We start from the raw sequence: 56,206 nt of genomic DNA, 5'->3' as shown, positions 1-56,206 counted from the left end.
TTGTGATCGAAGTAGTTATTGTTGGCCATGTCACGGCTGTGGACTTCGGCGACCGCCCCCAAGGTGGCGTTCCAGGCCAGCGGCGTGGTGGCGGCGAACGGCTGGCCGCCGCACTGACGCGGCTGGGCGCGCGCGGCGTTAAGCAATTCCAGCAGCTTCTGACCTTCAGCGGAAGCATCGCCCAGGCGCCCGCTCAACAGCGGACGCGCAAGGACGATGCGCCACTGGCTGCCTTCGCGGCTGACGCCGACATCGATAAATTGCGGGTTCAACACCACCTGACAGAAGCTTTCCTGCACGGCCTTCATGGCCGACGTCGCATCGCGCGGGCCGGACAGGGTGATCGCCTGCACGTTGACCATCGGATACTTCGCTTGCGCCATCGCCTGTTGCAGGTCGATGTTCTGCGTGGCGGACAGCACCAGCCGTGGATCGGCCGCCAGCGGTGGCAACTCCGGCGATGCCTGACCGCCACAGCGCTGCACTTGGCTGCGATAGGTATTGATCGACTGAACCAGTTGCGTCTCGTCAGTGGCCAAGGCACTGGTAGCGAACACCAGGCCTGACGACAACGCCGCAACACACAAAACAGATGATAGGACGCGCATGAAAATCCCCCTTGAACGGACTGCGCCCATGATGCGCGATTTCGCCCCGTTCAGGGCACTGCCTTTTCCAATGATTTGCCGACTACAATGAAGCGAAGTCGCCCGCCGACGCCCTGAAGAGCCAGCCCATCATGCGCCTCCCGTGGATAGCCACCTGCCTTGCCGCCACCCTGCTTGCAGGCCAGGTTTTCGCTGACGACCAGGAGCAAAAAAAAGAAGTGGCCGTGGACAAGGCCCAGGTACTGGAAGAGAAAGCCGCCGACAAAGGCAGCACGGCACCGGCGCCGAAAAAGGCCGAGACCATCACCCAATCCGAAGTCCAGGCTGTCGACCCGGCAGGCACTGCGCCGCTGGACGAAGCCATCACCTGCATGGCCCGCAGTATTTACTGGGAAGCCAAGGGCAAGGACTCCGCCGACATGGAAGCGGTCGCTAACGTGGTGATGAACCGGCTCGGTCATGCGGGCTTTCCGGACACGGTGTGCGGGATCGTCAAGCAAGGCTCGGAAAAGCACGCCTGCCAGTTTTCCTGGTGGTGCGACGGCAAACCGGACACGGCCCAGGAAGACGTGCCCTATGCGATGGCCAAGGAAATCGCGCGCAAGGCGCTGAACAAGCAACTACCGGATCGCACCCATGGCGCGATGTATTTTCATGACCGGACCGTGAAGCCGGATTGGGCGCATGAGTACATCAAGACGGCCCAGATCGGGTTGTTCACGTTTTACAAACCCCGTGACGGCGACGCGAAATAGCGTAGTCAGGCGTGGCCCAGCGCAATGGCAAAGGACACCACGATCAGGCAGGCAAGCGCTGTGTTGATATTCATGAGAGGTTCATCCGAGCTGTTTTAGGTGGTGCCATCGTGAACAGGTCGGGGGGAAATGAAAAATTCGCTTTCGTGATGTGAATGATCGAAAGAAATGATGGGATCAAAAGTCACAGCTTTATATGGCTGACGAACACCTTGTGGCGAGGGAGCTTACTCCCGCTGGACTGCGAAGCAGTCCCTTCTTTTTAGGTAGAGAGGGCCGCTTCGCGACCCGGCGGGAGCAAGCTCCCTCGCCACAGGTTCAGTGTCAGCAGACTAGGCCCGCTTCAATACCCCTTCCAATGCCCCGGCACCCACACCCACTCGTTGTGAGCCCATCGATAGTGCCCAGCCACCCAGTGATACCCCGGCGCGGGCATCACCGGGACCATTTCCACCCGTGGCGGCGGTCGGTGCGGGCGGGCCGGTTCGATGACGCAGCCGGACAGGGTGATCGCCATGAGGCCGGCGATAACGGTGGTCTTGAATAGTCGGGACATAGCCAGATTCCTTGATTCAGTCGAACCGGCGCCCGGATGGCGAACCGGCAGGTCTTGCGTTCAGGACTCAACGGACCCAGCGCCCTTCGATCCAGTACCAGTTCGGTCCGCGCGCCTCCCAATGACCGGGCATCCAGCGCCCTGCGTGGTGCATCCGTTGCCAATGCCCCGGCGCCCACACATAACCCCGACCGTCCCAGCGCCAGTGGCCGTTGTCCCAGGCATAACCGGGGCGGGCCATGGGCGCCTGCTCCATGCGCGGTGGCGGTGGCGCCTGGCGAATGATGATCTCGGGCTGGGCAAATACCGGCGTGCTCGCCAGCGCCGCGAGCGCCAGGGGAACGAGCAAGACATGCCGCAACTTGATCAAGGGGTGCACAGCTTTCATGACAACTCCTCAGGGCTTGCATCCGAAAGTGGATGTTGCTGATGAATTGGACGTCGAATCGGCAAAAGATTGGGTGCGCAGAAAATGAAATTTTTGTCACGTGGGCGGGCAGGGCCAGCACGCACCTGTGGCGAGCCAGCGCCCTCGCCACCAATCTGTAGGAGCGAGGCTTGCCCGCGAAGGCGTCATTCCAGGCGACAAACAATGGTTGTCTGAAATGACGCCTTCGCGGGCAAGCCTCGCTCCTACAAGGGTTTTGCGTTGGGGTTTTGAGGCGTCATTCCAGGCGACAGAAATGGTTTTCTGGAATGACGCTTTCGCGGGCAAGCCTCGCTCCTACAGGGGGGGTGCGTTGGGTTTTGAGGCGTCATTCCAGGCGATAGAAATGGTTTTCTGGAATGACGCTTTCGCGGGCAAGCCTCGCTCCTGCTGGGGGCGGGTTGAGTCTTAGAGTTCCATACCCAGGAAGATCAGGGTATTGCCATGGGCCTCGACCGCTGCACGCTGGTTGTAGCTGTCGCGGTGTGAGCAGTTGAAACCATGCTCGGCCTCCGGGTACACCACAATCTCCACGTTGTCGTTGGTGTCGAAACGCTCAGCGATTTTCTCCACGGCTTCCAGTGGAATGTGGCTGTCCGCTTCGCCGAAGTGCATCAGGATCGGCACCTGGATTTCATCGGCACGGTCCAATTGGTTCTGGATGCCGCCGCCGTAATAGGCGATGGCCACGTCGACGAAGCCGTTGGCGGCAGTGTGGTACGACAGCAAGCCGCCGAAGCAGTAACCGATGGAGGCGATACCGCCATCCAGGCCCGGTTGGGCTTGCAGGGCATCGATGGCCAGTTTGATGTCAGCCTGTGCCGCGTTCACATCGGTGGCATTCATCAGCTCGACCGCGCGTTTCCAGCCGGCCTCGTCGTAGCCCAGCTCGATGCGCGGGCCGCTGCGCCAGAACAGGTCCGGTGCAATCACCAGATAGCCGTCGGCGGCGTACTGCTCGGCAACCGAGCGGATGTGTTCGTTGACGCCGAAGATCTCCTGAATCAACACAATCCCTGGCCCTTTCTGGGTGTGGGGAATCGCCAGGTAAGCACCGAATCTGCCTTCGGGGCTGTCGATTTCGATCCATTGGGTGGTCACGCTCATGGTGGCTCCTGTCTTCGTCAGTGAAAGTTGGATTTATTGCGGTAGGGTCGCCTGGAAACTCGGCAAGGCCTGCAGACGTTTCCACCACTCGGCGAAACCGTCCACGGCAAACACTTGCGCTGCATCGGGTGTCATCGCGATGTAGGCGCAGGCCGGGGCCAGGTAGAAGTCGCTGAAACTGGGGTCAAGCCCGGCGATGAACGGATCATCACCCTTGATCTTCATTAATTCGCGGATCACACGCTTGGAATTTTCGATGCCTTTGCGCCGCGACGCTTCATTCTGCCCACCGATGAAATCCGGAAACAAGTGAAAACCGAACACCGAGACCAGCGCGCCGTAGCCGTAAGAATCGTAGAGCCCCATGGCCATGTGATTACGCGCGCGGTCATGGGCGTTGTCCGGGGTCAGCGACGGGCCGGGCAGCACTTCATCCAGATAGGCCATGATCGCCGCGGTTTCGAGTACCCGGAAACCGTCGTGATCAATCACTGGCACCTTGCCGAAAGGGTGGCGCGCCAGGTGTTCCGGCAGGTGCGGTTCGCCTTTTAAGACGTTGACCTGCACCTGAGTGAAATCCGCGCCTTTCTCGACCAGCAACATCTTCACCGTGCGCACGTAGGTGCTGCCGTCGAAACCGTAAAGTGTGAGGCTCATGACCATGGCTCCATTTTTTTTGAGTATGGGACGTTATCGAGACACTGACGTTTCAGCGGTAGCGCGACGCCAGAAGAATCGAGCCAGCAATGCATCGAGGCTGAGCTTGCCGGCGCCGGACAGCAACAGCGGCATCAGGGCGACGAGGTAGATCAGCGGCAGCTTGAAGTTACCGTGACCCTTATTAGTGATGGCGTAGCCCTGGGCAAGTTCACTCAATGTAGACCAATCGGCCGGCCAGTGAACGGCTGCGGTCGCCACCACCGTGACCACGATCAGGATCATCGCCGACACCCGCGTACCCAGGCCCACCAGCAGGGCGAGGGCGCAGATCAGCTCGGCCCACATCGACAGTTCCCAGTTCAGCGTGGCGGGTACGTGGTTGAACGGAAAGGGGAAGGCGTCCTGGATGTCGGCGAACCAGTTCTCGCCGTTCCATTTCTCCAGGCCCGACTCGAAAAACTCCCAGGCAAGGAAAATGCGCAGGGTCAGCGGCGCAATCCAGCTGCCGGCGCGGTCGAGGTTCAGGTGCAGGCCTTTGACGGCCGAAGACAGTGAAGTGTTCATGGGCTTGATCTCCGTTGAGGGCTTTGATCGGCTTGGCCAATCGACCCGCACATTTCATCAAGCGGGTGTATCTGCGGTATGTCGTCGGGATGGGGTTTTAGGCGAGGGGTGTATCGAAAGGGCAGCTGTACACACTCAGATACACGGCCGGATGCAGCATCCAATAACAACGAAATCCCCCCGCGGGAGCGGCGTATTTCAGTCAGGGGTAGGCGTGGCGCTGGCTGCGCTTGTTTTTCAACGCGAGTTTGCCCACCCACCGCACGGCAATCGCGGCGCACATGATGCCGAACGGCAATACATACCAGACGCTCATCGGAATCCGTTTGAAATTGGAATAGGTAAACACCGCCGCAATCACCCACATCCCCGTCACATGCAGGGCTTTCCAGGCTTTGGGACCGATCATTTTTGTGGTGGTTTTGAATGAAGTGATCGCCATCAACACAATGAACAGATAGCCGACCGAGCCGGGGATATTGCCCACCGTGGTACGCCCCGGCCAGAACTCCGGATTCAACTGCCCATAGCTATAGATCAACACCGCATGTACCAGGTGCGAAAAGGCAAACGCCAAACCGATAAAGCGCCGCTCGCGCACCAGGGATTTAGTAAAGGGCGAGGGCACCAGCACGGCAAAAGCGGACGCCAGGAACGCCGCCAGAAACAACGCAAACGAGGTCCGGGCCGTGGCGCGAATCGCGCTGCGGGTGGCTTCCACCAGATCCGGGTTGAGGACCAGGATCAGGCCGGTCATCAGCAGTACCAACAAGGACAGCAGGCCGAACAGCGACCAGCCGTGATAACGCGGGATTGAGGTATTCATGACAGCTACTCCGGAGCAAGGGCCGACCGAGGTCAGCAGACAACCGGAGTGTTCCAGTGCGGTGTGTGGGCGATATGTCCTGAAAGCCTCTTCATGTATCAGCACGTGCGCCAGATACATTCCCCTACAAAACTGTGATCCGTCCCGCGCCAGTGGCGTCTAGCGACTGTGTCCCCGCAAACCCATGGGGCGAGACTTCGGAACCCGGCATGCAAGCGCTGTTGAACGAGATCCTTGACGCAGTTCGTCCCCTGATCGGCCAGGGCAAGGTGGCTGACTACATTCCCGCCCTCGGCACGGTGCCGGCCAACCAATTGGGCATTGCCGTGTACGGTAACGACGGCGAACTGTACTGCGCCGGGGACGCCGAGACGCTGTTCTCGGTGCAGAGTATTTCCAAGGTGTTCAGCCTGGTGCAGGCCATCGATCATTCCGGCGAAGCGATCTGGGAACGCCTGGGCCACGAGCCGTCTGGCCAGCCGTTCAACTCCCTGGTGCAGCTGGAATTCGAGCGCGGCCGCCCGCGCAATCCGTTCATCAACGCCGGGGCGCTGGTGATCTGCGACATCAACCAGTCGCGCTTCGCCGCACCGGCCCTGTCGATGCGTGATTTCGTGCGGCGCTTGTCCGGCAACCCGCAAGTGATGGTAGATGGCAAGGTCGCCGAATCCGAATACCAGCACCGCGCGCGCAACGCGGCGATGGCTTACCTGATGCAATCCTTCGGCAATTTCCACAACGACGTCGAAGCCGTACTGCGCAGCTACTTCAGCCACTGCGCGCTGCGCATGAGTTGCGTCGATTTGGCGCGAGCGTTCTGCTTCCTGGCCAATGACGGCTTCTGCAAACACAGTGGCGAACAGATCCTTACCGCCCGGCAGACCCAGCAAGTCAACTCGATCATGGCCACCAGCGGCCTTTACGACGAAGCGGGCAACTTTGCCTACCGCGTCGGCCTGCCCGGCAAGAGCGGCGTCGGTGGCGGGATTGTCGCGGTGGTGCCGGGGCAATTCACCGTGTGCGTGTGGTCGCCGGAGCTGAACGCGGCGGGCAATTCGCTGGCGGGGATGGCTGCGCTGGAGTTGTTGAGCCAGCGGATTGGCTGGTCGGTGTTCTAAGGTCCGGCGCCGGTAATGACGCTTCGGCGAATTTCCTATACATTTTCCGGCCGCCCCCTGCATGGTGAAACCGCTTCATGTCCCTGATGCTCGAACGTCTCGTCGCTGGCACGCCAATCCCTTTTGCCGGTAATCGTGTCTCCGTGGTCAGCCCCGAACTCGCGGCACGTTTTCAGCCCGGTGACCATTTGCTGGTGGAACAGGTCAGCGGCGAATTGTTGTTGATCCCGGTAGTGGACCAGCAAGCAGCGACAGTGGCGATCGAGCGCGCGCAAGCGGCGTTCACGGCGATGTCGGCGGTGTCGGACGCGGCCATCAGCAAGTTCTTTGACCTGTTCGCCCAACGCCTGGAAACCGCCGAAACCTGGGCCTTGATCGAAGCCGCGAACCTGGCTGACATCGAGCGCGCCAAGGCTCGCGGGCGTTCCACCACGCGGTTGCTGGCCGATGAGCGCATGCGTCGCGACATGATCGCCGGCCTGCGGGCCTGGCGCGATGCGTCGGCCACGCGCGGCAAAGTCATCAGTTGTGTTGAGCATGACGGCTGGAAAGTCGAGCAAGTGGTGTCGCCGCTGGGCATCGTCGCCTTCGTCTTCGAAGGGCGGCCGAATGTGTTTGCCGACGCCGCTGGCGTACTGCGCACCGGCAACACCGCCGTGCTGCGCATTGGCAGCGACGCGCTGGGCACCGCGCAAGCCATCGTCGCGCACGCGTTGAATCCGGCGCTGGCCGATGCCGGGTTGCCGGCCGGCGCGGTGTCGCTGGTGGAGAGCGTCAATCACGCGGCCGGTTGGGCGATGTTTGCAGATCGGCGTCTGTCGCTGGCCGTTGCCCGTGGGTCGGGTCGAGCGGTCAGTCAACTGGGCAGCATCGCCCAACAGGCCGGCACCGCCGTCAGCCTGCATGGCACTGGCGGTGCCTGGCTGATCGCCGATCAAGGCGCGGATGCCACGCGATTTGCCGCCGTGGTGCGCAACTCCCTGGACCGCAAAGTCTGCAACACCCTCAACGTCTGCCTGATCCAGCGCGACCGCGCCGCTGAACTGGTGCCGCTGTTTCTCGACGCCTTGCAACAGGCCGGCACGGCTCGCGGCCAGGGCTGCAAATTGCACATCGTCGAGGGCAGCGAATCATTCCTGCCGAGCGATTGGCAAACCGCTAGCGTCGAGGTCTACCGCGCCGAAGGCTATGTCACCGAAGCGATGGCCGAGCCGCTGGCGGAAGATCAATTGGGTCGCGAGTGGGAGTGGGAAGAAACCCCGGAAGTCAGCCTGAAAATCGTCGACGACCTCGATCAGGCCATCGCCTTGTTCAACCGCTACAGCCCGCAATTCACCGTGTCGCTGATCAGTGAAACCGCCGAGGCCCACGAGCGTTTCTACAACGCCGTGAATGCCCCGTTTGTCGGCAACGGCATCACTCGCTGGGTCGACGGCCAATACGCGCTGAACAAGCCGGAACTGGGCCTTTCGAACTGGGAAAGCGGTCGCCTGTTCGCTCGTAGCGCGATTCTGTCCGGCGATGGGGTGTTCACCATTCGCAGCCGCATGACCCAGACCGATTTGTCGGTCAAACGCTGAGCCCTGTAACGGCCGAACTATACTCAAAGGGTGTCTGTGTTTGCGTCATGGAGGTTTTCACCATGAAACTTCATTCCTTTGATCAGTATTCCCATGGCCTGGCGACGGTCGCTCGCGATGCGTGGATTACCGCCAGGGTCAAATCGGCCCTGACCAAGGCCGATTCCGGTCTTGGCCTGCATATCCACGTCAAGACTCACGCCGGTACGGTGGCGTTGAGCGGCCTCGTCGACACCCATAGACAGTGCGAACAGGCGATGGACCTGGCCCGCACGATCAATGGCGTGGTCGATGTCGAGGCCAGCGGTTTGCGCACGCATGTGTTCAAGCCAGGCAGCACGTCAACACCGCCCAATGCGGAAGAAACCACTGAGCGTCGGCGTGACGACAGGTAAAGCCAGAACGCAGCGCTCCCGTTAACCGGGGGCGCTGCGTCGGGTATCGATGTTCATCTCTCAAGCGGCGGCGTCTACGGAGCGCGCTTGAATCGCGCACGTCACCGGATGCTCGGCCAAGGACACAAAGCGGCGGCTGTCAGCGTCCAGCGCGTCAATCGAACCGGTCTCGATGTCGTACACCCAACCGTGCAGGTTCAACAGACCTTTTTCCTGGGCCAGGCGCACGCTCGGGTGGGTCTGGATATTTGCCAGTTGCGCGATGACGTTCTCGCGCACCATCGAACTGACCTTGGCCGCTTCATTGGCGTGGGTGCGGGATTCATTGATGACCTTAGCCGACTCGGCGTGTTGCAACCAGCCGCTGACGGCGGGCAGGTGATCCATGCATTTGCATTTGCACTTGGCCACGGCGGTCATGGCGCCGCAGTCGGAATGGCCGCAGATCACGATGTCCGTCACGCCGAGCACGGCGACCGCGTATTCGACCGTGGCCGAGACACCACCGGGGTGGGGGCTGTAGGACGGCACGATGTTGCCGGCGTTGCGGATCACAAACAGCTCACCGGGTTCTTGCTGGGTCAGCAGTTCCGGGACCACGCGACTGTCGGAACAGGTGATGAACAACGTGCCGGGGTGCTGGGTGGTGGCCAGGTGTTTGAACAGGTCGGTGCGTTGTGGAAAGGCTTCGTTCTGGAACTTCAAAAAACCGTCGATGAGCGCTTTCATGTGTGCTTCCTCATAAGTGCTGAACGGGGGCGGCTCAGTTCGAGCAGCCGGTGCCGAATTCGCTGTATTGCAGAATGTGGGTCACGCCTTTGGAATCGAGATACGTCATCTCCACCGGGGTCGGGCCGCAGACATCGGCGACCGGGGTGATGCTGACGACTTGGGCGATATCCAGGTCCATGCCGTACTGGTAGGCGACGGCGCTGTCCTGGGCCTGAGCCTGGGTTGCCAGGCCGGCGATCAGCGAGAGTGCGAGCAGAAATTTGTGCATGGGGCAGCCTCCAGATGAACGTGGTGAGTGGAAGAGGTCGGGGTGGTTGGCCCGCACGTTAAGCGCGGGCCGGTACTGAGTTAGAAAGGACGCAGTGGCAGGAACTTGCCGTCCAGGGTGATCACAGCGCGGGAGCCACCTTCCGGGTCTTCGACTTTCTTCATGTCGAGCTTGAAGTTGATGGCGCTGATGATGCCGTCGCCGAATTGCTCATGCACCAGGGCTTTCAAGGTGGTGCCGTAGATCTGGATCATTTCGTGGAAGCGGTAGATGGTCGGGTCGGTCGGCACACCCGAAAGGCTGCCGCGCAGCGGGATGATCTGCAGACGGGCAATGCTGTCAGCGTCCAGGTCCAGCTTCTCACCGACCACTTTGGCGGCGGCTTCCGGCAGTGGGTGCTGGCCGAGCAGGGCGGCGGTGACGTAGGCCAGGCCCAGGCCGGTGCCGTCGGTCAGGTCCTGCCAGGACAGGTTTTTGCGCGCCTTGGCGTCGAGGATCGAAGTGGTCAGGGCCAGACTCTGGTCGTTGTAAGCGTGGGACTGTTGCATGGTGTGACTCCTTTATCGGATGGGGTTGTTGCTGTGTGTGGAGCAATCTTCTGCCGATTGATCCATAGCGTCCAAGACCGATATACAATGCGCGGCATAAGCACAGCCTATAGATGGATTTGCCCATGCTGCTCCGACATCTGCGTTACCTGATCGCCGTCGCCGACCACGGCGGCTTCACCCGCGCCGCCGAAGCGCTGCACGTCTCTCAGCCGACCCTGTCGCAACAGATCCGGCAATTGGAAGAAACCCTGGGCGTCAGCCTGTTCGACCGCACTTCGCGCACGGTCAAACCCACCGACGCCGGCGTGGCCTACATCGAATGCGCCCGGCGGGTGCTGGTGGAGCTGGAGGCGGGCAAGCGCGCGTTGCATGACGTGAAGGATTTGTCCCGTGGCACCTTGCGCCTGGCGATGACGCCGACCTTCATGGCGTATTTGATGGGGCCGCTGGTGCGCGATTACTCGGCACGCTTCCCGAACATCCATCTGGAGATTTTCGAACTGTCCATGGACGACATCGAGGCCGGGCTGGCGGACGACTCACTGGACATCGCCATTGCCTTTACGCCGGTGCGTAATCCCGAGATCGAATGCATCCCGGCGTTTGTCGAGACGCTGGGACTGATGGTCGGGCGTGATCATCCGTTGTTTGAAAGCCAAGGGACGCTGGCGCCGAGCGAGGTGGCGCAGCTGGAGTTTGCGTTGCTGGCGCCGGAGTTCATCACTCGATCATCCATCGATGACTACTTTCGCCAACAGGCCATCACCCCCAAAGTGGTGATCGAGGTGAATTCGGTGAGTACGTTGCTGGAGGTGATTCGGCATACGGCGGTCGCGACCATTTTGCCGGAGGCGATTGCGACCGAGGATCGGGCGTTGCGCAAGATTGCGTTGCAGGGTGAAGCGCCGCAGCGGGGCGCGGCGTTGTTGCGCAGGAAGAACAATTACCACAGCGCAGCAGCGTTGGCGTTTGTGGAGTTGGTGTTGGAAATGAAGCCTGTTTAGGGGCGGTAAACGTCGCGCATAAAAAAGGGCCTGCTCCTTGAGGGGAGCAGGCCCTTTTTCAATCTTGATTAATAGAACCGATCAATCACCCGAACTTCGTTCTGGTTCTGCATCGATGCCCACGCCTGTTTCAGAGTTTGCAGAACATTACCGATGAAGTCCTTATCGGCCGCGGCTTTCTTGCCGACATAACCCTGGCCGCGACGGTACATCTTCAATCGGGCCAGCAAGTTCTGGTTGTTCTGGTCGAACTCTGCTTCGTGAGCATGGGGCGACAGGCAGTCCATGTGCACCTGGCCCGACTTGCTGATCCACAGGATATGGCTGTCGTGGCTGTCTTTTTGCGCAGCGAACATACGAGCCAGTTCATCGATAGTCGGTTGATTGTTCAGATTCATCATTAAGCCCCTTGACCATTTGGTGATCTTTCAAAGTTGATTCGCTAATACCGGTAGCCCATCGGTTAGTTGATCCCTGGCACCGAAACCAGGACGTCAGCGATCAGCCGCCAAATTGACGGGGTCTCGCGTCTGTTGCATGTAGTCGTGTTGAATAACTGCTACGCAATAGCGTCACAACGAAGAGAAGCGGCGAAAACCTTAAGGCCACTGCCGACGTTTTGAGGGTCGGCCACAAGCTTCATGAGTACGTTTCGCCAGCGCTTCTCGTCCTTGTACTGGACGTTCGGGCCAGGTCAGCTTCTTCAATCTGCCTTGTGGGCAGCGTGTATCCGGGAAAAACAGCTCGGCGGTCAGACGAGCTTGCTCAAACGTGTTGCCTTTACTCCCGATCGGGGAGTTGCCTGCATCATGCAAGGGCAAATCGACGGCGTCAACGATTATGTAGTGATTATTTTTAGTCACTACATATTGTCGGACAAAGTGGTTTTGGAATTAGGAAAGGGCGGCTGAAGGGCTGTGGGGCGCGGTTTCAAAGCGGTAGAGCGTGCAGGGATAACCGTCCACTGCCAGTTGATGCGTTGTGAATTCTCCCGAGGTGAGCGCAGGCATCTCTCGGGCCCAAAACCGCCGTGCAGGCGGGTTCGCGTCGATGTGGAAAATTTGCCATTGACCGGGCAATCGGCTCAAGAGGGCAGAGACGACAAACTTCGCGACGCCTTGGCCACGAAAGCGTCGACAGACAAAAAAGTAGCCGATGTTGAATTCGGCCCCGGCCACGTGTGTGTCGTCATCGACGGTCACGAACCCGGCCAGTTCGCCGTCAACCCTGATCAGGAATGGCTGCGTCGCCGGATTGCGCCAGTAACCCGGCTTGGGCTGTATATTGAATAAACCATGCTCGCCAAGCTTCAGCGGCAGCCACTCGCTGAAGTCATACACGTAGAACTGCATCAGGTTTTCAATCGTCTGCAGCTCATCGCGCTGGGCGGCGTGAAGTTCTATTCGAGACATGGCGAATCTTTAAGGCTCAGTTGGGCGCGAAGTCATATTTTCCGCCTGTTTTCAACGCCGCGGCATAGGCCGGGCGGGCCTGGAAACGTTCAACCCACGCAGCGATGTGCGGATAGTCACGCAACTTGCCCTGGGCCCGGGCGATCTCGCCGATAAAGCTCATCTGGATATCCGCAGCGCTGAGCTCATCGCCGAGCAGGTAATCGGAACCGCTCAGTGCGGTGTCGAGGTAGCTCAGGTAGTTGGCCACTTCCGAATTGATCCGTGGATGCAGCGGCGCACCGGCTTCACCCAACTTGCCGACATACAGATTGAGCATCAGTGGCAGCATGGCCGAGCCTTCGGCGAAGTGCAGCCATTGCACGTATTGATCGTAGGCGGCGGTGGACGGATCAGGTTGCAAACGACCCTGGCCATGACGGCGGATCAGGTAGTCGATGATCGCGGCGGACTCGATCAGCTTCTGCGCGCCATCCTCGATTACCGGGGACTTGCCCAGGGCATCGATGGCTTTCAGCTCCGGTGGCGCGAGGTTGGTCTTCGGATCGCGCTGATAGAGCTTCAGTTCGTAGGGGATGGCCAGTTCTTCGAGCAGCCAGAGAATGCGCTGGGAACGGGAGTTGTTCAGGTGGTGAACGATGATCATGGTCGGTGCCTTTTCAGAAAGTGGGGCTAACGCCTGGCTTGAGCAACACTAGACCATTCAGGGCTTGCCGAAGTGCCCTCAGGCGTTGCGGTCATCTTCAACTTCCGCCAAATGCCTCGCGAGCCTGTGCCTTGTTGAGCGCTTGTATAGTTTGCTGGTGAGGAATAGATTCGAGCCTCAAGGATGCCATCTTGCCATCAGCCAAAGGGAAATTGCCGTGACTGACTCAAATTCGCTTGGTTACAACCTCATCCATTGATCTCAACGACATCAATTTTTTGCAGGTGGCCGATAATCCTGGTTCCTAAGGCGTTGTGAAGTTGAGTGTCAATCCAGTGAGGATTACCGAATGCGAGTGATGATTCTGGATGATGACCCCTGGATATCAGATCTTTTAAAACAGCTCGTGTTGAGCATCCGCCCGGTTGCGCAAATCGATTGCTTTATCGATGTCGCCAGTGCGTTAGACGCCTGGCAGCCGAACACTTACCAGTTGGTTATGGCCGACTGGAATCTGCCGGATGCTCCCGGCGTCAACCTGCTGCAGAAAATTCGCGAAAAAGACCAGGATACGCCGCTGATCATGATCACCGGTCGCGCTGATCGAGACAGCGTGCTGGCGGTGAAATCGCTGCGGATCAGCGCTTTTTTCACCAAGCCATTCCAGGTTTCGCGCGTCGTACAGTTTCTCGACGCACTCCTTCCGCTTGATGAGCCCCCCCAGACCGTCACGCTCAATACTGAAGACCTGATCAGCTATCTCAGTGGTTTGTCTGCCGATGAGTTGGACTTGCCTTTGCTGGCCTCGGTAAAGGACAAGCTTCAACTAGGCTATGGCGGGGCGTCGATGGATTTGCGCGAACTCGCCAATGACTGGCAGCACGACCCGGCGCTGTGCGCCCATTTGATCGCGGCAGCCAACGGTGCCGCGTATCTCGGGCTCGGCCAGCGCTGCACGAATTTGAACGGTGCCCTGACACGGTTAGGAGGGCTTACCAGCGTGAACCTGGCGATTAGCCAGGCCCTGCGACAGACTAATACTCAACTTGACGGCATGTTGATGACGCTCGTCCAGGCTCATTTGGATGATGCTGAGCAGTTGGCTGAGAAGGTTGTTCTATTGGCTCAACAATGCGGTTTGGACCCTGCGCCCTTGCAGTGTGCAGCCCTGTTGCACCGCATGGGCGAGCTCTGTGTGCTTTACCAGACCCGGAAATGGGAGAACCAGGGCAATAGCGTGGACGAAGAAACGCTCTCGCACGCTGTCCGCGATTTTGCAGCGCCTTTTGCCGTTCGCTTGAAAGCACGCTGGGGACTGCCTATGGTTCTACGTGAGTTGATAGGCGCTATTTATGCGCTGCCTCCCATGCAAGTTCGGCGCGAACAAGTGGTGATGCGCCTTGCCGCCGCCATGAACAACGGTGAATCCGAAGCTGACGTCGAAAGACTGCAACGATTGGCCGGCCTGGCCTGAGCCAGGCCGGCTGGATGTTCCGGTGCAGATAGAAGCTGTTCAGGATGGCTTGTCACTCAATGAAAGGGATTTGGCAGGAGTAACGGAATGCACGACAAGACGTTCAGTCTCAAACCCATCCTCCTGATCGTCGATGACCAAGTCACCGATCTAAGAGTCCTGAGCACGGCAGTGAAAGATTTAGCTGAAGTCTATATCGCCCAAAATGGTCAGCAGGCGCTTGAGATTGCGCGCCAATTCAGGCCCGATGTGGTTTTGCTCGACATAGAAATGCCAGGCATGAGCGGCTTCGAGGTGTGTCGGGCGCTAAAGTCTGATCCCGAACTGTTGGATGCAGCGGTCATTTTTGTCAGCGCTCATACGCAGACAGCCGATGAGCTGCTCGCTCTGGAGTGCGGCGGCGTGGACTTCATTCAAAAGCCGCTGAATGTCCCGGTTGCCAGAGCCCGCATCAAAGCTCATATCGCCTTGCGCAAGGAGGCGAAGAGGCTTGCCAATCACGATGCATTGACCGGGCTGCCCAACAGAATACTGTTGCAGGATCGTACCGAGCAGGCGCTACAAAAGGCTCGTCGCAACCATGGCCGTGTGGCGATGCTGCTGCTGGATCTGGATAACTTCAAAGTCATCAACGATTCGATGGGCCACTCGGTTGGCGATTTGGTGTTGCAAGAGGTTGCATCGCGATTGTCGAGATCCCTGCGTTTGGAGGATACCGTCAGCAGACAAGGAGGGGACGAGTTCATCCTCCTCCTGCCGGAGGTAGTCAGTTTCGATGCCGTTGGCGACTTCGCTGAAAGGGTGCTCGCCACAATCTCCAGTCCTTTTTCAATCCAGGCAAACCGATACGACCTTTGCGCGAGCATCGGCATCAGTGTGTTCCCTGAAGACAGCTGCGATGTGGAATCGCTTTACCGGCACGCCGATGCCGCCATGTACCAGGCGAAGCTTTCAGGCCGTAATCGCTATTGTTTTTTCTCTTCACATATCGAGAGCAGCCTGCGTGCCAGGCACCTGCTTGAGCGCCATATGCGTAGCGCCCTGGAAGAAGGTGTTTTCGAGGTTTTTTACCAGGCGAAAATTGATGCCCGGTATCACCGGATCATCGGGATGGAGGCGCTGATCCGCTGGCGCAATCATGACGGTGTCTTGATTTCACCTGCCGATTTCATTCCTCTGGCAGAGGAAACCGGGCTGATCATTCCCATTGGAAAATACGTTCTGCTCCAGGCCTGCAAGGACACGAGGGTGCTTCGTGAGCAGGGTCATGACATTTCTATTAGCGTGAACATCTCTGCCGTGCAGTTTCGCGAAGCCTCCTTTCTGGACATGGTGAAAAGCATCCTGGTCGAATCCGGACTGGAAGCAAGATTCCTGGAACTGGAGATTACCGAAGGGGTGCTGGCCAGGGAAATTGATAACGCTCGAGAGACCCTCTTTCTTCTCAAGAACCTCGGGGTTCGCATTTCGATCGACGATTTCGGCACCGGTTATTCGAGCCTGGCTTATCTCAAGCGATTTCCCATTGATGTGCTGAAAATAGACCAGAGCTTTGTGCGAGATATGCTCACCGACAAAAGCGATTCGGCAATCATTGAAGCGATCATCAAGCTGGGCCAGGCGCTAGGACTTGAATTGGTGGCCGAAGGTGTAGAAACCCAGGAACAGGCCGATACGCTTCTGAGGCAGGGCTGCCAGATCATGCAAGGTTATTTGTATTGCCGTCCGATTCCTTTTACTCAGATATCTTCATTTTTATCGTCCGGGCTTAACGTTGATGTTGCGCATACGAACTAAGCTGCTGACGCCCCCCCAACTGGGTTAGAACCTTAAAAATTGAAGGCTTTCAGGTCTTCTGCAACGGGGCAATGCGGGTGAGAAAGCATAAGTTTTTTGCATTGAGCTGGGGAGTGGTCATCACTCTGGCGGTGGGGGCGGGGGCAAGCATTCTAGGCGGCTGGATCCTTGACCGCGTTAACCAACAGCAGGCTCAAGAAGCGATCGTAGCGGCCACCGACGAAGCCGCAGATTTGGTTTTAACTCGCCTTAATCTTTACCAATACGGATTGCGGGGCGCTCGTGGAGCGGTGCTGACGGCGGGTGAGCATGGCGTCAGTCGTGAGATTTTTGATCAATATAATCAAACGCGCGACCTCGCTGTCGAGTTCCCCGGCGCAAGTGCCTTGGGCTTTATCAGGCGTGTCCTGGAGCAGGATGAAAGCGAATTTCTCAAGCATGCCCGGGCCGACGGAAAAGCTGATTTCTCCATTCGCCAATTCTCACCCCATTCAGGCGAGCGTTACGTTGTCCAGTATGTCGACCCTGTTGAGGGTAACCAGGCTGCAATTGGCTTGGACATCGCTTCGGAAACTTCGCGGCGAGAGGCTGCACAATCCTCGATACAAAGCGGTGCGGCACGGATCACTGGGCCCATAACGCTTATACAGGCCCAGGGGAAACCGCAGCAGTCCTTCCTGGTGTTGTTACCCATCTTTCGTGGCGCAGTGACTCCGGCAACTGCTGCTGAACGCGAGGCCGCCGCTTTTGGCTGGAGCTATGTCGTGTTGCGCACGGAGGAGGTACTCAGAGGCCTGCGCATAGAAAATGAGACGGTACATCTACGATTAAGGGATATCACCGTCCCAGGACAAGAGACGCTGTTTTATGAAAGCACCGACGACTCGGCTCGCCGTGAAACACTGATGACCCATCAGATGGAGTTCGAGGTCTACGGGAGACGGTGGAAAATCGAACTCGACGCAAACGCGCTGTTCATTCAGCGCCTACACCAGGTCTCACCAAAAGTTGTGCTGTTTTTCGGTGGTTTTCTCACGCTGCTTCTGGCGACCCTGGCGAGTGTCGTGAGCGTCAGCCGTCAACGTCGGCGGCAGATATTTGCCGAGCAGGCAAGGCTGGCTTCCATCGTTGAAAGTTCGGCAGATGGCATTATCGGAAAGACACTCGATGGCGTCGTCACCAACTGGAACAAAGGTGCCGAGTACCTATTTGGGTACACCGCCGAGGAAGCGGTGGGGCAGACGCTCGCCGATTTGATTGTTCCGGCAGCACTTGTCACCGAGGAAGCTCATATCCTTGCGCGCATCAGGGCGGGAGAGCGTATCGGTAGCTTTGACACCCAACGCCATCACAAAGACCAGCGACTGATCGATGTCTCCGCCAGCATTTCACCCATTTATGGCGAGGGTGGTCGCGTCGTTGGGGCCTCCAAGACCTTAAGGGATATCTCGGAGAAAAAAGCAGCTGAGGCCCGGATTCTGGAACTCAATTCCAACCTTGAGGAGCAGGTTGCGCAGCGAACGTCCGAGTTGCGGCATCTCAATCTGCTGTTGGGCACGGTGCTACGCTCGGCTACCGAGGTTTCGATCATTGCGACGGATCTCGATGGCGTTATCAGAGTGTTCAACAAAGGTGCCGAGCATTTGTTGGGTTATGACGCCGAGGAGTTAGTAGGCAAAGACACCCCCGCGCTCTTCCATGTACCCGAAGATGTGGCTGCCCGTGGTGTAGAGCTGAGCGAGGAGTACGCTCAGCCCATCATCGGTTTTCGTGTGCTTACCCATAAACCTGAGCTTGAAGGCGCAGAAACCCGAGAGTGGACTTACATACGCAAGGATGGTTTGCGGGTTCCTGTCACGCTGGTGGTCACTTCCATGCGCGACGCCGAGGGGGTGTTGAGCGGTTACCTGGGTATCGCCGTAGACATTACCGAACGTAAAGCGGCAGAAAAGGAACTGGCTGCGAGCCTGAAGACAACACTGGAACAACGCAGCGAACTGATGGCGGTGCACGATCAGCTGCTGATGGCGGCTGAAGTGGCCGAACTGGGCGTCTGGTCCTGGACCTTGACTGACAATGCCTTGAAGTGGAATGACCGCATGTTTGAGTTCTACGGGCAGCCTTTGTCGTTGCGCAATACCGGCCTGGGTTATGAGCACTGGTACTCGCGTGTTCACCCAGATGATGTTGTGGCCGCGGCTGCAAAGTTGAAGGGTGCTGTCGAGGGCACGGATGTGTATGACACCATTTTCCGTGTCGTTCGCCCCGACGGCCAGACCCGTTTCATACAGGCCGGCGCGCAGATAGAACGCGGTCCGGGCGGTGAAGCTTTGCGCGTGACCGGTATCAATCGGGACATCACTGCCCAACGCGAACTCGAGTCCCATCTGCTTCACGCCAAGGAACAGGCCGATGCAGGAAGTGCGGCCAAGTCTGCCTTCCTGGCCAACATGAGTCATGAGATACGCACACCGATGAACGCCGTGCTGGGTATGTTGCAGTTGGTGCAGAACACCGACCTGGATGGTCGCCAACTCGATTATGTGAGCAAAGCGCAGTCCGCAGCGAGATCACTGTTGGGTTTGCTCAATGACATCCTCGATTACTCCAAGATTGAGGCGGGCAAACTGCAACTCGATGTGCATCCCTTCGAGCTCGAACCACTCATGCGTGACCTCGCCGTCGTGCTGGCAGGCAACCAGGGCCAGAAAGAAGTCGAGGTCATGTTCGATCTGGACTCCAATTTACCCAACGATCTGATCGGCGATAGCCTGCGACTGCAACAGGTGCTGATCAACCTGGCGGGTAATGCCCTCAAGTTCACTTTGGAAGGCCAGATCGTGGTCAGCGTTGAACAACGGCTGCGCACGGAAAACACTGTGAGCTTGCGCATCGCCGTTTCTGATACGGGTATCGGTATCAGCCCGGAACAACTTCAGCGTATTTTTGAAGGCTTCACTCAGGCCGAGGCTTCAACTTCCCGGCGCTTTGGTGGTACAGGCCTGGGCCTGGTGATCTGCAAGCGGTTGGTCGCGTTAATGGGCGGTGAACTTCAGGTGCAAAGCCAGCAAGGTGTGGGGAGTCGTTTCTGGTTCGATATCACTCTGGATGTAGCGCCAGCGTCTCTGCCGAAATCCACCCACCCTGAAGCCGATGTGTCCATACGGATTCTGGTCGTCGACGACAACGCCATGGCGGGTGAATTGCTGTTGCGAACTGTTCATGCATTGGGATGGAAAGCTGACCGCGTGAGTGGTGGCACGCAAGCGGTGGAATGGGTGAAGAAAGCCCAGGCGTCAGGTAATGCCTACGACGTGGTGCTGATGGACTGGCGGATGTCCGATATGGATGGGCTGAGCGCTGCGCAATTGATCCATCAGCAGGGTAACGGTGTGCCACCGCCGGTAGTCATTATGATCACTGCTTACGGCCGCGAAGTATTGGCCGACGCCCACCAGGCGGGAGAAGCTTCCTTTGTGGGTTTTCTCACTAAACCTGTCACTCCCAAGCAGCTGGCCGATGCTGTTGAGCTTGCACTCAACGGCAAAGACCTGCTGCATTCCCCCCTTTCCCGGTCAACGGTTGACCGGCCCCGGCGTCTGGCCGGGCTGCGGCTGTTGGTGGTGGAGGACAATATGCTCAATCGCCAGGTTGCCGATGAGTTACTGACAAGGGAAGGCGCGGAGGTGAGGCTGGCGGGAGGCGGACTGGAGGGTGTCAGCAAGGTGATGAGTGAGCGCTTCGACGTTGTACTGATGGATATCCAGATGCCGGATATTGATGGCTTGGAGGCGACCCGTCGCATTCGATCAAACCCGCGTTTTGCAACGCTTCCGATCGTGGCGATGACCGCCAATGCCTCCAATAGCGACCGTGAGGCGTGTTTTGCCGCCGGGATGAATGAGCATGTTGGCAAGCCCATCGACCTGGAACAACTTGTCGCAACGCTGCTCTTGCAGGTGGGCCGTGAGGGCATCCAGGCAGTTTCAGGCCTGGGGCAAACCATGATGGGCGAAGGCATTATGGATTCCCGGGCGTCAATCGTTGATCGTTTTGGTGGCGACCTCGATTTGATCCGCATCGTGCTGAAAAACTTCGGCCCGGAGCTGGAAAAACAGCTGATCCGGTTGCACGAACAGATCCAGCAACAAGACGCAGCGGGGGCCGCTTTCGTGCTCCATACCATTAAAGGCAGCAGCGGCACCATGGGGGCCAAGGCGCTGTCAATGCTGGCTGGTAATCTGGAGCACAGATTAAAAGATCCAGCGTCTGCGGCGAACATCTTTGCTGACGTCGCCTGGTTTGACGAATTAAGCAGGTTACTGCAACTCAGTCTTGAGCAGATGACTGTCGACTTTGGTCAGAGCCCTCCAGCAAACATCAGTACTGGCAACGAAATCATGAAACCGACACAGTGGAAGCAATCCCTTGAAGAGATTTTGCTATTGCTGGAGGCGGGTAATCTTCAAGCCCTGGAATTGACCGACGCATTGGTGGCAAAAACCCCGCCATCACTGCGACCCCGGTTCGACGAATTGGTGACCAGGGTCCAGTCGCTGGACTTTTCGGCCGCGATGCCGATCGGTCGTGACCTGCTGAGATCTGCCTGATGAAACAATCGATGGAAACCTGGTTGCCGCATCCCCACAGCCGTCCAAAATTGCTCATTGTCGATGATCAGCCGACGAATATCCGGGTACTGCATGAGCTGTTTCGTGAGGACTCTGATGTCTTTATGGCCACCAGTGGTGAACAGGCGATCACCGTATGCCAGGCTCAACAGCCTGATTTGATACTGCTGGATGTGGTCATGGAGGGCATGGACGGGTATGAAGTATGCCGTCGACTCAAGGCTGACCCGGCCACCCAAGGCATTCCCATCATCTTCATTACCGCACAGCAACAGGAGTCAGAGGAGCTGCTGGGCCTGGAGCTGGGTGCGGTGGATTTCATCAGCAAACCCATCAATCCAGTTATTGTTAAAGCTCGGGTGCGAACACATCTGACCCTGAAGTTACAGAGCGATCTGCTACGGACCATGGCGCTGATGGATGGCCTTACGGGGGTGGCCAATCGGCGCAAATTCGATGAGGACCTTTCCGCCGATTGGCGCCAGTGCTTTCGAGAGCAAAAGCCGCTGTCGCTGATCCTGGCGGATGTCGATTTTTTTAAACGCTACAACGATCGATATGGGCACCAGGCTGGAGACGGCTGTCTGAGAGCCGTTGCCCAGGCATTAGCTGAAACGGTTAGACGCCCCTACGATCTGCTGGCTCGATATGGCGGCGAAGAGTTTGCCTGCGTTTTGCCCAATACTGATCTTTCTGGAGCGGTCGAGATTGCGACACGAATGCAAGCGGGTGTCAGGGCATTGGATATCGAGCATTCTGCGTCTGATGTTGATCGTGTGGTGACTATTTCACTAGGCGTCGCCACATTGACACCCTCGGGTGATCTTGATTTCCAGGCCTTGATAGAAGCAGCAGACAAGCAACTCTACGAAGCGAAGAGCGCTGGCCGGGGCAGGGTATGCTCATCTTCAATGGCGCCCAGTTAAGGTCCCCTTGCGCTGAGTCTTAAAGGCAAGTGTTGAATCAAAAGCTTGCGCCAATCTAAAACGCCCCGTTGTTGCCTGGCTGCCCACCCATTACGCTTTGCTCGCTGGTTTGGCGGCGCGCTTGGCGCCGGTCGCCGGTTTGCGCGCCGTGGCCTTGCGTTTTTTCTTCCACGGCGTGGCGCCGCGACCGGCCGGGCTCGCCGGGCCGCTGATGGTCATGCTCAGGCCTGCGCAACGGGCGACTTGCTTGCTCATCCACGCGGCCTGTTTGGTGACGAATTCCTCCAGGCTCATTTCACCGCTTTGCACCATGTCCAGGGCCTGTTCCCAGATCGCCGTGGTGCCCGGATCGGCGATGGCCCGCGGTACGGCGTCGATCAGGCTGAACGCTGCCGGCGTTGCGGCCAGGGCCTTGCCGTTCTTCACCAGGTAACCCCGGTCGAGCAGGCCCTGAATGATCGAGGCGCGGGTCGCTTCGGTGCCGATCCCGGTGGTGTCCTTGAGTTTCTGCTTGAGCAGCGGGTCTTCCACCAGTTTGGCGACGTTCTTCATCGCCTTGATCAGGTCGCCCTCGGTGAATGGCTTGGGTGGTTGAGTCCAGAGGTCCTTGAGTTTGACCTCGTCCACCGCGCAATCCCGTCCTTCGGCCAAGGCCGGCAGGGTTTGCGGCGCTGGCGCCTCACGGCCCTTGGCCGGGGCGAGGGCTTCGGGCAGGGGCACGTTTCCAGCCCGGTTCGACGATCTGCTTGCCCACGGCGCGCAAGGCTTCACCGGCACAGTCGAAGTCGGCCTGGGTGCGGTCATATTCATGGTTGGGCAGGAACTGCGCCAGATAACGTGCGCGGATCAAGGTGTAGACCGCCCGCTGCTTGCCAACCAGCCGTTCGAGGTTTTTCGCGGCGGCGGTGGGGATGATGCCGTGGTGCGCGCTGACCTTGGCATCGTTCCAGGCCCGTGAGCGGCGTTGAGGCTGCAGATGCTCGTTCAACGCGTTCAGGCTCGGATCGGCCTGGCGCAGCGCCGCGAGAATACCGGGAGCTTCGCTGTGCTGGCTGACGGGCAGGAACCCGCAATCGCTGCGCGGGTAAGTGATGACTTTGTGGGTTTCGTAGAGCGCCTGGGCAATATCGAGGGTTTCCTGGGCACCGAGGCCAAGTTTCTTCGAGCAGACTTCCTGCAAGGTGCCCAGATCGAACGGTAACGGCGCGATTTCTCGCATGCGCTCGGTGCGCAGCTTGATCACCCGGGCGCTCGCCGCGCCGCTCATCGCCGCTGCCGCTTGCTGCGCCAGGGCCTGATTCAGACAGCGATCCTGATCGTCACACACATCGGAAGCTGCACGCCACTGGGCGGTGAACGCGGTGCCATCGTGCAGCAGTTGCACGTCGATGGCCCAATAGGCGACGGGGACGAAATCGGCAATGCTGCGATCCCGATCCACCACCAGGCGCAAGGTCGGCGTTTGCACGCGACCCACCGGCAGCACCCCTTGATAACCGGACTGCCGGCCCAGCAGGGTGAACAGCCGACTCATGTTCATGCCGATCAGCCAGTCGGCCCGGGAACGGCCCAGCGCCGAATGATAGAGACTGAAGGTTTCGGCCCCCGGCTTGAGCGCCGCCAAGGCCTTGCGGATCGACGCATCGTCCAACGCCGACAGCCACAACCGCTGGATCGGCCCGCGATAACGGCAATGCTCCACCAGTTCCCGAGCGATCATCTCGCCCTCACGGTCGGCGTCGGTGGCGATTACCAGCTCTGTGGCTTCGCCGAGCAAGCGTTTGACCGCTTTGTACTGGCTGGCGGTGCGCGGTTTGACGGTCATCTTCCACTTGTCGGGGATGATTGGCAGGTCCGCCAGCACCCAGCGCTTGTAGCGCGCGTCGTAGGCATCCGGCGGAGCGGTTTCCAGCAGATGGCCGATGCACCAGGTCACCGTGACGTTCGTTCCCAGCCAGCAACCGTCGCCCCGGCGCTTGGCGCCGAGCACTGCCGCAATGTCTTTGGCCTGGGAAGGTTTTTCACAGAGGTACAGCTGCATAACCACCATCGTTCAAGTCGGTTTGAAGAAGGCGTACAGAATGCGCAGGGATTTTGATTGGGGCAACCTTTATCTGTATGGATATACAGATAAAAGGTTGCTGACGATGACGAAGCCTAGGCCGAAGCTTCAGTGCCGGCGACGGCTTTCCAACCGGCCAATGGTGTCAGGAAGTGCAACTCGAATCGGCGTTCGGTGAAAGCCCAGCGACCGTCTCGCCGCTGCGCATCAGCCTGCCGATGATCGCCAAACCCTTTGTGTCGATTGTCGGCGAGTTTCAATCGCACTATCCGCAGATTCAGCTCGACCTTGAATTCACGGATCGCCTGACCGATGTCATCACCGAAGGCTTCGACGCGGTCATCCGCAGCGGCGTGCCCAGGGACTCCGGGCTATCCGCGCGGCCGTTGGGCACTTATCGGATGCTCACGGTCGGATCGCCCGCCTACCTGGCTCGCCACGGTGTGCCGCAGCAGCCGGAAGATCTGCACCAGCATGCCTGCATCCATTTCCGCTTTCCCAAATCCGGCAAGTTGCAGGCGCGGCTGTTCAATCGGGACGATCAGCCCGTTGAGCTGGAACTGCCGCGCTCCATGATTTGCAATTCGGTGGAAGGACGCATGGACCTCGCCATTCAAGGCCTCGGCCTGACGTATGCCGCCGACTTTGTGGTGCGCGAGGCCCTGGCCGATGGCCGGTTGGTGGAGGTGCTGGAGGACTTCACCTGGGAGAAGGGCCAGTTCAATCTGCTCTGGCCGTCCGGGCGGCAGGTGCCGCCGAAGTTGCGGGTGTTTATTGAGTTTTTTGTCGCGAACATGCCGTTGACGCGATGACCGTTGCGCTGGCTGTCAGTCGACGATAAACAATCGCGCACCAACGGCCGTCGAGGATCGATGGGCCTCGGCGTTGTCCGCCACCTGATAACTCATGCCAGGTGTAAGGACGAATTGGCGACCATCCTCCAGCTCGGTATGCAGTTCGCCTTCAAGACAAAACAGCACATGACCCTTGGAGCACCAGTGATCGGCCAGGTAGCCCGGCGTGTACTCGACGATGCGCACCCGAATCGCCCCGAACTGCTGGGTGCGCCATAACGCACTGCCGGTTTCTCCCGGGTGTTCGGTAGGTGGGATCTGCGACCAGTCGGTGGTGCCGAAGGGGATGTTTGCAATGTCCATTTTGCGCTCCAGAGGTTGGGGTATTTCGCTGTGATGGCCCGGCACTTTAACCGCTCAATGCGAAGACACAAACACCGAGTTTTCTACCGGCGGCGGCAGCGCAAACGCACCTTTCATCCGCGCCACTTCCTCGGTAGGCGTGCGGCCAAACAGCCTTTTGAACTCGCGACTGAACTGCGAGCCGCTTTCATACCCGACGTCCGCCGCCGCCCGCGCCACGCTGTAGCCGTTGCGCACCATCAACAGCCGCGCCTGGTGCAGGCGTGTGGATTTCAGGTACTGCATGGGCGAGGTGTGGGTGACGGCTTTGAAGTGCGCGTGGAAGGTCGGCACGCTCATGTTCGCTTGCGCGGCCAGGTGTTCGACGTCGAGCCGCTCGCCGAGGCTGCCGTGGATTTTGCGCAGGGCCCGGGAGATGCGTCCGAATTGCCCGCGAGCGGCGAGGGCGGCGCGCATTGACCCGCCTTGGGCGCCGGTGAGGATTCGATAGTAGATTTCCCGCACCAGCGCCGGCCCAAGCAGGCGACCGTCCAGTGGCGAGTCGAGGGCTTCCAGAAGGCGCAGCACCGATTGGCTCAGGCGCGGTTCCATCGGCGAGGCATACATGCCTTTGGGGGCGGCGACGGGTTGGTCGTCGAGTTGCAGCATCAGGTCGGCGGCGAGGTTGAAATCCAGATGAAAATAGATCGCCAGCAGCGGCTCTTCGGCACTGGCGTCGGTTTCCATGGTGAACGGCACCGGCACCGCAACCGCCAGATAGTGTTGGGCGTCGTAGAGGTACGTCGCGTCGCCCCAGTACCCGCGTTTGCGGCCCTGACAGACGATGACGATACCCGGATCATAGAGCACCGGCGTGCGTTCCAGCGCCCGGTTGGAGCGCAGCAAACGCACATCGGCCAGGGCCGTGAGGTTGTAACCCTCATCCGGGGCGAGTTTGGCCAACAGCGCAATCGTCTGCGTCTGGCAATTGTTTTGATCTACGCCTGACTCGCTCAAAAGACCTTTCCACCCAATAACACAAGGCTCGAATGTGAACCGCTGCGAGCCGCAAATCAATCGCCTCATAGGATTAGGCAAAAGCCCCACAGTAATCGGCGTTCAGCCGTCGCCGTGGCCGCCCTATCATGGCCAACACATCACAGGAGAACGCGACCATGACGACCACCAAAACCCTCTTCATCACCGGCGTCAGCAGTGGCTTCGGCCAGGCGCTGGCTAACGAAGCTCTGGCCGCAGGCCACCGGGTGATCGGCACCGTGCGCAGCGAAACGGCGCGCATCGAGTTTGAACAGCACCCGTCGAAAAACGCTTTCGGCCGCTGCCTGGATGTCACCGACTTCAGCGCCATCGACGCGGTCGTCGCGGAAGTCGAAAACACCCTCGGTCCGGTGGACGTGCTGGTCAACAACGCCGGTTACGGCCATGAAGGGATTTTCGAGGAATCGGCGCTGGAAGAGATGCGCCAACAGTTCGATGTGAACGTGTTCGGCGCCGTGGCCGTGACCAAGGCGTTCGTGCCGTTCTTCCGTCAGCGTCGGGCCGGGCACATCATCAACATCACTTCCATGGGCGGCTTTATCACCATGCCCGGTATCGCCTATTACTGCGGCAGCAAGTTTGCCCTGGAAGGGGTATCCGACACCTTGAGCAAAGAACTCAAACCGTTCGGCATCGCGGTCACGGCGGTGGCGCCGGGCTCGTTTCGCACCGATTGGGCCGGACGCTCGATGCGCCGTTCCGAGCGCAGCATCGCCGACTATGACGCGACCTTCGACCCAATCCGCACGGCGCGCCAGGCCAAGAGCGGCAAGCAATTGGGCGACCCGGTCAAAGCCGCCCAGGCCATGTTGACCTTGATTGCCAGCGACGCACCGCCAGCGCATTTGTTGCTCGGCAGCGATGCGCTGCAACGGGTGCGCGAACGCCTGGCAAGCATGACCCGGGAGATTGACGCGTGGGAGGCGTTGACTCGCTCCACGGACGGTTGAACCCCAGGGCTATCGAGAAATTGATTAGCGTCACGTTTCAAGCTGTGTCAGTTTCACCGCGCCTGCAATGGGGCGAGTGACAGGACGATCTCGCCAAGGGATCGCCGTGGTCTGTCGAAACTGACTACTTTGAACAAGGACGTAAACCATGTCTCAAGCAAAAGCCCGGACCAGTGACGCCTACTCGACCGTCGATACGTTCAGCCACTTGTACGACCGTGGCGGCAGCGCACTGATCAACGGCAAGCCGTCGTTCACTGCCGACCAGGCGGCGGACCAGATCCTGCGCAAAGGCGCGTCCTGGCACGATCAGAATGCCGACGGCAAGATCGACCTCAGCTACACCTTCCTGACCTCGAAACCGGGCAACTACAACCCGGCCCTCGGCACGTTCGGCGAATTCAGCGCCCAGCAAAAGGCCCAGGCGGTGCTGGCGATGCAATCCTGGTCGGACGTGGCCAATGTCACTTTCCGCGAAGGCGCCGGTGGTGATGGTCACATGACCTTCGGCAACTACAGCAACAACACCGGCGGCGCGGCGTTCGCCTATCTGCCCCAGGGCAGCCAGTACGACGGCCAGTCCTGGTACATGATCAACGACCAATACCAGGTCAACAAAACCCCGGACACCAACAACTACGGGCGCCAGACCCTGACCCACGAAATCGGCCACACCCTGGGCCTGTCGCACCCGGGCGTCTACAACGCCGGCAACGGCAACCCGACCTACAACGACGTGACCTACGCCCAGGACACCCGTGGCTACAGCCTCATGAGCTACTGGAGTGAAAGCAACACCCACCAGAACTTCAGCAAGGACGGCAGCGGCGCCTATGCCTCGGCCCCGTTGCTCGACGACATCGTGGCAGTGCAGAAACTCTACGGCGCCAACCTGGACACCCGCGCCAGCGACACGGTCTACGGCTTCAACTCCAACGCCGAACGCGACTTCTACAGCGCCACCTCGGCCGCCTCGAAAGTGGTGTTTTCGGTGTGGGATGGCGGCGGTAACGACACCCTGGACTTCTCCGGTTTCAGCCAGAACCAGAAGATCAACCTCAACGAAGGCGCGTTCTCTGACGTGGGCGGCCTGGTCGGCAACGTTTCCATCGCGCATGGCGTGACCCTGGAAAATGCCATCGGTGGTTCGGGCAATGACCTGCTGATCGGCAACGCCGCAGCGAACGGTCTGGAAGGCGGGGCGGGCAACGATATCCTTTACGGTGCCGGTGGCGGTGATTCGTTGTGGGGCGGCGCCGGGGCGGACACCTTTGTGTTCGGCGCCGCCAGCGATTCGACCATGACCGCGCCGGACTGGATCATGGATTTCACCAGCGGCCAGGACAAGATCGACCTGTCGGGCATCGCCGAATTTGCTTCGGGTAATGCGACGTTGAATTTCGTCGGCGGTTTCACCGGGCACGCGGGCGACGCGATCCTGACCTGGTTTGCCGAGACTAATCAGACCAGTTTGATGGTCGATTTGACCGGCCATGGCGCGGTGGATTTCGCGGTGGGGATGGTGGGGCAGGCAGTGGCGAACGATATCGTCGCTTGATGTGAGGCAAGATCAAGAGATCGCAGCCTTCGGCAGCTCGCGCCTGTGGGCGCTGCCGAAGGCTGCGATCTTTTGATTTTGTGATCCCGTTCGGCTGCGAAGCCGTCGCGATGGCGAAACATGGGTTATACCTGACAGTCGTGGTCCAAGGTTTTGGGTCTGCTTCCCCGCCCAGCCCGTAGGAGCAAAGCTTGCTCGCGATGGCGTTACGTCGGGTACACCGCGTTTTCGTTCATCGCGAGCAAGCTTTGCTCCTACAGGTTCATCACCGTCATGAGGAACGTATTCCATGAAAAGCTCCGGTCCCAGTCCTGTCATCACCATCGCCGAGCAACCCGGCTGTCTGTTGGTGAAGTTCCACGGTATTCAGGTGGCCGCATCCGCCCGGGCGCTGGTGCTGCTGGAGGCCAATTACCCTCCGGTGTATTACGTCCCGCGCGAAGACATCGACGAAAAATATTACGCCCGCACTGACCACACCAGCTATTGCCCCTACAAAGGCGATGCCAGTTACTTCAGCTTGCAGATTCCGGGGCATGAAGGCGCCAACGCTGTGTGGACCTATGAGAACCCCAAGGTGTCGGTCGAGCAGATTCGCAACTACGTGGCGTTCTATCCTGATCAGGTGAAATTCGAGATCCTCAATGAAGTTGAATGACTTTTTTATCAGAAGCGATCGAGCCGGTACGGTTCGATGGCCGGTAGTCCATGAGACGCAGTGGCCGCCGCCATGTGGGCGATCAGCTCGGCCGTGACGGCAGCCTGAGTCAACCCCAAATGCTGGTGGCCAAAGGCGAGTAATACCTTGCCATCGCACACCCGGTCGATGATCGGCAGCGAATCCGGCAAGGACGGGCGAAACCCCATCCACGGCGTGGCGTCGTCAGCGTTCAAATCCCGGCGGAACAGGCCTTTGCTCAGCCGGTGCAACTGCCACGCACGCTCCATGCTCGGCGGGCGGTCGAGGCCGGCGAACTCGACAGTGCCGGCCAGCCTCAGCCCGGCGGCCATGGGCGTCATGATGAATTTGCGCTCCAGCGAGGTGACGGCGAACGGCAACCGATCCTGCTCGTGGGGCAACATCAGGTGATAACCGCGTTCGGTATCCAGCGGGACCTTTTTGCCGGTCAGCGCCGCGGTGAGCTTCGCCGAGTGGGCGCCGCAGGCGATCAGGACTTGGCGGGCGTTGAGAAGGCCCCGGTCGGTGATCAGCGCGACACCGTCCTCCCGCAAGTGCCCACCCTGAACCTGCTGTCTCAGGAACTGCACGCCGCTGGTCTTGGCCGCGTCGACCAGTTCGCAGACAACCCGGTACGGATCAAGAAAGTGCCCGGTGCGCGGAAAGAACAAGCCGCCCTGAATCTGTTCACTCAACTGCGGAGCAACCTCGCGTATCGCCTTGGCCTGCCAGAAATGCACCGGCACCTGCTGCTGACGCATCCGCGCCTGCAACGCTTCAATCGCCTGACGCGACTCGGCCCGCTCAAACACCAGCAACGAGCCGTCTTCCCTGAGCAAATCCGGGCGTGCAATGTCCGCCAGCAGCCGCTGCCACGCGCCCAGGCTGCTTTCATTGAGCGCGCGGATGCCGGCCACGGTGCGTTGGAACGGCGCCGGGCGCAGGTTCAACAACAGGCGCAAAAACCAGGGCAGGGCGCGTGGCAGGTATTTCCAGTCCAGGCGCAGCGGGCCCATGGGGTCCATGAGCATGGCGGGCAGGCGCTTGAGGATCGACAGGTCGGCAATCGGAAATACTTGCTCGGTGGCCAGGTGCCCGGCATTGCCGAACGAGGCGCCATGACCGGGCTCCTGCTGGTCGATCACCACCACCCGCAAACCCTGGCGGGCAAGGCGCAGGGCACAAGCGACGCCGATGATGCCGGCGCCGACCACGGCAATATCGTTCGAAGCGGACTGATTAGACATGGGCCTGGGCTTCTCTCTGGCCATCGAGCAGACGCCGCAGTTGCAGCGGATTGCCGTGCTTGAGCGCGGCCGGCAACAAGCTGTCCGGGAAGTCCTGGTAGCAGACCGGGCGCAGGAACCGCAGGATGGCGGCGGTGCCGACCGAGGTCGAGCGCGGGTCGGACGTGGCCGGGAAAGGTCCGCCATGGACCATGGCGTCGCACACCTCGACCCCAGTGGGCCAGCCGTTGACCAGCAGGCGGCCGGCCTTACGTTCCAACAGGGGCAGCAACGCCCTGGCGCTCTCCAGATCGGCGTCATCCAGGTGCAGGGTGGCGGTCAGTTGACCTTCCAGGTGCTCGATAACCTGACGAATTTCGTTGTCGTCGGCACATTGCACGACCAGCGACGCGGCGCCGAACATTTCGGCCTGCAACGTTGGGTCGCGCAGAAAATCCTGCGCCCGGGTCACGAACAAATGCGCCTGGCATTGGTTCGGTGTTTCACCCTTCAGGCCCGTGGCGGCGGTTTCTGCATGCATCAAACCCACGCCAGTCTTATAGGCCGTGGAGATGCCGGGCGTGAGCATGGTCTGCGCCGGGCTGCGTTGAACGAGATCAGCCGCTGCGCGGATGAAACGGTCCAACGCAGCGCCTTGATGGGCAATCACCAATCCAGGGTTGGTGCAGAACTGGCCAGCCCCCTGAGTGAGTGACGCGACGAAACCTTGTGCCAGCGTTTCACCGCGCGCTTGCAGGGCTGCCGGGAACAGCAGAACCGGATTGATCGAACTCATTTCCGCATACACCGGAATCGGCTCGGGCCGCGCCTGGGCCGCTTTGCACAACGCCATGCCGCCACTGCGCGAACCGGTGAAACCCACGGCTTTGATCCGCGGATCGCTCACTAGCGCGATGCCCACTTCGCGGCCCGAGCCGAACAACAGCGAAAACACGCCTTCAGGCAGGCCGCATGATTTCACCGCCCGAGCCACCGCTCGGCCCACCAGTTCGCTGGTGCCGGGATGCGCGCCATGGGCCTTGACGATCACCGGGCAGCCGGCGGCCAATGCCGAAGCGGTATCGCCACCAGCGACCGAAAAGGCCAGCGGAAAATTGCTCGCACCAAACACCGCCACCGGCCCCAACGGCACCTGACGCTGACGCAAGTCCGGACGTGGCAGGGGCTGACGTTCCGGCAGTGCGTTATCGACCCGTACATCCAGCCATTCCCCAGCGCGCACGGTGCGGGCAAAGGTGCGCAGTTGCTGGCAGGTGCGGCCACGTTCACCCTGGATACGCGGGCGCGGCAGACCGGTTTCGGCGATCGCGCGCTCGATCAACTCATCGCCTAAGGCTTCGATCTCATCGGCTATGGCCTCGAGGAATTGGGCGCGTGCCGCCAGTGGTGTTTCGCGATAGCTGTCGAAGGCTGCCGACGCCAACGCGCACGCCTGTTCGACATGTGCCTCGGTGCCACCGGGATAGGCCGGTTCAAGGGGTTTGTCGGTGGCCGGATCGATCGCCCGGATCGCTTCGCGGCTACCGAGTGATGGCGTGCCGACCGATCAGCATTTGGCCTGTCAGAGTCATGGCGCTTTCCTGGAAAAGAGGAGGGGGCCCGACTGCGAAACACGGCTGTCTCGCAACGGGCACGAACACGGGGTGGGATCAGGCGACGTTCTGCTCGGCCGACCAGTTTTTGTACCACTGGCGGAACAACGTGTACTGGTTCTCGGCGTAATGCCGTTGGGCATCGCTGAGCACATCGGTATCGTTGAAATGCAGGGTGTATTCCGTGTCGCCGTTGAGCACCATCAAGTGCTTGTAATAGAGCACCAGGTCGCAGCCCTCATCGAACGACGACAGCACCGCCAGCGCCGATTCCAGCTCCCGGGCCAGGCGTCGGGCCTTGGCATCGCCCTTGGCCGCTTGCTTGCTCAGGGCCACCAGTTGCAGCACTTCCCGGGGCAGTGCGTTGCCGATGCCGGTAATCGCGCCGGTGGCGTTGCAGTTGACGAAGCCATGCACCACTTGGGTATCGACCCCGACCATCAGGGTGACGTCATCGTCCTTGGACGTGATGTTTTCGGCGGCGTAGCGCAGGTCGGCAGCCCCGCCGAATTCCTTGAAACCGATCAGGTTCGGGTGCTCACGGCGCAGTTCGAAGAACAGGTCGGCGCGGGTGGCGAAGCCGTAGTAAGGGCTGTTGTAGATCACCGACGGCAGGTTTGGCGCCGCTTTGAGAATGGCGGCGAAGTGGGCTTTTTGCGCGGCGGGAGAGGCACCACGGGACAGGACGCGCGGGATCACCATCAAGCCATGGGCGCCGACTTTGGCTGCATGGGCCGCGTGGGAGATCGCTTCGCGGCTGTTCACCGCGCCAGTGCCGACGATGGTCGGAACGCCGGCGGCGACCAGACGCGCCACGCCTTCCTGGCGTTCGGCTTCGGTCAGCAACGGCCAGTCACCCATGGAGCCGCAATACACGACGGCGCTCATGCCGATATCGATCAGCTCGCGACCCTTGGCCACCAATTTCTCAAAGTCCGGCTTGCGCTCAGGGGTGCACGGGGTCATCAGCGCAGGGATGCAGCCAGTGAAAATGTTCTCGCTCATGGTTCTAACTCCTCGAAACGTTTAATTGAAGGTGAAGTGGCACGGGGCAGCTCAAATGCCCCACGCGAAGGGATCCTGTTCGTCGATCAGTAGCGTGGCGTCGGCGGTCATGAAGGCCTGGCCGGTAATGAACGGGCGCACGCGTTCGCCTTCCCATTCGAAGCTGCCGATGAACTGGCTGCCGGTGATGCTCGCCTGGACCCAGGGCTCACCGGCGGCCAGTTTTCCATCGGCCGCCAGGCACGCCAGTTTGGCGCTGGTGCCCGTGCCGCAGGGCGAGCGGTCGTAGGCTTTGCCGGGGCACATGACGAAGTTGCGGCTGTCGGCGTGAGCGTCGTCGGCAAACAGTTCGACATGGTCGATCAGCGCGCCGTCTTCGCCGTGGATGCCCTGATCTTCCAGGGCCTTGAGTATCGCCCAGGTGTAATCGGTGAGGGCTTCGACGTTGTCCATTTGCAAGATATGGCCGTGATCGGACACCAGGAAAAACCAATTGCCGCCCCAGGCGATATCGCCATGCACGGTGCCATGCCCCGGCACTTCGACCGGCACTTGTTTGCGATAACGGTAGGCGGGCACGTTGCCCAGGGTCACCGTGCCGTCGTCGTGCAGCGTGGCGCTGACCGGGCCGACGGGGGTGTCGATCTTGTGCACGCCGGGGGCGATGTGCCCCAGGTAATGCAGCGAATTGACCAGGCCGATGGTGCCGTGGCCGCACATGCCGAGGTAGCCGGCGTTGTTGAAGAAGATCACGCCGCACGTGGCATCCGGCGACACCGGTTCGCAATACAGGGCGCCGACCAGCACATCGTTACCCCGGGGCTCCAGCAGGCAGGCGCGGCGCCACTGGTCATGTTGATCGCGCAGGGTATCGCGCTGCTCGGCCATGGTCTGGCCGGCCAATTGCGGGAAGCCTTTCATCACCAGGCGCGTCGGTTCGCCGCCGGTATGGGAGTCAATCACGTGAACCCGTTTCATAAACTTATCCTTTAGAAGTGTGCAGGCGCAGGGCGGCCTGTCGCAGTGCCGGCGAGGGTCGAATCGGCTTCGCTTTCATCGTCCTCGGATTCCAGACGGACCAAGTGCGCCGGTACGCCAGTCGCCGCGCCCCAGCAATAGATGCCCATGGCGCAGACCGCCACGACCACGGTGTCGAAGGGATGGCTGAGCACGCCCAGGCCACCAAAACTGCCGAGCTTGGACAGGACGATGGTCACGGCGTAGAAGCCGATCAGCCACGCCGATGAGCGCACTTGCTGGGCCAGGCTCAGGTGATTGGTCGGAACAAAACGACCGCACAACAGGTACACGACGAACATCAGGATTTGCAGGCCGAGCAGCCAGGACACGGTGGCCCAACCCGACCAGTAGACGATCAGCGCGGCGATGATGAACGACAGCGGACCGAGCACGCCCATCCACTTGACCCGGAACGGGCGCGGCATGTCTGGCGCATTGCGGCGCAGGGCGGCGACGGAGACCGGCGCCACGGCGTAGCTCAACACCAGCGCGGCGGAGACCACGTTGATCAGCGCTTCCCAGGAAGGAAACGGCAGGGTCCAGAACACCGACAGGGCAAAGGTCAGCCACAGCGCCGGGCGCGGGATGCCGGACTTTTCATCGATGCGGGTGAAGACCTTGAAGAACGTACCGGTTTGCGCCCAGCCGTAGATCACTCGCGGCGTGGCGTTCATGTAGATGTTGCCGCAACCGCTGGGGGAGATCACCGCGTCGGCGACCACCAGATAAGCCAGCCAACCCACGCCGAGGGCCAGGGCGATATCGCGATAAGGCAGCGCCAGTTCCTTGGCCACGCCGGCCCAGCCGTTGACCAGCATCTCGGTGGGCACGCCGCCGAGGAAAGCGACCTGCAACAGCACATAAATCAAGGTGGAAAGCAGCACGGACAGGATCAGCGCAATCGGAATGGTCCGTTGCGGATTCTTCACTTCGCTGGCCACCGAAATGATCGGCGTCAACCCCAGGTAAGCGAAGATCACACCGCCCGCGGACACCGCCATCTCAACCCCGGATAGACCGAATGGGGCAAAGCCCTGAGCCTGGAAGTTGGCCGGTTTGAAGAAGGTGAACAGCACGCCGATGACCAGCAGCGGCACGATGAACTTGAATACGCTGACCAGGTTATTCGCCATGGCAAACGTCTTCACGCTGCGGTAGTTGAGCACGAAGAACAGGCAGAGCAGGGCGAATTGCATCAGCCAGCCAATTATCGTCGGATCGCTGGAGCCGGCCTTGGTCAGTTCGGGAAACCACGCCGCCGCATATTGCCGAGAGGCCACCACTTCGATCGCCACCAGGCTGGTGAAAGCGATCAAGGTGATAAAGCCCATCAAGTAACCGAGCAGCGGGCCGTGGGAGTACACCGGGTAGCGAACCACACCGCCGGCCCGGGGCAGCGCCGCGCCCAATTCACAGTAAACAATGCCCAGTAGCAACACGGCAAAACCGCCCAGCAGCCAGGAAAAAATCCCCGCTGGACCTGCGATTGCCGACACGTGACTGGCGGCGAATAACCAGCCGGAGCCGAAGATGGCGCCCAGCCCGATGAACGTAAGGTCCATCAACGAAAGTTGCCTTTTGAACTTGCCTTTGCCTGACATAGCGTCGCGCCTTTTTGTGAGTTATTGGATAGGCAGGGGTGCATGCAATGGCCATAGAGTGAACGCGACGGCGCGTTGGCGATTGATGTATTGCGTGGGTATGGATGACGAAATCAGCACAATGCAGCGGTGCTCGACAGCGCACGCGCGACCGGGCAAGGTGAGCAAAAAATGCCTCAAGAGTGAGAGGGTGAGAGTGATGGCGCAGAGCGCGTTGGCGATGTTGTGCGGGGAGAACGACGCGGATCGTCCGGAAACCATCGAAGCATTATTGGCCGGCGTGGCACCGCTGTTGCCGATGCTGGATGTGATCCCGAATGCGGCGATCTTTATCAAGGACGTCCAGGCGCGCTACGTCATGGCTAACCTCGCCCTGGTCCAGCGCTGTGGCATGAAACCGCTGCTGGGCAAAACCAGTGCCGAGGTGTTTCCCGCGCAGTTGGGGCCGGGCTACACCGAGCAGGATCGCCGGGTCCTGGAACAGGGTTTGGTGCTGGAAGATCAACTGGAATTGCACTTGTACGGCAGCCGGGAGCCCGGTTGGTGCCTGACGCACAAACGCCCGTTGTACAACCGCAACGGTGAAATCATCGGCCTGGCCGGAATCTCGGTTGATCTGCAATCAGCCAGCGACACGCATCCGGCTTACCAGCGTCTGGCGGCGGTCGATGAACACATTCGCGCGCATTTCAATCGCCGGGTCACCTTGGGCGAACTGACGCGCATCGCCGGTATTTCCGTGGCGCAACTGGAACGGTACTGCAAGCGCGTGTTCCACCTGACGCCTCGGCAGATGATCCAAAAGGTGCGCCTGGAACATGCGCATCGTCTGTTGCACACCGACATCCCCATCACCGAAGTCGCCCTGCAGTGCGGCTATACCGACCACAGCGCGTTCACCCGCCAGTTCAAGTCCTTGACCGGTTTCACTCCGCGTCAGTACCGGCAGGCCACCGCGCAATGAGCGGCAGAGGTCGTTGATCGTTCCCACGCTCCGCGTGGGAATGCCTCAAGGGACGCTCCGCGTTCCAGCTCCGGGAAGGGACGCAGAGCGTCCCGGGCTGCATTCCCACGCGGAGCGTGGGAACGATCTTCACTGCCGGACGGCGCTCACCAGCGTCGATTCATCAATCTGCCCAATCGACGTCACCCCGGTCAACGTCATGGCCACGCGCATTTCCTTGGCAAAAATATCCAGCATGTTTTCCACCCCGCGTTGCCCATCCGCCGCCAGCGCATAAGCCATGGAACGCCCGAGCAACACGCCTTTGGCCCCCAGCGCCAACATCCGCACCACATCCAGCCCCGAGCGAATCCCCGAGTCGACCAGCACCGTCAAATCGTCGCCGACGGCTTGCATGATCGCCGGCAAGGCCTTGGTGGTGGACAGCACGCCATCCAGCTGCCGCCCACCGTGGTTCGACACCACGATGCCGTCCGCACCAAAGCTCACCGCGTCCTTGGCATCCTGCGGATCGAGAATGCCCTTGATGATCATCGGGCCTTCCCAGAAATCACGAATCCATTGCAGATCGGCCCAACTGATCGACGGGTCGAAATTCTTCGCCAGCCAGCCCATGTAGTCTTCGAGCGTGACGGCTTGGCCCAGATAGGCCGAAATATTGCCCAGGTCATGCGGCCGCCCCATCAGGCCAACATTGAACGCCCAATCGGGGCGGGTCATCGCCTGCAACATCCGCCGCGACGAAGCAAATGGACCGGACATCCCCGAGTGCGCATCCCGATATCGCGCGCCGGGCGTGGGCATATCCACGGTAAACACCAGGTTCTTCACCCCGGCCGCCTTCGCCCGCTCCAGGGCATTTTTCATGAAGCCGCGGTCTTTCAACACATACAGCTGGAACCAGATGGACTGTTGACTCTGCGCCGAGACTTCCTCAATCGAACACACCGACACCGTCGAGAGACACAGCGGAATACCTTTGTTCTCCGCCGCACGCACCGCCTGCACCTCACCACGCCGGGCAAACATGCCCGTCAGGCCCACCGGCGCGAGGATGATCGGCATGGCCAGGGGTTGGTTGAAGAGGGTGGTTTCCAGGCTCAGGGTTTCGACGTTCTTCAGAATGCGCTGACGCAGGCTGATGCCCGTCAGGTCGGCACTGTTGGCCCGCAACGTATGCTCGGCGTAAGCACCGCCATCGATGTAATCGAACAGGAATCGGGGAAGTTTACGGCGTGCTGCCTCGCGGTAGTCGGATGCGGATGAAATGATCATGGGGCCTCGGTCTGGGGAGTGGCGGGGCGGTGGGTGGCGTCGAATCGCTCATATCAAGAATGCCCGGGCTTGTGCATGTCCATGCGCAAACCAGTAGGCAGGCTCATTAAACAATAGAATCAATGTCCAGCGTATGAGGCAGACCGCTGCGGGAGGCAAGCATTAGGTCGCCATCGTTCTGTTGCGGGATCATTGCAAACTTCGCCTTCAGGGTGTCAGATTTCAGTACTGAGTCCGCTAAATTTACGTTAACAGTTGCGCTTTCAGGGACTGGTATGGGTTCTCGTAATACCCTTCACTTACGACGAAAGCACACATGGCTGTCCTCTTCGGACAGCTTTAGGCACCCAGGCTCAATGGTCAGTTGCATATCGTGGAAGCTAGTTGCCAATCCCTCTGGAGGATAATCAGATATTTCTTTCCAGCTAAAATACAGCAATCTTCCTGAAGGCCCTATATCAAACCATTGAATGTCGACAGTTTCACTATAGTTGTAGGGGTGACGGTAAGGTAAGGGGGTGTTGGATTATCCGGGCAGTTTTCCGCACAATGCATTCCCTCGATAGCCGTTAGATATAGGCCCTAGAAACATCAGAGGACCACAGGCATAGAAATCAGAGTTGAATTCCTGGTTTTTGTACATCTTGCATACAGGCAGCATTAATGGGATTGGTAAAAACACAGCCCATAGTGTAATTCCGCACCACTCATACGTGGTTTCATCTCTGGTGCCGGTGTTTGGGTCAGGTGTCATTAGAGTGACGCCAATGCAGCCTGTTAGAGAGGCTGATATAAATGTGGAAAACATTATGTTTGTGAGTATTTTAAATTTATGCATATCCATCGCTTTGAAAATTCTCAATAGTTGATTGTTGTTACATGTTTTTAAAAAAGTGCTGATGCTTTTATTCGTGATGTAGGCAGATACCTTGGGCGTTCAATGCCAAGTTCAAACTCGCCAATTCTTCCCTTCGTTGTCACCGCCGAACAGTATGAAACCCTCGACGGCTCTTCCAAGCATCAACACGTCATGATTTCTCATTGTTCCATTATTGGTGCAAGGATCGCACGATCACTCCGGTTACTCTGCGTTGGCTATTAACCAGAGGATCGTGCGTTGCCGCCTATCTTTCTGGGAGGATCATGAGTATGAATCCATATCGAACGCAGGTGATGTGCCCGGCTCGCGCCCTTCCAGTATGGCGGCAATGGCCTCGTCATCGCGAAACACCGGAGGCGGGGCCATTGCCAGTTGTTCTTTTACGGTGTTTTCGGGGTGGGCTTTCCAACGCGGCAGATTTTCTGTCAAAAATTCAGGTTTGGTTGCAGCTTGGCCGTATACCTCACTCTCGCTGGCTTTTTTGCCATGCAACTTGACCAGACGATCATGCGTTACTTGCATCTTGCCGATTTCAGCTATGAGTGCGTTGGACTCACGTTCATTGGCGCGCAGATAGGCATCGGGATGTGTTTCACGGGAGGCTTTTTCCAACTGGCGTTTCATGCTCTGGAGGGCGTCGTCAACCCATTTAAACTCACGTGTGGTCACCAACTCGCGGCGTAACTCCAGCGACTCTTGCCAGCGGCGTAGCGTGGCCCAGCTATTAGGGACGTAGCCCCCAACCATCAAGTGGTTGAGTATGTAAAGGAATGGCTCAAAAGCTCGATGCGTAGGCAGTCCATTTTTTTGCTGGAGTATTTCATTGCAGGCTTTATTGGTAATGCTTTCGCAGCCAGGCTCCCAGAGGATCTGTGACTTGCGACCGTCCTCAAGAGTCATCGGCATAAAGTGATGCAACTTGCCGTGGTGTGCATAAGGTGCGCCACTGAGATTGGCGACTCCGGTAAAAAATATCGAGATACCCAATGGCGCATTGACGAAGCTCACCGCGAGACCAGTGCCATATACCTTGGGTTTAGTGTCCATGCCGGTTCCGGGAACACTTGGGATCGGGTCGTTGTGATTGACCATGCGATGATGTGTCAGTGCTGCGGCACCGTCTACAAAGGTCTGGTCAGCGGCCCGTGGAGAGCCGTAAGTGTAGAGTAATATGTCGGCTGCATACCTATCGGTGCGCCGTATCATTTCAGCCAACAACAGCGCAATGGCACCGCCAAGACTGTGGCCAGTGATAATGATTTTTTGTCCGCTGTAAAACTTATCCAGGTAGGTTGTGGCGAACTCATATACGGCTTTTGCGCCACCATAAAACCCCTGGTGCGCTTGGCCAACGCCCATGCCTTCTTCAATAGGCACCTGTTGTGCGTCAGTGTCCGTTAACAGATCCCACGGGAGCTCACTCGTGCCCCGCACCGCAATCAATACCATTTCATCGTTGTGCGTGATAAAGGCTTGGCTATCGGTATTATTTTTCCGCGCGCCGTCATCGAAAAAGTGAGTGGAGGCCGGGCTTTCCTGTTTGTCACCTAACTCGGGGTCATTGACCTCCGGGTACAAGCGGGGATCAAACGGCACAATTTCGAAACGTTTGGAGTACGGTACGTCTTCATAGAGCGGGTAGTACGGTTTCTCCGCTTTCTGACCAGCATCCACCTTCCAGATCTCATCGGCCTTGGCCAAGGCGTCGCCGAACCAGTTGCCGTAGCTAGGCTGCAACGGAAAAGTCACGGAGTCACCCATCACAGGCTGTTTGTCGGGGTTCTGACCAAACGGGGTGTAACTCAAGGTCGCCATCAGTGCCAGTTGGTACAGATTGAGCGCGCAGAACTCGTTGCCGGTTGAGAGTATCGGGCGCAATGCCCGCAACGGGCGCACTTCCAATACATGGTGCTTGTCCGACATCAGCGGAATGCCAAAACGCCTGGCCAGTTCAGGCTTGTAGCCTGCCTTGCCTTTAACGGGTAGCGGTCGAAACAGCTTAAATATATGGAAGTTGGGAGGGAAATGGCGTGCGGCTAGCGGTGGCAGGTGCGCCTCATGCTCCACCAGTTCACGTACTTCTACTTGATGAAAAGCCTCCGCATCCGCATCTGCATTGCCGTGTGCTGGGTTGGACTGCGTGCGCAGGCCCGATTTATTGAAGAAACGGGTTTTCTCGGCACGTACCTGTAGTTCGGTGATGGGAAGTGGGTAGTGTTTCCGAGATGTCAGTTCTTTGTAGACGTCATCATTGCCCTGGTATGCCTGATTCAGTCGAAGCTCAACGGGGCCGCAGTAGTGGTTTTCCACTTTGCCGAAGCCCGCCGCATCCAGTGTACCGGTGTAGATGATGTCTTCGTAATCGATGATCTGATAGGCCAGTCCTGCATAAGGCTGGCCATCGCCAAACTCGTCTACTAACTGAAAACTGGTCGAGTGCTCGCGCAATGGACAAGCGAGATTTTTGCCATCCATAGATGGCCTATCACGCAGGGGCAGTAAAAGGCTCATGGGGTCACCTCCTTGCCTTCTGTGCAACCGGGGTAAATGGTGCAAGTGTCACGCCCATCTGGCATGCGGAAGGTGCTGAAGTCTTTGTAGTTGCCGTTGCAGAAAGCATGCTGGTCTTCGAAGCTTTTTCCCATACAGCGTTTCCAACCACTAGGCACCTTGACCCAGGTATCCCCCATATAGGGCTCTTCCTCGGCTGCCTGCTTGATCTTCAAGCGCACGGTCTTACCTGGTAATTGATCCAAGGTGTAGGCTGCAAACGGATGGCCTCGGGTCAATTTTCCTTGGGCATCGGTGTCTTTGCAGTCGAGGATTTTGGCGATGTAGCGTTTGGGGCCAATCGTACGAAACAACCATTGGCACTGGCCGTAAAACTCGCTCTCACCCGCCTTGTTAAAGGTGTCCTTGTCGCGTTCATCCAACTGGGTGCGCACTGATATTTTTCCGAAGTCCCTTCCGAAATCACCTGGGTGTGTTCCATATTTCGCGTAGATATTTAGTTCAATGCTATACAGCACTAATGGACAGCCGCTCACCGTCCTTCGGAGCTCGATTTCAGAGTCAGGTTTGTATTCAGTTCGCCATTCCTCGACGTTGAAACCAATCTGAGTGTTTTTTCCTCCAGGCACACTGCATGTCTCGCCCTTGGCGGGTACATAGTTGGCCCTTGCCGCGTAAGCAAAATTTGGCGGAAGGTCAGCAGTAAAGATAAAAGTGTTGGACTTGCCCGTGGCAGAGCAGCCTAAGGTGAGGGCCAGACAACTGCCAGCGATCAGGCTTTGGATGAGGCGTTTCATACGGGGGCATCTCCCTGCCAATACAGTTTTTCCTGGTACAACCGATCAAAGTGCATCGACGGCACTTCATCGGGCTTGGGTAACCAGTCCCTGGGAAGAGCGTAACCCGACGCTTGTAAACTTTGCGTGAGTAAAAAATGGATCTGTTCGGGCTCCCGCCATTTCCAAGTGCGAGCAAGGTCAAGTTGGCCTCGCAGCCACGTGTCCAGATCCTGCTGTTCGACCAGTTTGACCAAACTCTCCGAATGCTCTCGCACCAAGTAGCGTCGGGCGTTATCGAACTGCTGGCCCGCGAAAGTTGCCTCAGATATGGGGGTATTCAACCACGCCGGATCGGAAGGTCGCGGATGCACGCCTGGATCGAGGTTGTAGACGATCTTCCATTGGTCTGCTTGCCAGTAACACACGCTGGCTAACGGCCCGAGGTAATCCGGACGCTGCTCGGGTTGCAGGAAGTCCAGCGCTCGCCCAAGCACCCGATTATCGTGGAAACGATAGAGCGACTGGTTCGGTCGCTCTCCTACCACCAAACGATCCTGCCAATGGGTAGCCAGCGCATCGAGGTCGTTGTTTTCGGCGCTGGCCAGCCAGCCCCAGTTGCCCTCTGGCGCATTCAGTAGTGCCTGGAAGGTGGGATGTCCTGCCGACTCAAGTCTCAAAAGGTACGGGGCTATTTCCACCAATGAGTCCGCCGGCGTGCCGACGTACAGATTGCGGTACTGGTCGTTGCCCAGCCCGGCGATCAGTGAGTTGCGCTCTTCGAGTTGGCCATCAGAATCCAGCACCAGGTAGATATGTCGTCCTTGCTCGGCTTGCGCTTGCAGCCATTGTTTTTGAGGGTTCATGCGTTCTCTCCCGTGCTGCATAGGCCATTGCGACATGCTTCGCAGAGCGGGCAATAGTCTGCAGCCTGTTGCTGGGCGGTAGTCACGATAGACAGTGGGCTGGCAATGCTCGCCAGCGGTGCGCTGAGTGGCGCGAGCGTCGTTGGTGTCGCCTGTAGCGCAGTTGCACCCGTCATTGGGGCACCACCAATCTGAATTTCGGTGCTGCTGAAGATGCCACCGGGGCCAATCACGATGTGCTGGCCACCCCCCTTCAAGGTGATGCTGACTCCAGCGTCGAGAATCAGGTTGGCCCCAGCCTTGAGGTGCACCTGCTGGCCAGCTTCGGCGACCAGTATTTGGCCTACATGGGTGTGACTGCTTCCAGCGACCTGCAAGTAGTCATTGGCTTTGAGGTCGACCTTACGATCAGCCGTGACAGTACGCTGCTCTTCCGCCTCCAGCACCGAAATACTGTTGCCTTTAATGGTTTCCCGGCGCTCATTTCCCACTTCCAATCGGCTGTCATGCTCGACCTTCTGCTCCATATCACGCTGAGCACGCAGATAGATCAGTTCCTGGCCGCTGCGGTCTTCAATCGACAGTTCGTTGTAGCCACCGCTGGCGGGCGAACTGTGGCTACGCAGGACCGTTTTGGTTTTGTTCGCGGGCAAGGGGTAGGGGACCGGCGTGACTTTGTTTGGCACGCAACCCGTTATCAGCGGATTGTCGGGATTGCCTTCCAGGTAGGTCACTACCACTTCCATGCCGATCCGCGGGATGGTTACCGAGCCGAAACTGTCTCCCGCCCAACTGGAGGATACCCGTAGCCAGCAACTGCTCTTGTCGCTGCCAAGTTCGGCGCGATCCCAGTGGTACTCGACCTTGACGCGACCGTAATCATCGCAAAATATTTCTTCCCCCGCTGGACCGGTGACACGGGCTGTCTGGCTGACCAGTACCGATTTACGCGTGACCAGTGGTGGGCGGTAGAACACGTCCCAGGGAATCGCGCGGAAGCTGTTGCGGTACCCCTGGGTAAACCCGTCTTCGGGCTTAACGTCGCTGGTGATTGATTCCTCCAGTGACTGAGGTTGCTTGCCCTCGTGCGTTACGCTGAGCAACAGCCACAACTCGTTGCACTGCGCTCGCGGGTGTTCGATCAGGTTAAAGAAGTGGCCGCTACGCAGGAACGGCTGGTCGCTTTTACCCTCGGCCAACTGATAGTCGCTACGGTGTCGTTCCAAAGCTTGCCGGGCCAGCTGTTTGCCGAGCCTTTCATTTTCGATCAGCAACGGATAGCCATAATCCTCCAGCACCGGCGTGGCCTCGACCGCCAGTTGGCTTTCCAGCAACAGGCTTGGGCGTTGGAAGTCGTAGTCTCGGCGCGTGGCGGTGCTGGTGCGGGTGCTGAAGCGCATGGAGAACTGGCTGACGACCGGGTGATCCGCCGCCAGGCCAGCGCCTTGTTGATACGGCACGTCTCCCAGTTTGGGGAAGTAGGTCTGGTCGTCGGTGAACACCAGTTGGTGGCCATCCTCGCTGTGTTGGTGGTGCCACGAGATCCCATCCTCGCTGCATAACCGCTGGATGAACTCGAAGTCGCTTTCACCGTACTGGGTGCAGTATTCGCGCTCAGGGCTGGTGCTGACATGAAAGGTATATGCATCGGCCTGAATGCCGTGCCCATCGAGCACCTGGGCGACGATTTGCGGCACCGTCAGGTGCTGGAAGATCCGTTGGTTATGGCTGAACTGCAAATAGTGCAGCGCGGGCACCAACGTCAGTTGATAACGGGTCAGGCGCTTACCGGCCTCACCCACAAAAACGTCTTCGATACGCCCATGAATACCTTCGCCATCCAGGCCGAATTGAAGGAAGGCGGGCTGACTGAGCAGGCTTTCCAGGTCGAAATCAGGGGACTCGCTGACGAGTTCCACCTGGATCGCGTACAGGGTGCTCATCGCTTCAGTGCCGTGAAAGGCCAGTACCTTGAAGTCGTTACGAACAGAGGGGATCAGTAACGTGAAGTGCGCAGCATTGGCTGGCGCGAACATACGCTTATCCTTAAGCGGAGAGGGGAGTCAAAATGCGCAGCCCGAGCCATTCCTGGCCTGAACAAGCTTGAATTTCACCGCAGGCTAACAAAGCGGCGAAGGAATTGATGTGGGAACCGTCCTAAATAACCTTCCGAATTTTCAGCTATTCAGAATGTTTCTTTGGCGAACGAAAGGGACCGCGAAAATGAGGCTGCGTTCATCTCGAAAGGGCGCGCATCATACCTAACCCTTTGCCTATACACACAGGATGGTTTCTGAAGGGAGTTTTCTGAATAAAAAAACACCCCATCGAATGGGGTGTTTATTGGTCTGCACGGTTTCTTCTAGGCCCTTTTTTCGTCTGCGCCCGTCAGTTGGTATCCAGGTCCACGTTCTTCGTCTCCCGCAAACAAATCAGCCCCACAATCAAACTCACTCCGGTAATCACCACCGGGTACCACAGCCCGTAGAAGATGTCCCCGGTGTACACCACCAACGCAAACGACACCGTCGGCAGGAATCCGCCAAACCAGCCATTGCCGATGTGGTAGGGCAGGGACATCGAGGTGTAGCGGATGCGTGTCGGGAACAGTTCGACCATCAGCGCTGCCAGCGGGCCGTAGCACATGGCGGAGATGATGATCAGCGCGACCATCAGCGCCACGATCATGGTTTTGTTGACCTGCTGGGTGTCGGCCTGCGACGGATAGCCCGCCAGGGTCACCGCGCCACGCAGGGCGGCTTCATCGTAGCCATCGATTTTCACGTCACCGACGCTGACTTGCACGCCGCTGCCGGCCGGGGCGGCGATGCTGGAGTAAGGCAGGCCTTGTTTGACCAGGAAGGTCTTGACCTTGTCGCACGGGCTGTCAAATTTCGCCTTGCCCACCGGGTCGAACTGGAAGGTGCAAGTAGCCGGGTCGGCCAGCACGGTAATCGGTGCCTGTTGGCGAGCCTGGTCGACCGCCGGGTTGGCGTAGTGGGCGATGGATTTGAAGATCGGAAAGTACAGCGCGGTCGCCAGCAGCAAGCCGATCATCAGCACCGGTTTGCGCCCGACCTTGTCCGACAGCCAGCCGAAAAAGATAAAGAACGGTGCGCCGATAATCACGCTGACAATCAGCAGACTGTTGGCCAGCGCCGGGTCCATTTTCAGGAACTGGGTGAGGAAGAACAGCACGTAGAACTGCGCGGCGTAGAAGGTCACCGCTTGCCCGGCGTTGATGCTGAACAGGGCGATCAACACGACTTTGAGGTTTTCCCATTTGCCGAAGGAATCCCGCAGCGGCTGTTTGCAGAGCTTGCCTTCTTCTTTCATTTTCACGAAGGCCGGCGACTCGTGCAGGCTCAAGCGAATCCAGGTGGAGATGCCCAGCAGCACGATGGAAAACAGGAACGGAATGCGCCAGCCCCAGACTTCAAACTGATCGCCGGTGAAGTAGCGGCAACCGAGCACCACCAGCAACGACAGCAGCAGGCCGAGGGTGGCGGTGGACTGAATCCAGCTGGTGTGGAAGCCGCGTTTGCCCATCGGTGCGTGTTCCGCCACGTAGGTCGCGGCACCGCCGTATTCGCCACCGAGGGCCAGGCCCTGGAGCATGCGCAACACCACGAGGATGATCGGCGCGGCAATGCCGATGCTGGCGTAGGTCGGCAGCAGCCCGACGCAGAACGTTGCCAGACCCATGAGGACGATGGTGGCGAGGAAGGTGTATTTACGCCCGATCATGTCCCCCAACCGACCGAACACCAGCGCCCCGAACGGCCGCACGATGAAGCCCGCGGCGAACGCCATCAGCGCAAAGATAAACGCCGTGGTGTCGTTGACCCCGGCAAAGAACTGCTTGCTGATCACCGCCGCGAGGGCGCCGTAGAGGAAAAAGTCATACCACTCGAACACCGTGCCGAGTGACGAAGCGAAGATGACTTTCTTGGTGCCGCTGCTGACGCCCGCGCTGCGCATGGCTTCCAGAGGCTGAACGTGTTCTGACATATCGGTATCCCTCACAGTGATTGTTTTTGTTGTTCCACTGTCGGCGCCGGCCTTGTGGGCGGGCGCCGCGTTTATCCATAAAGCGGGGTGTACGTACCGCAAATCTTCCTGTGTACCCATTCCTTGTAGGAGCAAGGCTTGCCCGCGAAGGCGTCCAAGAAATCGCCATCGCGGGCAAGCCATGCTCCTACAGGTGTGTGATTCAGGCGTTACTTAACAGTTCCTTCTCCGGGGCGAAGCTCCTGGTGTCAGGGTCAAGGATCAACTGCGCCGCCTTCTCGGCAATCATCAGCGTAGGCGAACAGGTATTGCCTGAGGTAATACGCGGCATGATCGAGGCATCGGCAATGCGCAAACCGGGGATGCCATGAACATTCAACTGCGCATCCACCACCGCCTCCGCATCGTTACCCATCCGGCAAGTGCCCACCGGATGGAAAATCGTCGTACCAATCCGCGCCGCCGCTTCGTGCAATTCTTCTTCACTCTGCAAGCTATCGCCCGGCAAATACTCGACCGGTTTGAACGCCGCCAGCGCCGGTGCCGCCACGATGCGCCGGGTCAGTCGAATCGCATCCGCCGCCACCCGCAGATCCTCGGGATGACTCAAATAGTTAGGCTGAATCAGCGGCGCCTCCTGCGGATCAGCACTGCGAATCTCGATCCGCCCACGGCTTTGCGGTCGCAGATCACACACCGACGCCGTAAACGCAGGAAACGCATGCAACGGCTCACCAAATCGCTCCAGCGACAGCGGCTGCACGTGGTATTCAAGATTCGCCGAAGCCTGCTCCGGCCCCGAGCGGGCAAACGCACCCAACTGACTCGGCGCCATGGACAACGGCCCGCTGCGGTCATACAGATAACGCAGGCCCATCCCCATCTTGCCCCACAAACTGCCGGCGATTTGATTGAGGGTGCGGGCGTTTTCCAGTTTGTAGATCAGCCGCAATTGCAGGTGATCCTGCAAATTGCCGCCCACCCCCGGCAGTTCATGCACCACGCCGATCCCCAAGCGTTGCAGCAATGGACGCGGGCCGATCCCGGAGCGTTGCAGAATGCTCGGCGAACCGACGGAGCCGGCGCACAGGACGATTTCCTTGCGCGCCTTGAAGGTTTTGGCCTGGCCTTGGTAGCGAGTGAGGACGGCAGAGGCGCGACCGTTTTCCAGCAACACGCGATCGACTTCAACGTCGGTTAGCACAGTGAGATTGGTGCGATTTCTAATGGGTTTGAGAAACGCCTTGGCCGCGTTCCAGCGAATCCCGGCCTTCTGGTTGACCTGAAAGTAACCGCAACCTTCGTTATCACCCTGGTTGAAGTCATCGATGCTGGCGATGCCGCTTTGCTCGGCGGCGCTGCGGAAAGCATCCAGAATCGGCCATGACAGCCGCTGACGCTCGACCCGCCATTGCCCGGCGGCGCCGTGAAATTCCGAGTCGCCGGCAAAATGGTTTTCGCTCTGCTTGAACAGCGGCAGCACGTCTTTCCACGCCCAACCGGGATTGCCGTCAGCCGCCCAACCGTCGTAGTCGCCGGCCTGGCCACGCATGTAGATCATGCCGTTGATCGAGGAACAGCCACCGAGCACTTTGCCCCGCGGATAGCTCAGCGTCCGGCCTTGCAGACCCGGCTGCGCTTCGGTCTTGAAGCACCAGTCAGTGCGTGGATTACCGATGCAGAACAGGTAACCCACGGGAATATGAATCCACGGATAGTTATCGTGCCCACCGGCTTCGAGTAGCAGCACCCGGTGTTGCGGGTTGGCGGACAATCGATTGGCCAGCAAACACCCGGCCGGCCCGGCGCCGACCACGATGTAATCGAATTCATCCTGAGAGGTCTGCATCCCTTACCTCGTATTGTTTTTGTTGTTGGACTTCATCCTAGTTGTTAGCTTTCGTATAAAGAATGTTAGTTTTTGCGCAGCCGCTGTGCGTTTTCAGACAGCGTAGCCCTAAGGAAGCCTGATGTTCGATTGGAACGACCTGCGGTTTTTTCTCGAATTACAGCGCAGCGGCCGCTTGCTCACCGCCGCCCGCCGCTTGAACACCACCCACGCCACCGTGGCCCGGCACATCGAGGCGATTGAAAAGAGCCTCGGCACCGCGCTGTTCGTCCAGCACGCCCAGGGCTACCAGTTGACCCCGGCCGGCGAAGCGCTGCTCAAGCACGCCGAAGCCATGGAAAACGTCGCGTTGCTGGCCCAGGAAGAAATCACCCAATCCACCGCGCCCCTCGGCAAAATCCGCGTCGGCGTCACCGAAGGCCTGGGCATCATGTTCCTCGCCAGCCGCATGAACGGCCTGTTCGAACGCTACCCCGGCCTGGAAGTGGAACTGGTCGCCGTGCCGCGCTTCGTCAGCATTCTCAACCGCGAGGCCGAAATCAGCATCCATCTCGAACGCCCGGCCGCCGACATGCTCGTCACGCGCAAACTCACCGACTATCGCCTGGCGCTCTACGCCAGCCAGGCCTACCTCGACCGGGCCCCGCCGCTCAACAGCCGCGAAGACCTCGGCCGCCCACGCCTGGATCGGCTACGTCGACGACCTGCTGTTCAGCCAGGAACTGATGTTCCTCAACAGCTTCTGCCGCAACCCCCAAGTCGTGTTCCACAGCACCAGCGTCATCGCCCAGCAACAGGCCGCACGCTCAGGGCTCGGGATTGCGGTGCTGCCTTGTTATATGGCGAGTGCCGATCCGGAACTGGTGCCGCTGTTGCCGGATGAGAGCATTCAGCGCAGCTACTGGATCAGTACCCGGCGGGAGTTGCACAAGTCGGTAAGGCTGCGGGTGTTGTGGGATTACGTGGTGGAGTTGTGTGAGCGCGAACAAAACCTGCTGCTAGGCCCCGATCCTCTGTAGGAGCGAAGCTTGCTCGCGATGGCGTCAGGTCTGGCTCACCGCGTTATTGTTATTCGCGGGCAAGTCGGAACGCCGCACCGCTCGTTCCTGCGGGGGATTGAATTTCAGGGAATAAAAAGAGAAGTTAAGCAAAAAAGGAGTTTGCACCATGACCGACGATACAAAAACCAAAGGCCCGGCGTCGTACTTCCCCTCCATTGAAAAAAAGTATGGCCAACCCATCGACCACTGGCTGAGCCTGCTCGAAACAGTGAGCGACAAGAAGCATATGGAAATGGTGGCGTGGCTGAAAACCGAGCATGGCATGGGGCATGGTCATGCGAATGCGTTGGTGGCGCATTATTTGGCGAGCGCTAAAAAGTGAGTGAGCAGGCGCCGAAGCGCGATCTCACTAATGTTTCGTAGAGTAAACGTTGTTTCAGAAATGATTCAACTTTGGTGGTTTCGCGCTATTAAATCTATCGTGAATTAATATATTCACGGGTGTTCGTATGGCTACTATTAAAGCGTTGGATCCGTTGCGCTCATAACAAAGGGTCTGGTTATGAATAAGATAATTGTCTACTCGTTAGTTATGCTGTTCATGGCGGGCTGTTCATCTTCCGGTCATCAAGCTGCGGTTGATGCTCACGCCGATGCGCCCGCCAACGCAAAACAACTCAATGCGAGCGAGATTAACTCGACGGTGATAGGTCGCAAACATTCGAGTGTGACGTCTACCGGTTATCCCTTCTCTGAAACATTAAATCCTGACGGGACTGCGGTGATCCAGATCTCCAGCGAGTCGATGCAAAACGGTCGATGGGTTATCGTGGAGGACGTCATCTGCGTGACCTATCAGAAATATGGCAAGGAATGCAATAAGGTACTCAGTGACGGGACTACCCTCTGGTTTGTGGACAGTATGAGTAATAAAACCAATAACAAATTTACCCTTAAGTAAGTTCTATTGGCGTGGCGATCAGTAGAGGTGCGATATGAATATTAAACGCTGGAGTTGCTTAGGCTTGGCACTTGTCTTATATGGGTGCGCTCCGTCTGGTGGACATACGGTGAAGCCAGTTTCAGCTTCAGCCGTCGCGCTTGATGATGAACAAGTCCGTAGCACCTTGATTGGGAATAAACTCAAAAATATCGGCTCTTCAGGTTTGCCCTATTCTTTAAGTTTCAATGCCGACGGGACCGAAATATTCAAAATGTCTGGCAATGACCCCGAGACTGAACATTGGTCGGTCAAGGATGGGGTGATTTGTTTCACCTCGGTCAAAATTCCCCATGAATGTTATCGACTCAAGAAAGACAAGGATGACTACTGGCTGGTAGATCCGCAGACGGGAGCCGTTCACTACCATTACACACTGGCACCTCAGTGAGAGTGGATTACCGGGGCGTCAGTAAGAGGACGGATTAATCAACCCAGGAACTACCCCCTGTAGGAGCGAAGCTTGCTCGCGAAGGCGTCAAACCTGACACACCGCGTTATCGTTCTTCGCGAGCAAGCTTTGCTCCTACGGTGATGGCGTCAGGTCTGGTACACCGCGTCATCGTTCTTCGCGAGCAAGCTTTGCTCCTGCGGTGATGGCGTCAGGTCTGGTGCACCGCGTTATCGTTCTTCGCGAGCAAGCTTTGCTCCTGCGGTGATGGCGTCAGGTCTGGTGCACCGCGTTATCGTTCTTCGCGAGCAAGCTTTGCTCCTACGGTGATGGCGTCAGGTCTGGTACGCCGCGTTATGGTTCTTCGAGAGCACGGGTGGTTCGCTGTAACGGGTCATGTGGCTGGCCGTCGGGAATTGACAGTGTCGCGCGCAGCCCGCCTTCCGGCCGGTTGACCAAGGTAATCCGCCCACCCAGGCGCGTCGCAATGGTGTTGACGATCGTCAGCCCCAGCCCTGCGCCTTGCGCATTTCCGCGACTGTAGAAGCGTTCGAACAAGCGCCCGCGATCCGCTTCATCGATGCCCGGTCCCTGGTCTTCGACACTCAGCGAATAGAACCCGTCAGCCTGACTTAACTGCACGGTGATCACGCCGTGTTCGGGGGAGAAGTTGGCCGCGTTGCTGATCAGGTTGTTCAGGGCAATGTCGATCACTGCGGCATCAGCGACGACTTTGAAAGGCTGGTTGTCGACGTCGAACGCCAGCTCCAGATTCTTGCTCAGCAGCCACGGCGTCAGTTGAACCAGGCTGTCGCGTACGGTTTCGGCCAAGTCGATACGATGCAGCACCGGCGCTACGGCTTTGGGTTCAAGGCGAGCCATGGTCAGCAGTTGATTGACCAGCCGAGTGGTGCGGTCCACGCCCGAAATCAGGAACTCCAGGGACTCGCGGCGCTCCTGTTCGGTGCCGGCCTCCAGCAGGTTTTGCGCATGCACCCGCAGCACCGCCAGGGGCGTGCGCATTTCATGGGCCGCGTCGGCGATAAAGCGGCGTTCCCGACCGAGTACCTCCTGAATCTGCGCGAGCATGCGGTTGAGCGCCGCTTGCATCGGTTCCAGCTCGCTGGGCAAGGGCGCCAGTTGCAGGGGCTCCAGCGAGCCACTGTGCCGCGCCCGCAAAGTCGCCGCCATATTCGCCAGCGGCTTGAGCCCCCAGCCAATCGCCAGCCAAACCATCGCCGCCAGAATCAGACTGCCCAGAATATTGGGCCACAAGGTATGGCGCACGATCCGGTCCACCAGGTCGGAACGCACGTCGTCCCGTTCGCCCACCCAGATGCGCAGGTTGTTCTGTTTGTCTTCGAGCATGAACGCGCGCCAGTGGCGGTTTTTCAGATCCACCACATCACTGAACCCCGGTGTGCCCGGTGGCGTGCTGAAGGTCGGCGCGCTCGCGGTATGCACCAGTACTTCGCCCTTGGGATTCCAGACCTGAAAGGCAATCTTGCTTTCATACGGATGGCCATCCACCCGTGGCATCGCTTCGCTCAGGGCCTGATTGAACGCCTGATACAGCTCGGCGTGTTCCTTGCTGGCCAGCGGCATGCGCATCACACCCTGCAGCAGTCGGGCGTTCTGGGCCAGTTGGGCGTCGTAGACCTCGGCGATTTCGTGGTTGCTGTCATGCAGGTTGAACACACTGATGATCGCCAGACCGGTCAGCAGCAAGCCAATGATCAGCGTCAGGGTACGACGCCGGATCGAGGTCATCGACGCTCCTCCACCAGGTAGCCGATACCGCGGATGGTGCGGATCAGATCACTGGAGAATTTCTTGCGCAGATGGTGGATATGCACTTCCAGGGTGTTGCTTTCGGCTTCTTCGTTCCAGCCGTAGAGCAACTGCATCAGGTGATCGCGGGTCATGACCCGGCCCGGCGGCGAGAGCAATTCATGGAGCAGTTGATATTCCTTGGGCGTCAGGGCCACCGGCTCACCCTGATAACTGACTTGCTGAGTGCCGGGGTTCAGACTGATGCCGGCATGCTCGATCAGCATCTGCGCGCGCCCGGCGCTGCGTCGCAGCAAGGCGCGCAGCCGGGCCTTCAACTCGGCCAGGTCGAAGGGCTTGATCAGGTAATCGTCGGCCCCGGCATCCAGCCCGGCGATGCGGTCTTCGGTGGCGTCCCGGGCGGTAAGGATCAGCACCGGCAGGTTGGAGCCACTGTCGCGCAGACGGCGCAGCACCTCCAGGCCGTCCATGCGCGGCAGGCCGAGATCGAGCACGGCCAGGTCGAAGGTTTCACTCAGCAGCGCATGCAAGGCGCTGCTGCCGTCCTGCAACCAGTCGACGGTGTAGCCCTCGCGCCCCAACGCCTGATGAATACCTTCGCCAAGGGCCACGTCATCCTCGATCAGTAATAAGCGCACACGGACTCCTGTCAGTCGAGTTTCTTGTTCACGTCCACCAGCAACGTTTCGATCTCTTTGCGCCGTCCCGCGTCAGCGACTTCCCGGCCCGGCCTCGGATCGGCTTGCAGGGCTTTTTGCAGGGCGACCCGAGCTTCGCTGTAGCGCTTTTGACGGTAGAGGTGATCGCCCCAGAAGTACAGACTATCGATGCCGTTCGGGTTCAGTTGCAAGGCTTGTTTTAGGAGTTGCTCGGCTTTGTCCGAATCGCCGAAACCGATGGGCCAGCCCGGCACGCGGTCATACAGCGCCGCGAGGCTGGTGTAGGCCGAGCCTTGCAGGGCCTTGGGGTCCAGGGTCAACGCTTTTTCCAGATCAGCCTTTGCCGCTTTTGCCTTGCTCAACGCGCCGAGACCACCCTGGGCGCCGGCCCAACTGCTGGTGACAATCCCGGACCAGATCCAGGCTTCGGCCGCCGTTGGTCGTTGCTGGGTGAACGCCGACGTTTGCGCCGCGAGTTGCTCGAAGGCCGCCGTGCGTTGCTCGGCGGCCACTTCGTACTGAATGTGCCCCCAGTTTTGCTGGATGCTGGCCAGGCGTTGCTGATCGGCAGCGTCCAGCGCCCAGACGGTGGGGCTCAAGGCCCCCAGTAAAAGGCACGCGATGAGTTTTTTCATGGTTTGAGGTTCTCGTTATCAGGCTTATGGCTCAGGCGACGGATCAGCGGCAATTGCTTGCGCAAACCTTTATCCACCAGGTTGGGCAGCAAGCTATTGAGGCGTACGAAAAAGCGTTCCGGCCAGCCCAGGTACAGGTCACGACGGTCACCGGCAATCGCGTGGATCACCGCCGATGCGACGGTTATCGGATCATCGACGTTAGCCTTCAGCGCATCGTTGAGGGCCTGGGCCGCCGGGCTGTTCATCGTCGTGCGGGTAGCGCGGGGCGCGACGTAGAGCACGCCGACCCGGGTGTCGGCCAGTTCCCGGCGCAGCGCTTCGGAAAAGCCGCGCAGGGCAAACTTGGTCGCGCAATAACTGGCATAACCGGCATAGCCGATGGAGCCATAGGTCGAACCGACATTCACCACCATCGCGCTGTCCGCTTGCTTGAGCAGCGGCAACATCAGTTTGGTCAGGCAGATCGGCGCGCTGACGTTCACCGCCAGCATCGCGTTGATCTCACTGTCGTCGAGCTGTTCGAGCATGGCGAAGTGATTGATCCCGGCGGCGTTGATCAACAGGTTGATGCCACCGATGGCCTCGGCGGCGGTCAGAACCTTGCGGCGGTCGGCGAGGAACGTCAGGTCGGCCGCGACCCAGGCCAGATGCTGCGGATAACGTTCCAGCAACGGCTCCAACACTTCCCGGTGCCGGGACACTGCCAATACCCGTGCACCGCTGGCGCACAGGGCGTCGGCGATGGCCATGCCGATGCCGCCACTGGCACCGGTCAATACCACTCGAGCCTCAGACAGGCGCATGCAGGTTCTCCCCATCACGCGGCAAGCCGCGGAACATATCGGCGTAAAGCCGGTAGACCACTTTCGAGGCATGGATCACGGCAGCCTGGTCGGCCGGGTCATCGAGGGTGTTCATCAGCCGGCGATAGGTCTGCATGTGCTCCACATCCAGAGCACCGTGTGAGCTGAGGTAGCTGAAGGCGCTTTCCGGCAGGTCCAGACGCTGGCGAATGCTGCCCGCCGCGTGCGTGGCCAGGGCAATGCTGGTGCCTTCCAGCACGTTGACCATGCCGAACAGGCCCACGGGGTTGTCCCGGGCAATCAGGTCGTAGAGGAAACTCACCATCAGTTCAATTGGCAATGTCGGACGCCCGTCGCGCACCGCCACCTTGTCACCGCCGCAGGCCGCGATGTCATCGAGCACCCACTGTTCGTGGCCGTATTCGTCTTCGATGTATTCGCAGACCGCTTTGCGCAGCCATTCCAGGCGCGACGGCAGACGGGCACCACAGGCCATCATCAACGGCACGGTATGGCGCACGTGGTAATAGGCCTGGGCGAGGAAGGCGCGGTAGCTCTCCAGGCTGACCTTGCCTTCAAGGGCATCACGAATGATCGGCAGGTTGAACAGTTCATGGCGTTCCTGCTGGGTGGCTTCTTGCAGCGTGTCGAAAAAGTTCATGACGCGGATTCCTTGGAAAGTGCCGATTCAGTCAGTGGCGCCCGGTAACGCTCAACGATGGCGTCCCGGCGCGGTCGGCCATTGGCGGTGAGCAAGCCGTTGGTGGGTGTGAAGGGTTGATCCAGGCGAGTCCAGTGATGGACCTGGGCGTAATCGGGCAAGGCTTCGTTGGCTTCGGCCACGG

50 protein-coding genes and 3 pseudogenes (2 of these 53 cut by a window edge) are annotated in these 56,206 nt (G+C 59.1%); 19 read left to right on the top strand and 34 right to left on the bottom strand.

The features are described 5' to 3' along the window. Positions 1-608, bottom strand: the 5' portion of a protein-coding gene (locus tag ACZ89E_RS09605) for a CAP domain-containing protein (RefSeq protein WP_149658442.1). It extends 244 nt beyond the left edge of the window; only the first 608 of its 852 coding nucleotides appear in the window; the start codon lies at positions 606-608; the stop codon falls past the left edge of the window. A 131-nt stretch (positions 609-739) separates the two neighbouring features. Here ACZ89E_RS09605 and ACZ89E_RS09600 point away from each other — a divergent pair, with 131 nt between their 5' ends. Beyond that, positions 740-1,363: a cell wall hydrolase gene (locus ACZ89E_RS09600; RefSeq protein ID WP_476255478.1), complete on the top strand. Its 624-nt coding sequence runs from the start codon at positions 740-742 to the stop codon at positions 1,361-1,363. 343 nt (positions 1,364-1,706) lie between these two features. Here the strand turns inward: ACZ89E_RS09600 and ACZ89E_RS09595 are convergent, their stop codons facing one another. From ACZ89E_RS09595 to ACZ89E_RS09570, 6 genes are all read right to left on the bottom strand, one after another. Continuing rightward, the gene (locus tag ACZ89E_RS09595) at positions 1,707-1,919 is read right to left on the bottom strand and encodes a YXWGXW repeat-containing protein (protein WP_149658440.1); all 213 of its coding nucleotides are present in this window, start codon (positions 1,917-1,919) and stop codon (positions 1,707-1,709) included. 67 nt (positions 1,920-1,986) lie between these two features. Continuing rightward, a complete protein-coding gene (locus ACZ89E_RS09590) occupies positions 1,987-2,307 on the bottom strand; it encodes a YXWGXW repeat-containing protein (protein WP_149658439.1) in 321 nt (106 codons plus the stop codon). Between the two features lie 447 nt (positions 2,308-2,754). After that, positions 2,755-3,453, bottom strand: a complete 699-nt coding sequence (locus ACZ89E_RS09585) for a dienelactone hydrolase family protein (protein ID WP_476255477.1) — start codon at positions 3,451-3,453, stop codon at positions 2,755-2,757. Between the two features lie 33 nt (positions 3,454-3,486). Next, positions 3,487-4,110, bottom strand: coding sequence for a glutathione S-transferase family protein (locus ACZ89E_RS09580; protein ID WP_476255476.1), 624 nt, complete (start codon positions 4,108-4,110; stop codon positions 3,487-3,489). Between the two features lie 33 nt (positions 4,111-4,143). Further along, complete coding sequence (locus ACZ89E_RS09575; protein ID WP_476255475.1) at positions 4,144-4,677, bottom strand: HvfX family Cu-binding RiPP maturation protein; 534 nt, start codon at positions 4,675-4,677, stop codon at positions 4,144-4,146. A 202-nt stretch (positions 4,678-4,879) separates the two neighbouring features. Next, complete coding sequence (locus ACZ89E_RS09570; RefSeq protein WP_149658435.1) at positions 4,880-5,503, bottom strand: ferric reductase-like transmembrane domain-containing protein; 624 nt, start codon at positions 5,501-5,503, stop codon at positions 4,880-4,882. Positions 5,504-5,712: 209 nt separating this feature from the next. Between ACZ89E_RS09570 and glsB the strand changes: the two genes are divergently transcribed. The 3 genes from glsB to ACZ89E_RS09555 all read left to right on the top strand — a co-directional run bounded on the left by glsB (position 5,713) and on the right by ACZ89E_RS09555 (position 8,596). Beyond that, positions 5,713-6,621 (top strand): glutaminase B, encoded by a 909-nt coding sequence (gene glsB / locus ACZ89E_RS09565; RefSeq protein ID WP_149658434.1) that lies wholly within the window; start codon positions 5,713-5,715, stop codon positions 6,619-6,621. 77 nt (positions 6,622-6,698) lie between these two features. After that, positions 6,699-8,201, top strand: a complete 1,503-nt coding sequence (locus ACZ89E_RS09560) for an aldehyde dehydrogenase family protein (protein ID WP_476255474.1) — start codon at positions 6,699-6,701, stop codon at positions 8,199-8,201. A gap of 62 nt (positions 8,202-8,263) precedes the next feature. Further along, positions 8,264-8,596, top strand: coding sequence for a BON domain-containing protein (locus tag ACZ89E_RS09555; RefSeq protein ID WP_476255473.1), 333 nt, complete (start codon positions 8,264-8,266; stop codon positions 8,594-8,596). A gap of 60 nt (positions 8,597-8,656) precedes the next feature. On the opposite strand, the gene ACZ89E_RS09550 is transcribed toward ACZ89E_RS09555, so the two are convergent. From ACZ89E_RS09550 to cynS, 3 genes are all read right to left on the bottom strand, one after another. Next, positions 8,657-9,325 (bottom strand): carbonic anhydrase, encoded by a 669-nt coding sequence (locus ACZ89E_RS09550; protein WP_476255472.1) that lies wholly within the window; start codon positions 9,323-9,325, stop codon positions 8,657-8,659. 34 nt (positions 9,326-9,359) lie between these two features. After that, on the bottom strand, positions 9,360-9,596 hold the full coding sequence (locus ACZ89E_RS09545) for a DUF2790 domain-containing protein (protein WP_476255471.1): 237 nt from the start codon (positions 9,594-9,596) through the stop codon (positions 9,360-9,362). A gap of 80 nt (positions 9,597-9,676) precedes the next feature. Beyond that, positions 9,677-10,144 carry a cyanase gene (gene cynS, locus ACZ89E_RS09540; RefSeq protein ID WP_133836027.1) on the bottom strand — a complete coding sequence of 156 codons (468 nt, stop codon included), beginning with the start codon at positions 10,142-10,144 and terminating at the stop codon, positions 9,677-9,679. Positions 10,145-10,269: 125 nt separating this feature from the next. On the opposite strand from cynS, the gene cynR reads away from it, so the two are divergent. Next, on the top strand, positions 10,270-11,151 hold the full coding sequence (cynR, locus tag ACZ89E_RS09535) for a transcriptional regulator CynR (protein ID WP_476255470.1): 882 nt from the start codon (positions 10,270-10,272) through the stop codon (positions 11,149-11,151). Between the two features lie 68 nt (positions 11,152-11,219). Here cynR and ACZ89E_RS09530 read toward each other — a convergent pair whose 3' ends face one another. Then, entirely contained in the window at positions 11,220-11,549 is a 330-nt protein-coding gene (locus ACZ89E_RS09530; RefSeq protein ID WP_133836029.1) for a hypothetical protein, read from the bottom strand. A 243-nt stretch (positions 11,550-11,792) separates the two neighbouring features. On the opposite strand from ACZ89E_RS09530, the gene ACZ89E_RS09525 reads away from it, so the two are divergent. Then, on the top strand, positions 11,793-12,062 hold the full coding sequence (locus ACZ89E_RS09525; protein ID WP_476255469.1) for a hypothetical protein: 270 nt from the start codon (positions 11,793-11,795) through the stop codon (positions 12,060-12,062). On the opposite strand, the gene ACZ89E_RS09520 is transcribed toward ACZ89E_RS09525, so the two are convergent. Both ACZ89E_RS09520 and ACZ89E_RS09515 read right to left on the bottom strand, forming a co-directional pair. Next, positions 12,045-12,563, bottom strand: a complete 519-nt coding sequence (locus ACZ89E_RS09520) for a GNAT family N-acetyltransferase (RefSeq protein WP_476255468.1) — start codon at positions 12,561-12,563, stop codon at positions 12,045-12,047. The genes ACZ89E_RS09525 and ACZ89E_RS09520 overlap by 18 nt on opposite strands. A 16-nt stretch (positions 12,564-12,579) precedes the next feature. Next, positions 12,580-13,209 carry a glutathione S-transferase family protein gene (locus ACZ89E_RS09515; RefSeq protein ID WP_476255467.1) on the bottom strand — a complete coding sequence of 210 codons (630 nt, stop codon included), beginning with the start codon at positions 13,207-13,209 and terminating at the stop codon, positions 12,580-12,582. Positions 13,210-13,558: 349 nt separating this feature from the next. On the opposite strand from ACZ89E_RS09515, the gene ACZ89E_RS09510 reads away from it, so the two are divergent. The 4 genes from ACZ89E_RS09510 to ACZ89E_RS09495 all read left to right on the top strand — a co-directional run bounded on the left by ACZ89E_RS09510 (position 13,559) and on the right by ACZ89E_RS09495 (position 22,037). Beyond that, on the top strand, positions 13,559-14,683 hold the full coding sequence (locus tag ACZ89E_RS09510) for an HDOD domain-containing protein (protein WP_463260357.1): 1,125 nt from the start codon (positions 13,559-13,561) through the stop codon (positions 14,681-14,683). A gap of 87 nt (positions 14,684-14,770) precedes the next feature. Further along, positions 14,771-16,480, top strand: coding sequence for a two-component system response regulator (locus ACZ89E_RS09505; protein WP_149658425.1), 1,710 nt, complete (start codon positions 14,771-14,773; stop codon positions 16,478-16,480). Between the two features lie 71 nt (positions 16,481-16,551). After that, the gene (locus tag ACZ89E_RS09500) at positions 16,552-21,090 is read left to right on the top strand and encodes a PAS domain-containing hybrid sensor histidine kinase/response regulator (protein ID WP_476255466.1); all 4,539 of its coding nucleotides are present in this window, start codon (positions 16,552-16,554) and stop codon (positions 21,088-21,090) included. Further along, on the top strand, positions 21,090-22,037 hold the full coding sequence (locus ACZ89E_RS09495; protein WP_476255465.1) for a diguanylate cyclase: 948 nt from the start codon (positions 21,090-21,092) through the stop codon (positions 22,035-22,037). Before ACZ89E_RS09500 ends, ACZ89E_RS09495 begins: the two co-directional genes overlap by 1 nt. Positions 22,038-22,127: 90 nt before the next feature. On the opposite strand, the pseudogene ACZ89E_RS09490 reads toward ACZ89E_RS09495, so the two are convergent. Then, positions 22,128-24,078: pseudogene (locus ACZ89E_RS09490) on the bottom strand (DNA topoisomerase III). Positions 24,079-24,251: 173 nt separating this feature from the next. Between ACZ89E_RS09490 and ACZ89E_RS09485 the strand changes: the two are divergent. Beyond that, positions 24,252-24,911 carry a LysR substrate-binding domain-containing protein gene (locus ACZ89E_RS09485; RefSeq protein ID WP_476255464.1) on the top strand — a complete coding sequence of 220 codons (660 nt, stop codon included), beginning with the start codon at positions 24,252-24,254 and terminating at the stop codon, positions 24,909-24,911. Positions 24,912-24,926: 15 nt separating this feature from the next. Here the strand turns inward: ACZ89E_RS09485 and ACZ89E_RS09480 are convergent, their stop codons facing one another. Further along, on the bottom strand, positions 24,927-25,256 hold the full coding sequence (locus ACZ89E_RS09480) for a DHCW motif cupin fold protein (RefSeq protein ID WP_149658420.1): 330 nt from the start codon (positions 25,254-25,256) through the stop codon (positions 24,927-24,929). A gap of 54 nt (positions 25,257-25,310) precedes the next feature. Then, positions 25,311-26,252 carry an AraC family transcriptional regulator gene (locus ACZ89E_RS09475; RefSeq protein ID WP_476255463.1) on the bottom strand — a complete coding sequence of 314 codons (942 nt, stop codon included), beginning with the start codon at positions 26,250-26,252 and terminating at the stop codon, positions 25,311-25,313. 158 nt (positions 26,253-26,410) lie between these two features. Here ACZ89E_RS09475 and ACZ89E_RS09470 point away from each other — a divergent pair, with 158 nt between their 5' ends. From ACZ89E_RS09470 to ACZ89E_RS09460, 3 genes are all read left to right on the top strand, one after another. Then, positions 26,411-27,244, top strand: a complete 834-nt coding sequence (locus ACZ89E_RS09470; RefSeq protein WP_476255462.1) for an oxidoreductase — start codon at positions 26,411-26,413, stop codon at positions 27,242-27,244. Between the two features lie 148 nt (positions 27,245-27,392). Beyond that, positions 27,393-28,802: a serralysin family metalloprotease gene (locus ACZ89E_RS09465; RefSeq protein ID WP_476255461.1), complete on the top strand. Its 1,410-nt coding sequence runs from the start codon at positions 27,393-27,395 to the stop codon at positions 28,800-28,802. Positions 28,803-29,091: 289 nt separating this feature from the next. Further along, on the top strand, positions 29,092-29,460 hold the full coding sequence (locus ACZ89E_RS09460) for a DUF427 domain-containing protein (protein WP_149658416.1): 369 nt from the start codon (positions 29,092-29,094) through the stop codon (positions 29,458-29,460). A gap of 8 nt (positions 29,461-29,468) precedes the next feature. Here the strand turns inward: ACZ89E_RS09460 and ACZ89E_RS09455 are convergent, their stop codons facing one another. The 5 genes and pseudogenes from ACZ89E_RS09455 to ACZ89E_RS09435 form a co-directional block, all read right to left on the bottom strand. Next, complete coding sequence (locus tag ACZ89E_RS09455; RefSeq protein WP_476255460.1) at positions 29,469-30,728, bottom strand: NAD(P)/FAD-dependent oxidoreductase; 1,260 nt, start codon at positions 30,726-30,728, stop codon at positions 29,469-29,471. Beyond that, a pseudogene (locus ACZ89E_RS09450) lies at positions 30,721-32,299 on the bottom strand (aldehyde dehydrogenase (NADP(+))). The gene ACZ89E_RS09455 and the pseudogene ACZ89E_RS09450 overlap by 8 nt, the downstream one beginning before the upstream one ends. Positions 32,300-32,377: 78 nt before the next feature. Further along, entirely contained in the window at positions 32,378-33,325 is a 948-nt protein-coding gene (locus tag ACZ89E_RS09445; RefSeq protein WP_149658413.1) for a dihydrodipicolinate synthase family protein, read from the bottom strand. A 51-nt stretch (positions 33,326-33,376) separates the two neighbouring features. Beyond that, positions 33,377-34,303 (bottom strand): 4-hydroxyproline epimerase, encoded by a 927-nt coding sequence (locus ACZ89E_RS09440; RefSeq protein WP_476255459.1) that lies wholly within the window; start codon positions 34,301-34,303, stop codon positions 33,377-33,379. A gap of 11 nt (positions 34,304-34,314) precedes the next feature. After that, positions 34,315-35,946 (bottom strand): APC family permease, encoded by a 1,632-nt coding sequence (locus ACZ89E_RS09435; RefSeq protein WP_476255458.1) that lies wholly within the window; start codon positions 35,944-35,946, stop codon positions 34,315-34,317. Between the two features lie 199 nt (positions 35,947-36,145). On the opposite strand from ACZ89E_RS09435, the gene ACZ89E_RS09430 reads away from it, so the two are divergent. After that, positions 36,146-36,910, top strand: a complete 765-nt coding sequence (locus ACZ89E_RS09430) for a helix-turn-helix domain-containing protein (RefSeq protein ID WP_476255457.1) — start codon at positions 36,146-36,148, stop codon at positions 36,908-36,910. Positions 36,911-37,039: 129 nt separating this feature from the next. Here the strand turns inward: ACZ89E_RS09430 and lldD are convergent, their stop codons facing one another. The 7 genes from lldD to ACZ89E_RS09395 form a co-directional block, all read right to left on the bottom strand. Continuing rightward, complete coding sequence (gene lldD / locus ACZ89E_RS09425; RefSeq protein ID WP_476255456.1) at positions 37,040-38,185, bottom strand: FMN-dependent L-lactate dehydrogenase LldD; 1,146 nt, start codon at positions 38,183-38,185, stop codon at positions 37,040-37,042. 1,141 nt (positions 38,186-39,326) lie between these two features. Further along, positions 39,327-41,576 carry a lipase family protein gene (locus ACZ89E_RS09420; RefSeq protein ID WP_476255455.1) on the bottom strand — a complete coding sequence of 750 codons (2,250 nt, stop codon included), beginning with the start codon at positions 41,574-41,576 and terminating at the stop codon, positions 39,327-39,329. Next, entirely contained in the window at positions 41,573-42,373 is an 801-nt protein-coding gene (locus tag ACZ89E_RS09415; RefSeq protein ID WP_476255454.1) for a hypothetical protein, read from the bottom strand. Before ACZ89E_RS09415 ends, ACZ89E_RS09420 begins: the two co-directional genes overlap by 4 nt. After that, positions 42,370-43,218, bottom strand: a complete 849-nt coding sequence (locus ACZ89E_RS09410; protein WP_476255453.1) for a DUF4123 domain-containing protein — start codon at positions 43,216-43,218, stop codon at positions 42,370-42,372. Before ACZ89E_RS09410 ends, ACZ89E_RS09415 begins: the two co-directional genes overlap by 4 nt. Further along, entirely contained in the window at positions 43,215-45,254 is a 2,040-nt protein-coding gene (locus ACZ89E_RS09405) for a type VI secretion system Vgr family protein (protein WP_476255452.1), read from the bottom strand. The genes ACZ89E_RS09410 and ACZ89E_RS09405 overlap by 4 nt, the downstream gene beginning before the upstream one ends. Before the next feature lie 352 nt (positions 45,255-45,606). Beyond that, positions 45,607-47,229 (bottom strand): MFS transporter, encoded by a 1,623-nt coding sequence (locus ACZ89E_RS09400; RefSeq protein ID WP_463260377.1) that lies wholly within the window; start codon positions 47,227-47,229, stop codon positions 45,607-45,609. A gap of 202 nt (positions 47,230-47,431) precedes the next feature. Further along, a complete protein-coding gene (locus ACZ89E_RS09395) occupies positions 47,432-49,078 on the bottom strand; it encodes a GMC family oxidoreductase (protein WP_476255451.1) in 1,647 nt (548 codons plus the stop codon). Positions 49,079-49,199: 121 nt separating this feature from the next. Between ACZ89E_RS09395 and ACZ89E_RS09390 the strand changes: the two are divergent. The 4 genes and pseudogenes from ACZ89E_RS09390 to ACZ89E_RS09375 all read left to right on the top strand — a co-directional run bounded on the left by ACZ89E_RS09390 (position 49,200) and on the right by ACZ89E_RS09375 (position 51,470). Further along, positions 49,200-50,097, top strand: a pseudogene (locus ACZ89E_RS09390) (LysR family transcriptional regulator). Between the two features lie 148 nt (positions 50,098-50,245). Next, positions 50,246-50,461: a DUF4287 domain-containing protein gene (locus ACZ89E_RS09385; protein ID WP_463260380.1), complete on the top strand. Its 216-nt coding sequence runs from the start codon at positions 50,246-50,248 to the stop codon at positions 50,459-50,461. A 180-nt stretch (positions 50,462-50,641) separates the two neighbouring features. Next, positions 50,642-51,040 (top strand): hypothetical protein, encoded by a 399-nt coding sequence (locus ACZ89E_RS09380; RefSeq protein ID WP_463260381.1) that lies wholly within the window; start codon positions 50,642-50,644, stop codon positions 51,038-51,040. Between the two features lie 34 nt (positions 51,041-51,074). Beyond that, a complete protein-coding gene (locus ACZ89E_RS09375; RefSeq protein WP_476255450.1) occupies positions 51,075-51,470 on the top strand; it encodes a hypothetical protein in 396 nt (131 codons plus the stop codon). 354 nt (positions 51,471-51,824) lie between these two features. On the opposite strand, the gene ACZ89E_RS09370 is transcribed toward ACZ89E_RS09375, so the two are convergent. The 6 genes in view from ACZ89E_RS09370 to ACZ89E_RS09345 are tightly spaced (at most 11 nt apart) and all read right to left on the bottom strand, a layout consistent with a single transcriptional unit that may run on beyond the window. Then, positions 51,825-53,240: a sensor histidine kinase gene (locus tag ACZ89E_RS09370; RefSeq protein WP_476255449.1), complete on the bottom strand. Its 1,416-nt coding sequence runs from the start codon at positions 53,238-53,240 to the stop codon at positions 51,825-51,827. Continuing rightward, positions 53,237-53,899 (bottom strand): response regulator, encoded by a 663-nt coding sequence (locus ACZ89E_RS09365; RefSeq protein ID WP_149658401.1) that lies wholly within the window; start codon positions 53,897-53,899, stop codon positions 53,237-53,239. The genes ACZ89E_RS09370 and ACZ89E_RS09365 overlap by 4 nt, the downstream gene beginning before the upstream one ends. A gap of 11 nt (positions 53,900-53,910) precedes the next feature. Continuing rightward, positions 53,911-54,555: a tetratricopeptide repeat protein gene (locus ACZ89E_RS09360; RefSeq protein WP_476255448.1), complete on the bottom strand. Its 645-nt coding sequence runs from the start codon at positions 54,553-54,555 to the stop codon at positions 53,911-53,913. Further along, the gene (locus tag ACZ89E_RS09355) at positions 54,552-55,361 is read right to left on the bottom strand and encodes an SDR family oxidoreductase (RefSeq protein ID WP_476255447.1); all 810 of its coding nucleotides are present in this window, start codon (positions 55,359-55,361) and stop codon (positions 54,552-54,554) included. Before ACZ89E_RS09355 ends, ACZ89E_RS09360 begins: the two co-directional genes overlap by 4 nt. Continuing rightward, positions 55,348-56,022 (bottom strand): TenA family transcriptional regulator, encoded by a 675-nt coding sequence (locus tag ACZ89E_RS09350; protein WP_476255446.1) that lies wholly within the window; start codon positions 56,020-56,022, stop codon positions 55,348-55,350. Before ACZ89E_RS09350 ends, ACZ89E_RS09355 begins: the two co-directional genes overlap by 14 nt. After that, positions 56,019-56,206, bottom strand: partial view of an AMP-binding protein gene (locus ACZ89E_RS09345; protein ID WP_476255445.1) — the 3' portion only. It continues 1,294 nt past the right edge of the window; 188 of the gene's 1,482 nt are visible here — the last part of the coding sequence; the start codon falls outside the window, past its right edge; its stop codon occupies positions 56,019-56,021. Before ACZ89E_RS09345 ends, ACZ89E_RS09350 begins: the two co-directional genes overlap by 4 nt.

This window comes from Pseudomonas sp. TE3899, from assembly GCF_056279105.1.
This window is presented reverse-complemented; position numbering and strand designations above follow the sequence as displayed.

Excerpts from the sequence above, each read along its gene's own strand:
- ACZ89E_RS09355 (WP_476255447.1), bottom strand. The coding sequence starts at position 55,361 with ATGCGCCTGTCTGAGGCTCGAGTGGTATTGACCGGTGCCAGTGGCGGC.
- ACZ89E_RS09360 (WP_476255448.1), bottom strand. The coding sequence starts at position 54,555 with ATGAAAAAACTCATCGCGTGCCTTTTACTGGGGGCCTTGAGCCCCACC.
- cynR (WP_476255470.1), top strand. The coding sequence starts at position 10,270 with ATGCTGCTCCGACATCTGCGTTACCTGATCGCCGTCGCCGACCACGGC.
- ACZ89E_RS09555 (WP_476255473.1), top strand. The coding sequence starts at position 8,264 with ATGAAACTTCATTCCTTTGATCAGTATTCCCATGGCCTGGCGACGGTC.
- ACZ89E_RS09460 (WP_149658416.1), top strand. The coding sequence starts at position 29,092 with ATGAAAAGCTCCGGTCCCAGTCCTGTCATCACCATCGCCGAGCAACCC.
- ACZ89E_RS09600 (WP_476255478.1), top strand. The coding sequence starts at position 740 with ATGCGCCTCCCGTGGATAGCCACCTGCCTTGCCGCCACCCTGCTTGCA.
- ACZ89E_RS09575 (WP_476255475.1), bottom strand. The coding sequence starts at position 4,677 with ATGAACACTTCACTGTCTTCGGCCGTCAAAGGCCTGCACCTGAACCTC.
- ACZ89E_RS09375 (WP_476255450.1), top strand. The coding sequence starts at position 51,075 with ATGAATATTAAACGCTGGAGTTGCTTAGGCTTGGCACTTGTCTTATAT.
- ACZ89E_RS09510 (WP_463260357.1), top strand. The coding sequence starts at position 13,559 with ATGCGAGTGATGATTCTGGATGATGACCCCTGGATATCAGATCTTTTA.
- ACZ89E_RS09590 (WP_149658439.1), bottom strand. The coding sequence starts at position 2,307 with ATGAAAGCTGTGCACCCCTTGATCAAGTTGCGGCATGTCTTGCTCGTT.
- ACZ89E_RS09525 (WP_476255469.1), top strand. The coding sequence starts at position 11,793 with ATGAGTACGTTTCGCCAGCGCTTCTCGTCCTTGTACTGGACGTTCGGG.
- ACZ89E_RS09560 (WP_476255474.1), top strand. The coding sequence starts at position 6,699 with ATGTCCCTGATGCTCGAACGTCTCGTCGCTGGCACGCCAATCCCTTTT.
- ACZ89E_RS09380 (WP_463260381.1), top strand. The coding sequence starts at position 50,642 with ATGAATAAGATAATTGTCTACTCGTTAGTTATGCTGTTCATGGCGGGC.
- ACZ89E_RS09445 (WP_149658413.1), bottom strand. The coding sequence starts at position 33,325 with ATGAGCGAGAACATTTTCACTGGCTGCATCCCTGCGCTGATGACCCCG.
- ACZ89E_RS09455 (WP_476255460.1), bottom strand. The coding sequence starts at position 30,728 with ATGTCTAATCAGTCCGCTTCGAACGATATTGCCGTGGTCGGCGCCGGC.
- ACZ89E_RS09545 (WP_476255471.1), bottom strand. The coding sequence starts at position 9,596 with ATGCACAAATTTCTGCTCGCACTCTCGCTGATCGCCGGCCTGGCAACC.
- ACZ89E_RS09585 (WP_476255477.1), bottom strand. The coding sequence starts at position 3,453 with ATGAGCGTGACCACCCAATGGATCGAAATCGACAGCCCCGAAGGCAGA.
- ACZ89E_RS09385 (WP_463260380.1), top strand. The coding sequence starts at position 50,246 with ATGACCGACGATACAAAAACCAAAGGCCCGGCGTCGTACTTCCCCTCC.
- cynS (WP_133836027.1), bottom strand. The coding sequence starts at position 10,144 with ATGCAACAGTCCCACGCTTACAACGACCAGAGTCTGGCCCTGACCACT.
- ACZ89E_RS09435 (WP_476255458.1), bottom strand. The coding sequence starts at position 35,946 with ATGTCAGGCAAAGGCAAGTTCAAAAGGCAACTTTCGTTGATGGACCTT.
- ACZ89E_RS09430 (WP_476255457.1), top strand. The coding sequence starts at position 36,146 with ATGGCGCAGAGCGCGTTGGCGATGTTGTGCGGGGAGAACGACGCGGAT.
- ACZ89E_RS09470 (WP_476255462.1), top strand. The coding sequence starts at position 26,411 with ATGACGACCACCAAAACCCTCTTCATCACCGGCGTCAGCAGTGGCTTC.
- ACZ89E_RS09440 (WP_476255459.1), bottom strand. The coding sequence starts at position 34,303 with ATGAAACGGGTTCACGTGATTGACTCCCATACCGGCGGCGAACCGACG.
- ACZ89E_RS09520 (WP_476255468.1), bottom strand. The coding sequence starts at position 12,563 with ATGTCTCGAATAGAACTTCACGCCGCCCAGCGCGATGAGCTGCAGACG.
- ACZ89E_RS09500 (WP_476255466.1), top strand. The coding sequence starts at position 16,552 with ATGCGGGTGAGAAAGCATAAGTTTTTTGCATTGAGCTGGGGAGTGGTC.
- ACZ89E_RS09415 (WP_476255454.1), bottom strand. The coding sequence starts at position 42,373 with ATGAAACGCCTCATCCAAAGCCTGATCGCTGGCAGTTGTCTGGCCCTC.
- lldD (WP_476255456.1), bottom strand. The coding sequence starts at position 38,185 with ATGATCATTTCATCCGCATCCGACTACCGCGAGGCAGCACGCCGTAAA.
- ACZ89E_RS09465 (WP_476255461.1), top strand. The coding sequence starts at position 27,393 with ATGTCTCAAGCAAAAGCCCGGACCAGTGACGCCTACTCGACCGTCGAT.
- ACZ89E_RS09595 (WP_149658440.1), bottom strand. The coding sequence starts at position 1,919 with ATGTCCCGACTATTCAAGACCACCGTTATCGCCGGCCTCATGGCGATC.
- ACZ89E_RS09570 (WP_149658435.1), bottom strand. The coding sequence starts at position 5,503 with ATGAATACCTCAATCCCGCGTTATCACGGCTGGTCGCTGTTCGGCCTG.
- ACZ89E_RS09480 (WP_149658420.1), bottom strand. The coding sequence starts at position 25,256 with ATGGACATTGCAAACATCCCCTTCGGCACCACCGACTGGTCGCAGATC.
- ACZ89E_RS09405 (WP_476255452.1), bottom strand. The coding sequence starts at position 45,254 with ATGTTCGCGCCAGCCAATGCTGCGCACTTCACGTTACTGATCCCCTCT.
- ACZ89E_RS09410 (WP_476255453.1), bottom strand. The coding sequence starts at position 43,218 with ATGAACCCTCAAAAACAATGGCTGCAAGCGCAAGCCGAGCAAGGACGA.
- ACZ89E_RS09370 (WP_476255449.1), bottom strand. The coding sequence starts at position 53,240 with ATGACCTCGATCCGGCGTCGTACCCTGACGCTGATCATTGGCTTGCTG.
- ACZ89E_RS09400 (WP_463260377.1), bottom strand. The coding sequence starts at position 47,229 with ATGTCAGAACACGTTCAGCCTCTGGAAGCCATGCGCAGCGCGGGCGTC.
- ACZ89E_RS09395 (WP_476255451.1), bottom strand. The coding sequence starts at position 49,078 with ATGCAGACCTCTCAGGATGAATTCGATTACATCGTGGTCGGCGCCGGG.
- glsB (WP_149658434.1), top strand. The coding sequence starts at position 5,713 with ATGCAAGCGCTGTTGAACGAGATCCTTGACGCAGTTCGTCCCCTGATC.
- ACZ89E_RS09580 (WP_476255476.1), bottom strand. The coding sequence starts at position 4,110 with ATGAGCCTCACACTTTACGGTTTCGACGGCAGCACCTACGTGCGCACG.
- ACZ89E_RS09515 (WP_476255467.1), bottom strand. The coding sequence starts at position 13,209 with ATGATCATCGTTCACCACCTGAACAACTCCCGTTCCCAGCGCATTCTC.
- ACZ89E_RS09420 (WP_476255455.1), bottom strand. The coding sequence starts at position 41,576 with ATGAGCCTTTTACTGCCCCTGCGTGATAGGCCATCTATGGATGGCAAA.
- ACZ89E_RS09350 (WP_476255446.1), bottom strand. The coding sequence starts at position 56,022 with ATGAACTTTTTCGACACGCTGCAAGAAGCCACCCAGCAGGAACGCCAT.
- ACZ89E_RS09495 (WP_476255465.1), top strand. The coding sequence starts at position 21,090 with ATGAAACAATCGATGGAAACCTGGTTGCCGCATCCCCACAGCCGTCCA.
- ACZ89E_RS09505 (WP_149658425.1), top strand. The coding sequence starts at position 14,771 with ATGCACGACAAGACGTTCAGTCTCAAACCCATCCTCCTGATCGTCGAT.
- ACZ89E_RS09530 (WP_133836029.1), bottom strand. The coding sequence starts at position 11,549 with ATGAATCTGAACAATCAACCGACTATCGATGAACTGGCTCGTATGTTC.
- ACZ89E_RS09550 (WP_476255472.1), bottom strand. The coding sequence starts at position 9,325 with ATGAAAGCGCTCATCGACGGTTTTTTGAAGTTCCAGAACGAAGCCTTT.